Source organism: Streptomyces ipomoeae 91-03 (genome assembly GCF_000317595.1).
GTDB lineage: Bacteria > Actinomycetota > Actinomycetes > Streptomycetales > Streptomycetaceae > Streptomyces > Streptomyces ipomoeae.
In genome coordinates, this window is sequence record NZ_AEJC01000551.1 from 1 (window position 1) to 45,140 (window position 45,140).

Annotated in this window: 34 protein-coding genes and 2 pseudogenes; 10 read left to right on the forward strand and 26 right to left on the reverse strand. The window is 69.4% G+C overall.

Features of this window, described 5'->3' with window-relative positions:
• Positions 1 to 40 precede the first annotated feature (40 nt).
• Entirely contained in the window at positions 41 to 1,570 is a 1,530-nt protein-coding gene (locus STRIP9103_RS35860) for an aldehyde dehydrogenase (NADP(+)) (RefSeq protein WP_009330852.1), read from the reverse strand.
• Positions 1,571 to 1,699: 129 nt separating this feature from the next.
• On the opposite strand from STRIP9103_RS35860, the gene STRIP9103_RS35865 reads away from it, so the two are divergent.
• On the forward strand, positions 1,700 to 2,473 hold the full coding sequence (locus STRIP9103_RS35865) for an IclR family transcriptional regulator (protein ID WP_009330858.1): 774 nt from the start codon (positions 1,700 to 1,702) through the stop codon (positions 2,471 to 2,473).
• A 115-nt stretch (positions 2,474 to 2,588) separates the two neighbouring features.
• A complete protein-coding gene (locus STRIP9103_RS35870; protein ID WP_009330840.1) occupies positions 2,589 to 4,040 on the forward strand; it encodes a peptidoglycan D,D-transpeptidase FtsI family protein in 1,452 nt (483 codons plus the stop codon).
• Positions 4,041 to 4,128: 88 nt separating this feature from the next.
• On the opposite strand, the gene STRIP9103_RS35875 is transcribed toward STRIP9103_RS35870, so the two are convergent.
• Entirely contained in the window at positions 4,129 to 5,580 is a 1,452-nt protein-coding gene (locus STRIP9103_RS35875) for an NCS2 family permease (RefSeq protein ID WP_009330889.1), read from the reverse strand.
• 271 nt (positions 5,581 to 5,851) lie between these two features.
• Between STRIP9103_RS35875 and STRIP9103_RS35880 the strand changes: the two genes are divergently transcribed.
• From STRIP9103_RS35880 to STRIP9103_RS35895, 4 genes are all read left to right on the forward strand, one after another.
• Positions 5,852 to 6,454 (forward strand): SigE family RNA polymerase sigma factor, encoded by a 603-nt coding sequence (locus tag STRIP9103_RS35880; RefSeq protein WP_009330860.1) that lies wholly within the window; start codon positions 5,852 to 5,854, stop codon positions 6,452 to 6,454.
• The gene (locus STRIP9103_RS35885) at positions 6,451 to 7,320 is read left to right on the forward strand and encodes a superantigen-like protein SSL4 (protein ID WP_009330884.1); all 870 of its coding nucleotides are present in this window, start codon (positions 6,451 to 6,453) and stop codon (positions 7,318 to 7,320) included. Before STRIP9103_RS35880 ends, STRIP9103_RS35885 begins: the two co-directional genes overlap by 4 nt.
• Positions 7,321 to 7,781: 461 nt before the next feature.
• Positions 7,782 to 8,612, forward strand: coding sequence for a pectate lyase (locus STRIP9103_RS35890; protein WP_009330904.1), 831 nt, complete (start codon positions 7,782 to 7,784; stop codon positions 8,610 to 8,612).
• Positions 8,613 to 8,644: 32 nt separating this feature from the next.
• Positions 8,645 to 10,327, forward strand: coding sequence for a rhamnogalacturonan lyase B N-terminal domain-containing protein (locus STRIP9103_RS35895; protein WP_048821598.1), 1,683 nt, complete (start codon positions 8,645 to 8,647; stop codon positions 10,325 to 10,327).
• Positions 10,328 to 10,565: 238 nt separating this feature from the next.
• On the opposite strand, the pseudogene STRIP9103_RS35900 reads toward STRIP9103_RS35895, so the two are convergent.
• A pseudogene (locus tag STRIP9103_RS35900) lies at positions 10,566 to 11,719 on the reverse strand (right-handed parallel beta-helix repeat-containing protein).
• Positions 11,720 to 12,015: 296 nt separating this feature from the next.
• Here STRIP9103_RS35900 and STRIP9103_RS35905 point away from each other — a divergent pair.
• Entirely contained in the window at positions 12,016 to 14,229 is a 2,214-nt protein-coding gene (locus STRIP9103_RS35905) for a family 43 glycosylhydrolase (protein ID WP_009330864.1), read from the forward strand.
• A gap of 5 nt (positions 14,230 to 14,234) precedes the next feature.
• On the opposite strand, the gene STRIP9103_RS35910 is transcribed toward STRIP9103_RS35905, so the two are convergent.
• The 18 genes from STRIP9103_RS35910 to STRIP9103_RS35995 all read right to left on the reverse strand — a co-directional run bounded on the left by STRIP9103_RS35910 (position 14,235) and on the right by STRIP9103_RS35995 (position 36,220).
• Entirely contained in the window at positions 14,235 to 15,380 is a 1,146-nt protein-coding gene (locus tag STRIP9103_RS35910) for a right-handed parallel beta-helix repeat-containing protein (protein WP_009330902.1), read from the reverse strand.
• Positions 15,381 to 15,449: 69 nt separating this feature from the next.
• Positions 15,450 to 16,655 (reverse strand): dienelactone hydrolase family protein, encoded by a 1,206-nt coding sequence (locus STRIP9103_RS35915; protein WP_009330900.1) that lies wholly within the window; start codon positions 16,653 to 16,655, stop codon positions 15,450 to 15,452.
• Positions 16,642 to 17,670, reverse strand: a complete 1,029-nt coding sequence (locus STRIP9103_RS35920; RefSeq protein WP_009330897.1) for a pectinesterase family protein — start codon at positions 17,668 to 17,670, stop codon at positions 16,642 to 16,644. Before STRIP9103_RS35920 ends, STRIP9103_RS35915 begins: the two co-directional genes overlap by 14 nt.
• Position 17,671: 1 nt before the next feature.
• Positions 17,672 to 18,790, reverse strand: coding sequence for a pectinesterase family protein (locus STRIP9103_RS35925; RefSeq protein ID WP_048821599.1), 1,119 nt, complete (start codon positions 18,788 to 18,790; stop codon positions 17,672 to 17,674).
• Complete coding sequence (locus STRIP9103_RS35930) at positions 18,790 to 20,097, reverse strand: pectate lyase family protein (RefSeq protein WP_009330846.1); 1,308 nt, start codon at positions 20,095 to 20,097, stop codon at positions 18,790 to 18,792. Before STRIP9103_RS35930 ends, STRIP9103_RS35925 begins: the two co-directional genes overlap by 1 nt.
• Before the next feature lie 134 nt (positions 20,098 to 20,231).
• Positions 20,232 to 21,023: a rhamnogalacturonan acetylesterase gene (locus STRIP9103_RS35935; RefSeq protein WP_009330877.1), complete on the reverse strand. Its 792-nt coding sequence runs from the start codon at positions 21,021 to 21,023 to the stop codon at positions 20,232 to 20,234.
• Positions 21,024 to 21,273: 250 nt separating this feature from the next.
• The gene (locus STRIP9103_RS35940; RefSeq protein WP_009330888.1) at positions 21,274 to 22,620 is read right to left on the reverse strand and encodes an ABC transporter substrate-binding protein; all 1,347 of its coding nucleotides are present in this window, start codon (positions 22,618 to 22,620) and stop codon (positions 21,274 to 21,276) included.
• A 94-nt stretch (positions 22,621 to 22,714) separates the two neighbouring features.
• Positions 22,715 to 24,733 (reverse strand): pectinesterase family protein, encoded by a 2,019-nt coding sequence (locus tag STRIP9103_RS35945; RefSeq protein WP_048821600.1) that lies wholly within the window; start codon positions 24,731 to 24,733, stop codon positions 22,715 to 22,717.
• Between the two features lie 63 nt (positions 24,734 to 24,796).
• Positions 24,797 to 26,314, reverse strand: a complete 1,518-nt coding sequence (locus tag STRIP9103_RS35950) for a glycoside hydrolase family 43 protein (RefSeq protein ID WP_141583798.1) — start codon at positions 26,312 to 26,314, stop codon at positions 24,797 to 24,799.
• A 173-nt stretch (positions 26,315 to 26,487) separates the two neighbouring features.
• Positions 26,488 to 27,333: a DUF6807 domain-containing protein gene (locus STRIP9103_RS35955; protein ID WP_048821601.1), complete on the reverse strand. Its 846-nt coding sequence runs from the start codon at positions 27,331 to 27,333 to the stop codon at positions 26,488 to 26,490.
• Positions 27,333 to 28,505: a Gfo/Idh/MocA family protein gene (locus tag STRIP9103_RS35960; RefSeq protein WP_009330873.1), complete on the reverse strand. Its 1,173-nt coding sequence runs from the start codon at positions 28,503 to 28,505 to the stop codon at positions 27,333 to 27,335. The genes STRIP9103_RS35955 and STRIP9103_RS35960 overlap by 1 nt, the downstream gene beginning before the upstream one ends.
• The gene (locus STRIP9103_RS35965) at positions 28,502 to 29,812 is read right to left on the reverse strand and encodes a pectate lyase family protein (protein ID WP_009330898.1); all 1,311 of its coding nucleotides are present in this window, start codon (positions 29,810 to 29,812) and stop codon (positions 28,502 to 28,504) included. Before STRIP9103_RS35965 ends, STRIP9103_RS35960 begins: the two co-directional genes overlap by 4 nt.
• Positions 29,809 to 30,711 (reverse strand): carbohydrate ABC transporter permease, encoded by a 903-nt coding sequence (locus STRIP9103_RS35970; RefSeq protein WP_009330886.1) that lies wholly within the window; start codon positions 30,709 to 30,711, stop codon positions 29,809 to 29,811. Before STRIP9103_RS35970 ends, STRIP9103_RS35965 begins: the two co-directional genes overlap by 4 nt.
• Positions 30,708 to 31,652: a carbohydrate ABC transporter permease gene (locus STRIP9103_RS35975; protein ID WP_009330845.1), complete on the reverse strand. Its 945-nt coding sequence runs from the start codon at positions 31,650 to 31,652 to the stop codon at positions 30,708 to 30,710. Before STRIP9103_RS35975 ends, STRIP9103_RS35970 begins: the two co-directional genes overlap by 4 nt.
• 213 nt (positions 31,653 to 31,865) lie before the next feature.
• A complete protein-coding gene (araD, locus tag STRIP9103_RS35980) occupies positions 31,866 to 33,632 on the reverse strand; it encodes an L-arabinonate dehydratase (protein ID WP_009330895.1) in 1,767 nt (588 codons plus the stop codon).
• Positions 33,629 to 34,540 carry a dihydrodipicolinate synthase family protein gene (locus STRIP9103_RS35985; RefSeq protein WP_009330894.1) on the reverse strand — a complete coding sequence of 304 codons (912 nt, stop codon included), beginning with the start codon at positions 34,538 to 34,540 and terminating at the stop codon, positions 33,629 to 33,631. The genes araD and STRIP9103_RS35985 overlap by 4 nt, the downstream gene beginning before the upstream one ends.
• A gap of 104 nt (positions 34,541 to 34,644) precedes the next feature.
• The gene (locus STRIP9103_RS35990; RefSeq protein ID WP_048821602.1) at positions 34,645 to 35,292 is read right to left on the reverse strand and encodes a GntR family transcriptional regulator; all 648 of its coding nucleotides are present in this window, start codon (positions 35,290 to 35,292) and stop codon (positions 34,645 to 34,647) included.
• A 178-nt stretch (positions 35,293 to 35,470) separates the two neighbouring features.
• Positions 35,471 to 36,220 carry an MBL fold metallo-hydrolase gene (locus STRIP9103_RS35995; protein WP_009330905.1) on the reverse strand — a complete coding sequence of 250 codons (750 nt, stop codon included), beginning with the start codon at positions 36,218 to 36,220 and terminating at the stop codon, positions 35,471 to 35,473.
• Between the two features lie 198 nt (positions 36,221 to 36,418).
• On the opposite strand from STRIP9103_RS35995, the gene STRIP9103_RS36000 reads away from it, so the two are divergent.
• From STRIP9103_RS36000 to STRIP9103_RS36010, 3 genes and pseudogenes are all read left to right on the forward strand, one after another.
• Positions 36,419 to 37,075, forward strand: coding sequence for a maleylpyruvate isomerase N-terminal domain-containing protein (locus tag STRIP9103_RS36000; RefSeq protein WP_009330871.1), 657 nt, complete (start codon positions 36,419 to 36,421; stop codon positions 37,073 to 37,075).
• 238 nt (positions 37,076 to 37,313) lie between these two features.
• A pseudogene (locus STRIP9103_RS36005) lies at positions 37,314 to 38,173 on the forward strand (helix-turn-helix transcriptional regulator); the annotation flags it as partial.
• Positions 38,174 to 38,228: 55 nt separating this feature from the next.
• On the forward strand, positions 38,229 to 39,452 hold the full coding sequence (locus STRIP9103_RS36010; RefSeq protein ID WP_009330842.1) for an MFS transporter: 1,224 nt from the start codon (positions 38,229 to 38,231) through the stop codon (positions 39,450 to 39,452).
• 322 nt (positions 39,453 to 39,774) lie between these two features.
• On the opposite strand, the gene STRIP9103_RS36015 is transcribed toward STRIP9103_RS36010, so the two are convergent.
• The 5 genes from STRIP9103_RS36015 to STRIP9103_RS36035 form a co-directional block, all read right to left on the reverse strand.
• Positions 39,775 to 40,764, reverse strand: coding sequence for a zinc-dependent alcohol dehydrogenase family protein (locus STRIP9103_RS36015; RefSeq protein WP_009330862.1), 990 nt, complete (start codon positions 40,762 to 40,764; stop codon positions 39,775 to 39,777).
• Positions 40,761 to 41,678 carry a carbohydrate ABC transporter permease gene (locus tag STRIP9103_RS36020; RefSeq protein WP_009330848.1) on the reverse strand — a complete coding sequence of 306 codons (918 nt, stop codon included), beginning with the start codon at positions 41,676 to 41,678 and terminating at the stop codon, positions 40,761 to 40,763. Before STRIP9103_RS36020 ends, STRIP9103_RS36015 begins: the two co-directional genes overlap by 4 nt.
• Positions 41,675 to 42,613 (reverse strand): carbohydrate ABC transporter permease, encoded by a 939-nt coding sequence (locus STRIP9103_RS36025; RefSeq protein ID WP_009330866.1) that lies wholly within the window; start codon positions 42,611 to 42,613, stop codon positions 41,675 to 41,677. The genes STRIP9103_RS36020 and STRIP9103_RS36025 overlap by 4 nt, the downstream gene beginning before the upstream one ends.
• A complete protein-coding gene (locus STRIP9103_RS36030; RefSeq protein ID WP_009330855.1) occupies positions 42,610 to 43,980 on the reverse strand; it encodes an ABC transporter substrate-binding protein in 1,371 nt (456 codons plus the stop codon). The genes STRIP9103_RS36025 and STRIP9103_RS36030 overlap by 4 nt, the downstream gene beginning before the upstream one ends.
• A gap of 192 nt (positions 43,981 to 44,172) precedes the next feature.
• The gene (locus STRIP9103_RS36035) at positions 44,173 to 44,943 is read right to left on the reverse strand and encodes a DeoR/GlpR family DNA-binding transcription regulator (RefSeq protein ID WP_009330843.1); all 771 of its coding nucleotides are present in this window, start codon (positions 44,941 to 44,943) and stop codon (positions 44,173 to 44,175) included.
• Positions 44,944 to 45,140 lie beyond the last annotated feature (197 nt).

The window sequence follows — 45,140 nt, forward strand, 5'->3', positions numbered from 1 at the left end:
CTCGAAGACCATCGCACCCCTACGGTGCGACCGAACCGTCCTACCTCTCCAGGCGGCCGTTGAACCGCCGCGGCAGCCCCAGCGGATTGTCGTCCTTCAGCTCCGGCGGCAGCAGCGCCTCCGGCGCACCCTGGTAGACGACCGGCCGCAGCCACCGCTCGATCGCCGTGCCACCCACCGACGTGGACGTGGAGGTCGTCGCCGGGTAAGGGCCACCGTGGTGCTGGGCCGCGGCCACAGCGACACCCGTCGGCCATCCATTGACCAGGACACGCCCGGCCAGTGGTGTCAGCTCGGCCAGCAGCTCCGGCCCCCGGCCCTCTCCGGCGGCCTCCTCACCGGACAGGTGCACCGTGGCGGTCAGGTTGCCGGGCAGTCGCGACAGCACCGACTTGGCCTCGTCCTCGTCCTCGTAGCGGGCGACGACGGTGATGGGGCCGAAGCACTCCTCCAGCAGGAGGTCGTGCTCGCCCTCCGTGGCCAGCTTGGCGGCGGGGACGGTGAGGAAGCCGGGGCTGACGGTGTGCTCGCCGCCCGCGCCCGCGGTCACCGGGGACTCCACGTCGGGGAGTTCGGCGCGCTCGGCGACACCGGCGACGAAGTTGTCGCGCATCCGGTGGTCCAGCAGGACACCGGCGTCGACGTCGCTGACCGCCTCGGTGAGCGACTTGACCAGGCGGTCGCCGGAGGCCCCCGCGGGCGCCAGCACCAGGCCCGGCTTCACGCAGAACTGGCCGACGCCGAGGGTCATGGAGCCGGCAAGGCCGGTGCCGATGGCCTCCGCGCGTTCGGCGGCGGCGGCCTCGGTGATGAGGACGGGGTTGAGGGAGCCCAGCTCGCCGTGGAACGGGATCGGCACCGGGCGGGCCGCCGCCGCGTCGAAGAGGGCCCGGCCGCCGCGTACGGAACCGGTGAAGCCGGCGGCCGTGACGAGCGGGTGCTTGACCAGTTCGACGCCCGCCTCGAAGCCGTGGACGAGGCCGAGGACGCCCTCGGGGATGCCGTGTTCGGCGGCGGCCCGGCGCAGCACGATCGCGACCAGCTCGGACAGCGCCGGGTGGTCGGGGTGGGCCTTGACGACGACCGGGCAGCCGGCGGCCAGCGCGCTCGCCGTGTCGCCGCCGGGGACGGAGAAGGCGAAGGGGAAGTTGGAGGCCGAGTAGACGGCGACGACGCCCAGCGGGACCTTGTAGCGGCGCAGGTCGGGGATGGGCGGGGTGGCGGTGTCGTCGGGGTGGTTGATCACCACGTCGAGGAAGGCGCCCTCGTCGACGATGTCGGCGAAGGCCCGCAGCTGGTAGCAGGTGCGGGCGAGCTCGCCGTTGAGCCGGACCGGGCCGAGCGCGGTCTCGGCGTCGGCGACCTCGACGAGCTGTTCCTTGGCCGCCTGAAGCTGGTCGGCGGCGGTACGCAGGAAGGCCGCGCGGACCGTACGGTCGGCCAGGGCGCTGCGGGCGGCGTGTGCCGCGCGGACGGCGGCGTCCACCTCCTGGGCTGTGGCCTCCACCGCAACCTGCTCGCGCTGCTTCCCGGTACGGGGGTCGACACTCCAGACTGGTGCTGCTGCCACCGCGGGTCCCTCCACGTATAACTGGGTCATTCACCAGGGGCGTTCGATATACTGAACGCCGTCTCTGATGATGAATATGCTGTTGGAGACTATAACTACAGCTTCTCGTCGAACGAAGGGGTCAAGGCGATGTCGGCTGGCGAGACGGGGGGCGGGGCGCAGGTCAAGTCCGCGGTACGGACGGTTGAGCTGCTGGAATACTTCGCCGGCCGCCCAGGTATGCACTCCCTCGCCGCCGTGCAGGAGGCGGTGGGCTACCCCAAGTCCAGCCTCTACATGCTGCTGCGCACGCTCGTGGAGCTGGGCTGGGTCGAGACCGACGCGACGGGCACGCGCTACGGCATCGGCGTACGGGCCCTCCTGGTCGGTACGTCGTACATCGACGGTGACGAGGTGGTCGCGCTGGCGCGGCCCACGCTGGACCGGCTCTCGGACGACACGACCGAGACCATCCACCTGGCCCGCCTCGACGGCACGAACGTGGTCTACCTGGCCACCCGCCAGTCACAGCACTATCTGCGTCCCTTCACCCGCGTGGGCCGCCGGCTGCCCGCCCACTCCACCTCGCTCGGCAAGGCGCTGCTCGCCACCCACACCGACGAGCAGGTCCGCAAGATGCTCCCGGAGACCCTTCCGGCACTCACCGAGAACACGATCACCGACCGCGAGCAGCTCATCGAGGAGCTTCGGCAGATTCGTGAGCAGGGCTTCTCCGTCGACCGCGAGGAGAACACGCTCGGGCTGCGCTGCTTCGGCGTGGCGATCCCCTACCGCACCCCGGCCCGCGACGCCATCAGCTGCTCCGTCCCCGTCGCCCGGCTGACCCCGGCCCATGAACAGCTCGTCAAGGACGCCCTCTTCGACGCCCGCGACCGGCTGACGCTGGCGACCCGGCGGCTCTGAAACGGTCTCGGCGGACCCGAAGCGGCTCGGGAGCAACCCCGGTTTCATGAGGACCTCATGAGAAAACCGGGCGAAGGGAACGATTGATCGCAACCCGATCGTCTGTCCGGGTGCGATGAACAAGACGATCAGGCGCAGCGCCGTCTTCGTGCTGCTGCTCGTGCTCGCTCTGCTGGTGAGGGCGACATGGGTGCAGTTCTACGAGAGCTCGGCGCTCGCGGACAACCAGAAGAACCGGCGCAACGTGATCAGGACGTACGCGGAGCCGCTGGGGAACATCATCGTGGCCGGCGAGTCGATCACCGGCTCGGCGCGGACGAAGGACAGCGACCTCGCGTACAGGCGCACGTACACGGACGGCGAGCTGTACGCGGCGGTGACGGGCTACGCCTCCCAGGCGTACGCGCCGACGCAGTTGGAGGGCATCTACGCGGACCTGCTCAACGGCACGGACCTCCGGCTGAAGACGGTGCTGGACACGATCACCAACAAGCGGGCCGCCCCGGGCAATGTGATCACCACGATCGACCCGGGCGTGCAGAAGGCCGCGTACGACGCGCTCGGCGACAAGAAGGGCGCGGCCGTCGCGATCGATCCGGCCACCGGCAAGATCCTGGCCGTCGTGTCGACCCCGTCGTACGATCCGTCCTCGCTCACCGACGCCAACACCGCGGGTACGGCGTGGAAGAAGCTCAACTCCGACCCGGAGAAGCCGCTGACCAACCGGGCGCTGCGGCAGCCGCTGCCGCCGGGGTCGACGTTCAAGCTGGTCGTGGCGGCAGCCGCGCAGGAGGACGGGCTGTACGCGTCGGTGGACACGAAGACGGACAGCCCGGACCCGTACACCCTGCCGGGTACGACCACGGTCCTGCGGAACGAGAACACGTCCGCGCCCTGCGAGAACGCCACGATCCGTACGGCGCTGCGGTACTCGTGCAACAACGTCTTCGCGAAGATGGCCGTCGACCTGGGCCAGGACAAGGTGCGGGCGATGGCCGAGAAGTTCGGCTTCAACGACAAGACGCAGGACGTGCCGGTGCGGGCGTACGAGAGCGTCTACCCGTCCGGCATGAACGAGCCGTCCACCGCCCTGACCGGCATCGGGCAGTACGACGTCACGGCGACGCCGTTGCAGATGGCCATGGTGTCGGCGGCGATAGCCAACGGCGGCAGGCTCGTCTCGCCGCACATGGTGTCGCAGATCACCAACAGCGGTGGCGACGTCCTGGAGGACTACGACGCCGGGGCGAGCACCAAGGAGATCGTCGGCTCCTCCACCGCCGAGCAGTTGCAGTCGGCGATGCAGACGGTCGTCGAGGAGGGCACGGGGACGAACGCGCGGATCAGCGGCGTGACCGTGGGCGGCAAGACCGGTACCGCCCAGCACGGCGAGAACAACAGCAAGACGCCGTACGCCTGGTTCACCTCGTACGGGAAGGCCGACGGCAAGGAGGTCGCCGTGGCGGTCGTCGTGGAGCAGTCGGGCGCGGCCCGGTCCGAGGTCAGCGGCAACGGGCTGGCCGCGCCGGTGGCCAAGGCCGTGATGGAGGCGGCGCTGAAGGGCTGAAGGACCACCTGAAGAAGGACCACCTGAAGAAGAAGGGCCGCCCCACTCCCCCCGGGGGCGGCCCTTCGCCGTCAGTACCTTCGCGGTGTCACTTGACGCCGAACAGCTGCTCGATCGGGTCGATCGCGAAATACACCAGGAACAGCGCCGACGTGCCCCACAGCAGCCAGTGGACCTCCTTGGCCTTGCCCAGGACCGTCTTGATGAGGACGAAGGCGAGGAAGCCGGCGCCGATGCCGTTGGTGATGGAGTAGGTGAACGGCATCACGGCGATGGTCAGGAACGCGGGGATGGCGATCTCGTACTTGTCCCAGTCGATGTTCTTGACCTGGGTCATCATCAGGAAGCCGACGGCGACGAGCGCGGGGGCGGCGGCCTGCATGGGGACGATGGTCAGGAGCAGGGTGAGGAAGAGGGCCACCGCGAAGAGGCCGCCCGTGATCAGGTTGGCGAAGCCGGTGCGGGCGCCCTCGCCGACGCCGGCCGCGGACTCGATGTAGGAGGTCGCCGAGGAGGCGGACGAGGCGCCGCCGGCGACCGCCGCCGCACCGTCGATGAGGAGTACTCGGCCGAGGTTCGGGACCTTGCCCTCGTCGTCGAGCAGACCGGCCTCGGCGGTGATGCCGACGACCGTGCCCATGGTGTCGAAGAAGTCGGACAGCAGCAGGGTGAAGATCAGCAGGACGACCGTGATGACGGTGGTCTCGCCGAACGAACCGAAGAGGCTGAAGTCGCCGATGAGTCCGAACTCGGGGGCGGCCACGATGTCGTCGGGGACCTTCGGAGTGGTCAGGCCCCAACTCTTGATGTCGGCCACCGAGTTGATCACGATCGCAACGACCGTCATGGCCAGGATGCTGATGAGGATCGCGCCCCTGACCTTGCGGGCGAGCAGGGCGATGGTCAGCAGCACGCCGAGGCAGAAGACCAGGATGGGCCAGCCGGACAGCGAGCCGGTGGCGCCGAGTTGGACCGGGACGGTGGTGTTCGCGATGTCGGGGATACGGCTGACGAACCCGGCGTCGACGAAACCGATGAAGGCGATGAACAGGCCGATGCCGACACTGATCGCCTGCTTGAGCGGCTGCGGAATGGCGTGCATGACCGCCTCGCGCAAGCCGGTTACCACCAGTACGCAGATCAGCAGACCTTCGAGGACGACCAGGCCCATCGCGTCGGGCCAGCTCATCAGCGGGGCTATCTGGAAGGCGACGACCGCGTTGAGTCCGAGGCCCGCGGCGAGCGCGAGCGGCAGATTGCCGCCGACGCCCATGATGACCGTCATCACGGCGGCCACGAGGGCGGTGGCGGTGACGAGTTCGGCCCCATTGAGAGTGTGACCGTACTTGTCCTCCGCGTTGCCGAGGATGATGGGATTCAGGACAAGGATGTACGCCATCGTGAAGAAGGTGGCGAAGCCGCCGCGTATCTCGCGGGCGAAGGTGGAGCCCCGGGCGGTGATCCTGAAGAAGCGATCGACGCTGTTCGCCCCGGGTGGCTCGGCGCTTCGCCGGTCGGCCACCTTCTGTGCGTCGGACATGGCGGTACTCCTAGGGACGTGTGTCGTTCTACGCGCGGATGCTGGCTGGATTGTTCCGCCGTTGAACCCTATTCAGGTTTTCACCGTGTTACGGAATCGGAGTTCGACCTGCAAGACGGCGTTCGAAGCCGCGTACGAGCATCTTTCACGATCACTGCTAATCTTCCGGATCTCGCCGGGGGTCGTCCCCGGACGATCACGTGTCATTCACATGACACGCACAGGTATCCGGTCCGGGTGCCTGCCAGCCGCAGCGAGGAGAGAGGTCCCCGTGGGCACTGTCGTCGACGACGCAGCCTCCGTGGAGTTCCACGCCTTCTTCGAACGGCACTACGCCGAATTGTCCCGCCTGGCCCACCTGTTGACGGGTGAGGCTGACGCCGCCGACGATCTGGCCGCGGACGCGCTGCTCGCCATGTGGCACCGCTGGGACCGGGTGCGCGCGGCGGAGCACCCGGTGGCGTACGCCCGCGGTGTGGTCGCCAACCTGGCCCGCACCCGCATACGCAGCGCGGTCCGGGAGCGCCGCCGGATCACCCTGTTCTGGTCGCAGCGCGAGGAGAAGACCGAGAACCCCGACGTACCCGGCGTGGTCGACGTCCAGTCGGCGCTGCGCAGGCTGCCGTTCCGCAAGCGGGCGTGTGTGGTGCTGCGGCATGCTTTCGATCTCTCGGAGAAGGACACCGCGCTCGCCCTCGGTGTCTCGGTCGGTACCGTGAAGAGCCAGACGTCCAAGGGAATGGCCGAGTTGCAGAAGCTGTTCGGCACGCAGGACGCGCCGCGGCGTATGCACGCCGGCATCACGGGCGGGGGCGTGAGGGGCGCGAGTGTGACCGGCGCGGGTGCGCCGGGCAGCGGAGGAAGGGACCGATGAGGGACGTGCACGAGGAGCTGCGTGCCCGGCTGCGCGAGTCGGCCGAGGCGCACGAGCCCGACCGCGCCCGCATCCTGGCCCGGATCGAGCGCGGCATGGCCGCCCCCGAGGAGCGTCGACGCAGCCGGAAGGCGACGCGTCCGCCGCTGTGGGGCTGGGTGCGCGTGGTGACCGCCACCGCCGGTGTCGCCGGTGTGCTCGCGGTCGGCGGCTACGCGGTCGCCTCGGCGGTGAAGGGCGAGGAACCGGCGGACCAGACGGTCGCGGTGTCGCCGACGCCGGTCGACTCCCCCGCCGCGACGAGCCGGCCGCCGGTCCAGCCGGAACACCCGAGTCCGACCCCTCGCCGGTCGGACGAGCGGAAGAAGCCCGACTCGACGCCGTCGCGCACGCCCTCGGCGACTCAGGCCGCGCCGCCGGAGCTGCCCACCTCGGGGGACGAGAAGGACGGCCCGCTCTGGTCGGACGGCTCGGTCGACCCGCACAGCAACGGCTTCTGGGCGCAGAGCAATCTCACCCTGAAGACCGGCGAGCAGCTCACCGAGCTCATCGTCCAGCTGCGGATCGCCCAGACCGGCGGGGTCACCTCGGCCGGCGCCTGGCGCTCGCTGCCGGAGCAGGACTTCGACCTCACGGTGGAGGAGGCCGACGGCTTCCTGGTCTACACCTGGGTCCTCAAGGACGGCCGTACGGTCCCGAAGGGCGAGTACGTCTTCGCCGGCCAGTACAACCACGAGCGCGGGGGCCGCGACGCGGGCGACGACAGCTACGCGATGACCGCGAAGGCGGACGGCGAAAAGCTCGCGGTGGCCGGCAACTTCGAGGGCCATGACGACGAGGATTCGTCGGACGAGGGCGATTCGTAGGCAGTTCCCGGCCGGTCGTCGGACGAGCCGGGCTTCGTGGGCAGTTCCCGGCCGGTCGTCGGACCAGGCGGACTTCGTGGGCAGTTCCTGGCCGTTCGTCGGACCAGGCGGACTTCGTGGGCAGTTCCTGGCCGTTCGTCGGACCAGCCAGGTTTCGTAGGCAGTGCCCGGCCGTTCGTCGGACCGGGCGGGCTTCGTAAGCAGTTCGCGGCCGGTCGCAGGCAGTTCGTGAGCCTCGTCGTGAGTTCGGCTGTGGGTCGGGGCGACGTCGTCGTGGGTTCGCCCGTCGTGGGAGTGGGGCACCCCCTTGCCGCCGTACGCGGGTGATCCGCGTATGGGGGCGTGCGTTCGAACATGGTGGGTCCCGAGGGCTCGTAAAAAATCTCGGAGGCGCGGCAACCCTTTCCGTGGCGGTGGCGACCAGGAGGCGCAAGAGTCACCACCAGCGAGGAATCGGGTACATGACCGCACCTGCAGAACAGCGCGTTCGGCACCGTCGCCGGGTCACCGGGCGGCGGGCCGCGATCGCCTCGGTGGCCGCGCTCGGCCTCACCGGCGCGGCGATCGCCACGACGTCGCTGCTGTCCACCGCCGGCGCCGCCGTCACCTGGCCCACGGCCAAGGGCAGCAAGGCCGTGTCCTCGACGATCAAGGTGTCGGGCACGTACGACGGCAAGCTGAAGAAGTTCCTCGCCAAGGGCGCGCTCGGCGACGGCAGCCAGGACGAGGACCAGGACCCGATCTTCGAGCTGGCCGACGGTGCGGTGCTGAAGAACGTGATCATCGGGGTGCCGGGGGCCGACGGTGTGCACTGCAAGGGCAGCTGCACCCTCAAGAACGTGTGGTGGCTGGACGTCGGCGAGGACGCCGCCAGCTTCAAGGGCAAGTCGTCGAAGGCCGTGTACAAGGTCATCGGCGGCGGCGCGCGAAAGGCCTCGGACAAGGTCTTCCAGTTCAACGGCGCCGGAAAGCTCAGCATCACCGGCTTCAAGGTGCGGAACTTCGGCAAGCTGGTGCGCTCCTGCGGCAACTGCAGCAAGCAGTACAAGCGCACGATCACGCTGAGTGACATCGACGCGACCGCGCCGGGCAAGTCCCTGGTCGGCGTCAACCAGAACTACGGCGACACCGCCACGCTGTCCAGGATCCGCATCCACGGAGATCCCAAGAAGAAGCTCAAGGTGTGCACCCGCTTCCAGGGCAACAGCTCCGGAAAGGAACCGAGAACACTTGGTAGCGGCCCCTATGGAACCACCTGCAAGTACAAGTCATCTGATATCACGTACAAGTAAGTGAAATTTCAAAAAGTGACGGAGCACCGCCCTTGAGCACGCACAAGAGACGCCTCACGCGCAGACGTGTGCTCGGCGCCACCGCGATCGGCGTCGCCGCCACCGGCGCCGCCGTGGCGGGCGGCACCGGCCTCCTCTCCTCGGCGTCCGCCGCCGGCTTCGGCCACCGCGACGACGGAAAGAACTTCGTCGTCGACACCGGCGCCTCCCTGGTCTTCAAGGTCTCCAAGACCACCGGCGACCTCACCTCGCTCGTCTACAAGGGCAAGGAGTACGAGGGCTACGGCGGCAAGCACTCGCACGTCGAGTCGGGGCTCGGAGCGTCCACCGTCACGATTCTGCAGTCGGGGTCGACGATCCTGATCAAGGCCGTGCACGGCGCGATCACCCAGTGGTACGCGGCCCGCAGCGGCCAGAACAACATCTACATGTGGACGAACAAGGCGGACGCCTCCTTCACCGCGACCCGGTTCATCGTCCGCCTCAAGCCGGGGATGTTCCCCAACGAGGGCCCGGACTCCTGGATCGAGGCCTCCGACAAGGTCATCGAGGCCGGTGACGTCTGGCGGCGCGCGGACGGCACAACCCACTCCAAGCACTACTCGGGCAAGCGGGTCATCGACTACGACCACATCGGCTTCACCACCGGTTCGGTCGGCCTGTGGATCGTCCGCTCCAACCACGAGAAGGCCTCCGGCGGCCCCTTCTACCGCTCACTGCTGCGCCACTCCAACGACAAGGGCGCCGGGCTGTACGAGATCTTGCACTACAACCAGGCACAGACAGAGGAGGAACGTTTCGGCTTGCAGGGCCCCTACGTCCTGGCCTTCACCGACGGCGGGGCGCCCTCCCCCTCTCTGGCGCACGACAAGCTGGACACCTCCTGGGTCGACGGCCTCGGCATCACCGGCTGGGTCGGCAAGGCGGGCCGCGGCAAGGTGGCCGGCGTGGGCCTCAAGGGCATGGACGCCAAGTACGCCTACACGGTCGGCTTCGCGAGCGCGGGCGCCCAGTACTGGGCGAAGGCCGCGGCCGGCACCGGCGCCTTCTCCTGCAAGGGGATGCTGCCGGGGACGTACACGATGACCGTCTACAAGGGCGAGCTGGCCGTGCACACCCGGGAGGTGAAGGTGACGGCGGGCGGTTCGACCGCTCTGAACAGCATCACCATCACCGGTGACCCGTCCGCCGCGAGGACGGTGTGGCGGCTCGGCGACTGGGACGGCACGCCCGGCGAGTTCAAGAACGCCAAGCTGATGACGTACGCGCACCCGTCCGACGGCCGCGCGGCGAAGTGGACCGGCAACGTCACCATCGGCAGCGGCGACCCGGCCGCGTCCTTCCCGGCGTACATGTGGCAGGCCGTCAACGACGGCATCCTCATCTACTTCAAGCTCACCGCCGCCCAGGCCGCCGCCGCGCACACCCTGCGCATCGGCGTCACGGACGCCTTCGCGGGCGGACGCCCCAGGGTGACGGTCAACGACTGGGTCTCGCCGATCCCGACGGCCCCGAAGCAGCCCTCGACGCGTTCCTTGACCACGGGTTCCTACCGGGGGAACAACCACACGTTCACTTTCAGCGTCCCTGCAAGTGCGTGGAAATCGAACACCAGTGAGTACAACGTCCTGAAGCTCAACATCGTCAGCGGTTCGACCGGCACGGCCTTCCTCAGCCCGGGCACGTCGTTCGACTGCGTGGACCTGCTGGCTTGAGCCCCCCTCGGCCAGCAGCAGTGCCGACTTGAGCCCCCCTCGGTCGGCACGCACAAGAACGCCCCCCGCCGGTGACGACCGGCGGGGGGCGTTCACTTCGGCGCCCCGTGAGGGGCGCGGGGCTGTTTCGATGTGCGGCTCCGCCGCGATGGGGATCCCCCCGTTCGAGCGAAGCCGAGAGTGGGGGAGCGACCAGTCACAACGGACCCGCGGTTCCCCACCGACCTCTCGCGGCAGATCAATCCATCGTCGAACCGATGGCCGTGGAGCCCGTGGTCAAGAACGTGGTAGCCGGCAGCGAGCATCAGACTTCCGCGCGCCGTACACACTCGCCGCGTCCGTCGACTTGAAGGACGGCGTACCCACCCCACCGTCCCAGTTGTTCGCGGCCGACACCGTGGCGGAGCCCAGCTTCGCCTTCCCCGCCCCGTTGCCCACCGCCACATTCCTGGCCAACCTGGCCTTCCCGGTGGCGAAATAGAACCCGTTCGCCCTGTTCCCGTACGCGGTGTTCCGGTTCAGCAGCACGGCCCCGGTGTTGGAGTTCTCGGTGAACCCGTGCAGCGTGTTGTCCCAGGCGGCGTTGTTGTTGACGGCATGGGCGACCGAGGCTCCCCCGCCGCCCAACTTGAAACCGTTGCCGTTGCCCTCGAACGCGGAGTCGTTCCAGCGGTTCTTGCCGTTGCCGAAGGCCCAGGAGTGCTCGATGGTGACGGGCGAGGAGAACTGCCAGAGGTCGAGCCCGTCATCCGCGTTGTCGTAGAGGCGCGCGCCGGTGACCTTGTTGCCCGTGCCGGAGCCGAACTTGATGGCGATGCCGTCGGCGTTCTGGCCGTGGTTCGCGGCGTCGTAGTTGCCGTGGCTGTCGAGGTTCTGCACGAGGTTGCCGGTGGTGCCGTCGCCGCGCAGGGTGAACCCGGAGTCGCCGTTGTTCGCGGTGACGAGGTTCTTGAAGACGCCGCCGACGGAGGAGGTGGCGACGAAGCCCTGGGCCGGGGAGTTTTGGAAGGTGATGTTCTGGACGGTCCAGTAGTCGCCGTGGATACCGGCGAGCCAGGACCCGGCGGCCAGCCTGGACCCGTCGATCTTCACCTTCTCGCTGCCGTACGCGGTGAGGGTGATTCGGGCGGAGGCGGTGCCGTTCGCCGTGGACTTGAGGGTCTTCGTCGGCTGGTACGTGCCGCCGCGCACCTGGATGGTCGTACCGGCGGCGGCGTTCGCGACGGCCGACTCCAGCTGGGCGGCGCTGGAGACGATGACCGTGGTGCCGGCGGCCCGGGCGCCGTCGTTCGCGAGGCCGAGGTAGACGCCGCCCGCCCCCGAGGCGACGGCCACGGCGGCGGCGATCGACAGGGTCCGGGTTCTTCGATGGCGTCCGATGCTCTGACGCACGGGGTTGTTCCTTCCGTTGACATTGATCGCCTCCGGGGCGCTTCAGCCGGTGTCGAGAGGCCGGCACGCCCCTTCGGCGGGGGACGAGGAACGAAGCGGGCCGGAGGGGCCGCCCCGGCCCGCTTCTGATCACTGGTCGCCGCCCGAGCGGAAAGGGTTGCCGCGCCCATGCGAAAGCGATCGAAATTTTCGCTCCGGGTCTTCACACGCCCACCAATTGACGTCCTGAACCCCACTGATCAGACTCCGAGGACAGCTCGCCCAACAGAATCCACCAGACCCACACAGGATGTGTCATGCGCCCCACCGCCCGTACGCTCCTGCTCCCCCTCCTGGCACTCTTCCTCAGCCTGCTGGCGGCCCCGCCAGGTACGGCCCAGTCACCCGCGAAGGTCTCGGAACAGCCCGTGAAGAAGTCCAAGTACGCCGGTTATCTCTTCGCCTACTTCACCGGTGAGGGCACCGCCGACGGCGAGCAGATCCGCTACGCCCTCAGCCGTGGCAACGACGCGCTGCACTGGCGGGAGCTGAACGCCGGCAAGCCGGTCCTCACGTCCACCATCGGTGAGAAGGGCCTGCGCGACCCGTTCGTGATCCGCTCCCCCGAGGGTGACAAGTTCTACATGATCGCGACCGATCTGCGCATGTACCAGAACAGCAGCGGCAGTTGGGACCATGTCCAGAGACACGGCAGCAAGTCGATCATGGTCTGGGAGTCCACGGACCTGGTGCACTGGACCGACCAGCGTCTGGTGCAGGTGTCCCCCGACAACGCGGGCAACACCTGGGCGCCGGAGGCCTACTGGGACGACAGCCTCGGTGAGTACGTCGTCTTCTGGGCGTCGAAGCTGTACGCGGACGACGACCCGGACCACACGGGCTCGACGTACAACAAGATGCTGTACGCGACGACGAAGGACTTCCGCACCTTCAGCGAGCCGAAGGTCTGGAACGACCCGGGCTACTCGGTCATCGACTCCACGGTCGTGAAGCACGACGGCACGTACTACCGCTACACCAAGGACGAGCGCGACCCCACCTCCTCCAGCCCCTGCGCCAAGTTCATCACCGGGGAGAAGTCGACCTCGCTGACCTCGACGAAGTACGACTTCGTCGCGGACTGCATCGGCAACGGCGCCATGGACCGGGGCGAGGGCCCGACGGTGTTCAAGTCGAACACCGAGGAGAAGTGGTACCTGTTCATCGACGAGTACGGCGGTCGCGGCTACCTCCCCTTCGAGACCACCGACCTCGACTCCGGCAAGTGGACCCCGTCGACCGACTACCAGCTCCCGGCCAGCCCTCGGCACGGCACGGTCATCCCGGTGACGCAGGCGGAGTACGACCGGCTGCTGGCCGCCTACCCGGTGAGCCCCACCTCGGTGGTGGACGTGACGGCGAAGGACCAGGAGGGGTACGCCATCGTCACGGAGGACACGAACAAGGTCGTCCTGCCGATGGAGCCCGACGCCGACCTGCGGCGGCTGGCACCGAAGCTGTGGGTGGGCGAGGGCGCGACGGTGAGCCCGAAGTCCGGTACGCGCCGCGACTTCCGCAAGCCGCAGAAGTACACGGTCACGGCGGCGGACGGCACCAAGCGTGTCTGGACGGTCGAGGCGGTGCCGACCCGCAGCCCGGTCCTGCCCGGTCTGTACGCCGACCCCGACGTCAAGTACATGAACGGCCGCTACTGGATCTACCCGACGACGGACGGCTTCCCCGGCTGGAGCGGCACGCGGTTCAAGGCGTTCTCCTCCAAGGACCTCGTCCACTGGAAGGACCACGGCCTCATCCTCGACCTGGGACCCGACGTCTCCTGGGCCGACAAGAACGCCTGGGCCCCGGCCATCGCCGAGCGCGACGGCAAGTACTACTTCTACTTCTGCGCCGAGGGGAACATCGGCGTCGCCGTCGCGGACTCCCCCGCCGGCCCGTTCAAGGACGCCCTCGGCAAACCGCTGGTCGCCAAGGGCCGGTACAGCGGCCAGGCCATCGACCCGTCGGTCTTCGTCGACGACGACGGGCAGGCCTACCTCTACTGGGGCAACATGCACGGGTACGTCGTCCCGCTGAACGACGACATGGTGTCGTTCGACGCGGCCGAGGTGAAGGACATCACCCCGGACAACTTCCGTGAGGGCTCCTTCGTGGTCAAGCGCAAGGGCACGTACTACTTCATGTGGTCCGAGGACGACACCCGCAGCGAGAACTACCACGTGGCGTACGCGACCGGACCGTCCCCGCTCGGCCCGTGGACCAAGCGGGGCACGATCCTGTCCAAGCGCCCCGAGTACGGCATCAAGGCGACCGGCCACCACTCCGTGGTGAACGTCCCCGGCACGGACGACTGGTACATGGTCTACCACCGGTTCGCCCTCAACGGTCCCGGCAAGTCCGGCGGGGACGGCACCCACCGCGAGACGACCATCGACCGCATGGAGTTCGCGGCCGACGGCACGATCGAGCCGGTGGTGCCGACCCTGGAGTCGATCAAACCGGTCAGGAGGTAACCGGCTCAGTCCATCGTCGCGCCGATCGTCGTGCTGCCCGTGGTCAGGAACGTGGTCGCGGGCAGCGTGCCGCTCGACGAACGGGCGTTGTACGTCGAGGAGGCGTCGGTGGAGCGGAAGGACGGGGTCGAGATGCCCGAGTCCCAGTTGTTGCCCGACGAGACGACCGACGAGCCCTTGTTGACCGAACCGCTGCCGTTGCCGACCGCGAGGTTCTTGCCGAGGCGGGCGGCGCCGGTGGCGAAGTAGTAGCCCCACTTGGCGTTGGCGTAGGCGGTGGTGCGGTTGATGACGATGGCACCCTTGTTGCTGTTCTCGGTGAAGCCGTTGCCCGCGTTGTCCCAGGCCGCCGAGTTGTTGACGACGTGGGCCACGGTCTCCCCGTCGCCGCCCAGCTTGTAGCCGTTGTCGTCGCCCGCGAACGCGGAGTCCGACCAGCGGTTCTTGCCGTTGCCCATCGCCCAGGTGTGCTCGACGGTGACGGGCGAGGAGAACGACCAGAAGTCCAGGCCGTCGTCCGAGTTGTTGTAGAGGCGGGCGCCGGTGATGACGTTGCCGGTGCCCGAGCCGAACTTCACGGCGACGCCGTCCGCGTTCTCGCCGTGGTTGGCCGGGTCGTAGTGGCCGTACGAGTCGATGTTGCGGACCAGGTTGTTGGTGGTGCTGTCGCCGGTGAGCGTGAACCCGGAGTCGCCGCCGTTGATGGTCTTGATGTTGTCCCAGACCGTGGAGGCACACGACTGGCAGACGACCGCGCTGTCCGGGGAGTTCTGGAAGGTGATGCCGGAGACGGTCCAGTAGTCGGCGGTCAGCTTGAAGATCCAGCCGCCGTCGGGGAGGTTCGAGCCGTCGATCTTCACGGTCTCGGAGCCGTACGGCTGGAGGTAGATCCTGCTGGACGAGGTGCCGTTCGCCGTGGACTGGAGGGTCGCCGTCGGGTAGTACGTGCCGCCGCGCACCTGGATGGTGGTGCCGGCGGTGGCGTTCTTGATGGCGTTGGACAGGTCGGTCGAGTTGCTGACGACCACGGTGGCCGCGTGGGCGGGGGTGGCCAGCAGACCGACGCCGAAGGCGGCGGTCACGGTCGTGGCGACCGTGGCGAGAGCGGTGAGGGAACGCTTGGTACGCCTGGTGCTCCTGTGACGACGCATGGGATGCGGGTTCCTTTCCCTGACATGCGGTGTGGGGAGACGGAGCGGTGGAGCCATGGAGCGGTGGAGCTACAGGACGGCGTCCAGCCATGTGAGGACGTCGTCCTGCACGGGTGCGGTGAACACATGGCCGAGGTCCGGCCGGATACGGGTGTGCAACCGCTCCCCGGCGTGACATGAGCGCCAGACGGCGCGCAGCTTCTCGTACGCGACCCGGACGCCCTCCGTGGGGAAGAGGGGGTCCTGGCCGCCGTGGAGGAAGAACATCGGCTTGGGGGCGCCGATGCTCGCCACGTCGGGGAAGTCGAGGTACCGGGCGAGCCCGGGGTGGAGCATGTAGTACGAGGACTGGCCGCGCAGGATGTTGTTGCCGGGGACCATGACCTCCTTGAGCCCGGTCATCCAGCACACGCTCGCGGCAGCCGCGATGTCGTCGCTGAGCGCGGCCGTCTGCCAGGCCCGGAACGCGCCCATGGAGAACCCGACGGCCGCGACCCGGTGCCGGTCCACCCGGTCGAGCCCCGCCAGGAACCCGGCCGCGCGCACGTCCTCCCTGGCCATGAGCCCCGCGAGCGACGAGCCCAGGTTGAAGAGGTTGCCGGCGAGGGCCTGCTGCTGGTCGTACGCGACCGGCCCCCGGTCGCCCCAGCCGAGCGCGTCCACGACGAGGACGACGTATCCCCGCCGGGCCAGTTCGTCGCCGACGAACCGCCCGCTGAAGTACCGGTCGGCCCAGGCCTGCGCGGAGGCGAGCCGGGTGTCGTCGTACCAGGGCCTGACCAGTTTCTCCTTCCCGATGTCGAACTTGGCGCCGTGGTCGTGCAGCAGGAGGACGGCCGGGAAGGGGCCGTCGCCGTGCGGGGTGAGGAGGGCCGCCCGGACGCGGCCGTACCGGGTGAGGGAGAAGGTGACCAACTCGCGTGTGAAGCCGTCGCCTTCGGTGCGCTGCTCGCCGAAGACCGGGGCGTACGGGGTGTCGTCCCGCGCGACGAACAGATGCTCCTCGACCTTCGCCCGTGCGACCCGCCGCCAGCCGCGGAAGTCCCGGATGGGCGAGGTGCCCCAGGCGAGCGGGAAGCGGAGCTCTTCCTTGAGGAGCGGGTGGAAGTCGGGGAGAGTGCCTTCCAGAGGGGCCGCCTCGGCGGCCCCCGCCCCCGTCCCCGCTCCCGTGAACAGGGCCGCCGCCCCCGCGCCCACCACGAAGGCGCGGCGCCCGACCCGGTCCCGGGCATCCGACGGTTCATCGGCGCGGGCCGCCGGGTCACGGGCAGCCATCGGGCCTCCAGTCCCGTAGGTACGTCCGCCGTGTGTGCGTCTCCGCCTCGGCCGCCGTGAGCTGGGGCCGGTTCTCCGGTACCGAGATCACCGCGCCGGGCCCGGAGTTGGCGTACTCGCGGAAGCGCATGGTCTGCCACGGGTAGGCGTCCCGCATGTTGGTGTAGGGGGTGACGGCGTCGATCCCGGCGCCGAGGCGGGTCTCGCGCACGGTCAGCATGGGCCAGGCGGTGGTCTCGTAGCTCGGCACCCAGGGCCGCGCGATCTTGTACGCGCCGTCCTCGGCCCCGGAGGTGATCCGGCCCCGGAGGGCGAGGAAGCCGTACGGATTGGCGCGGGCGGTCGACGGCGCGAAGACCATGCCCTTGGGGGTGAAGGCCACGTCCCGCTGGAGGGTGTGGAAGCGGCACCCCTCGAAGACGGCCGTGGCGCGCCCGAAGACGAAGTCCACGTCGCCCTCGATGTAGCAGTCCCGGTAGTACTGCCGGTCGAAGGCGGTCAGCGCGGTGGTGTCCGCGAAGAGCGTGTCCTGGTGGGCCAGCAGCCGTACGCGCTCGAAGTGCGACCGGTCGCCGGTGATGTACGCGGCGACGGCCTGGGTCCCCGTGATGTCGGGGTGGTCGGCGCGCAGCCAGTCGTTGGCGATGGTGAGGTCGCGTACGGTCAGCCCGGGCGCCGCCGAGGTGAAGGTGGCGGAGCCCGCGGTGCCGTATGTACCGCCCTCGGGCCGGGGTGTGCCGTTGGCGCGGTCGAAGACGATGACGGCGGCGCGCGGATCGCGGGACGCGCCGCGCAGGGTCAACTCCCCTTTGTCGGCAGGGATGTCGACGACCTCGCGATACGTCCCGGGGTGTACGACGATCGTCCACCCCGGGCCGTCCACGGCGTCCACGGCCGCCTGGACGGAGCCGCCGGGCCGGACGTGCAGGACCCGGCGGGTGTGGGCCGTCGCGGGGGTCGCGCCGGCGGCCATCAGGCCGCCGGCGATCCCGCTGAGCAGCGTGCGCCGACGCATCTCAGCATCCCTTCCACGGGGTCCAGTCACCGAGGTAGGCCTCGCGGGTGGCCGACTCGGCCTGTTCGTCGGTCAGTTGGGGCCGGTTCTCGGGGACGGGGACGAGGGCCCCCGGCCCGGTGTTGCGGTACTCGGCGAACCGCTGGTTCTGCCAGGGGAAGCTCGCCGACATGTTGGTGTACGGCTCGACCGCGTCGATCCCGGCGCCGAGGCGGGTCTCGCGCACGGTCAGCATGGGTCGGGCGGTGGTGTCGGAGCTGGGCACCCAGGGGCGGGCCAGCTTGTAGTAGCCGTCCGGGGCCTCGCTGGTGACCCGGCTGCCGGTGACCAGGTAGCCGAGCGGGTTGGCGCCCGCGGTGGAGGGCGCGAAGACGAAGCCGTAGGGCGCGGCGGCGAGGTCGGTGCGGTTCAGGGTGCGGAAGTGGCAGCGCTCGTAGACGGCGGTGGCCCGCCCGAAGACGAAGTCCACATCACCCTCGACATAGCAGTCCCGGTAGTACTGCCGGGCGAAGGTGGTGAGGGCCATGGAGTCGGCGTACAGGGTGTCCTGGTGCCCGAGGAACCGGCACCGGTGGAAGGCGGAACGGTCCCCCTGCACCTTGATGGCGACGGCCTGGGTGCCGGTGATCTCGGGATGGTCGGCGCGCAGCCAGTCGTTGGCGAAGGTGATGTCCCGGGCGGTGAAGCCGTCGGCCTGCACCAGCGTGGTGGCCGACCCGGTGGTGCCGTATGTGCCGCCGCCCGGCTTGGGGGTGCCGGCCGCGTTGTCGTAGACGACCACGACGTCACGCGCGTCGCCCGAGGCCCCGATCCAGGTCATCTCCGTACGGGCGACGCTCACGGCGACCGTCTCCCGGTAGACGCCGGGCGCGATGACGAGGGTGTACCCACTACCGCTCGCGGCGGTCACGGCGGCCTGGACGGTGGTGAAGTCACCGGCGCCGCGCGGGTCCACGTACAGGGTCCGCTCGGTGAGCCGGGCGGCCGGGGACCCGTACCGTCCGAAGGGAGACCGACCGTGCCCGGCATGGGCGGGCGAACCGGCCCCGAGGGCGACCGCCGCCCCCACACTCGCGACGACGAACGACCGTCTGCTGACCCCTGATGGCAACCCTCTCATCAGCAGACCTTTCCGACACCGGCGTGAGCCTTGACGATGCCCGGCACGGCACGCGGCGAGTCGACCTTGGGCCGCAGGGTGGGCGTCCACCCGGCGCCGGACTGCAGGGTCTCCGCGGGGATCTCGGCGTTGTGGACGGCGATGAGGTCGGTGAGCTTCCCGTTGACGTAGTTGTTCTCGGCGGTCAGCGGGGACTCGTTCCACTTCTTCAGGACCTTGCCGACCTTGGCGCCGGCCGGCAGCGAGATGGCGTTGTCGCTGGCGTACAGCTGCGAGGAGATGCCGACACCGAAGATGTAGTAGTCGGACTTCTGCTCCTCGGTCACCACGTAGTGGTTGTTGTAGACGTCGACCTGTCCGAACCGCACGCGCGGGGAGCGCTGGAGGATCCCCTCGAAGCGGTTGTGGTGCATGGTGACCTTGAGCTTGCCGGCGTCGATGGCGGCGAGACCGTCACCGTTCCCGATCAGCATGTTCTTGTCGTGGTTCTCGTAGCGGTTCCAGGACACGGTCACGTAGTTGGCGCCGCGCACGATGTCCGTCAGCCCGTCGTGCTGCTGGAAGACCTTGCCGAAGTAGACCGGCCGCTCGCTGTCGGGGTAGCGCCCGTCGGTGAACGTGTTGTGGTCGAGCCACACATGGTCGCTGCCGTAGACGACCACGGTGTCGTACTCGGAGTTCCAGTTGCCGGTGTGGTTGTCGTCGGTCGGGTCCCACTTGGGGAAGCAGTCGAGCGGAGCCTCGATGGTGAGGTTGCGCATGATGACGTTCGAGACGCCCTTGATCTGGATGCTGCCGCCGAGGATGCCGGATTTCTTGCCTACGCCGATGATGGTGGTGTTGCTGGGGATGTTGGCCTTGATCTCGGTGTCCTGCTTGGCCGCGGACGCGACCCGCGCGTCCTCCTGCGGACCCTTGGCGACCTCGTCGTTGCCGTAGACGGCCGGGTCGTAGTCCTTGAGGTACTGCTGGAGGTCGTAGCCGCCGGTGACGAAGGCCTCGCAGCCCTGGGAGACGGCGTCGATCATGCCCTTGACCTTGATGATCTTCGGCGCGTCTCCGCCGTCCTTCAGCGCGGCCTTGAACTCCGCCCAGGTGGTGACGGTGTAGACGTGCTCGGCGTCGGCCGCCGAGCCACCCGTGGTTCCGCCCTCCGCGGAGCCCCAGCCGTCACCGGCGCCGAGCACCTGACGACCGAGGTCGCGCGGCTGGGCGTGAGCGACGCCGGTACCGGTGACACCGAGGACGAGGGCGGTGCAGCCAAGAACGGATGTCATGACATGGGCATGCCAAAGAGAGCTACGCATGGGTGAAAGGGTTCCTTTCAAAGGAAGGGGGAGGGGAGCGCCCCTTTCAGGACGCGGGGCTGAGCCGAGACTGGGGGGGGAGCGACCAGCCGCATACGGCTCGCGGTGTGAAAACGGGCTCAGAGCGAAAGCGGCTACGCCTCGGGCCACGTGATCCAGGACTCGGGAATCGCCTCGTCCAACCGACGCACATCCCGCCGCGAGACGACCCGCCGCCGCAACAACTCGGTGGCGACCAGCCGGGCCACGGCGATCGCCCCCGGCGGGTTGAAGTGCGTGTTGTCCTGCTCGGTCTCGGTCCAGTTGAAGTACTTCTTGGTCTCCTCGACGCCGAGCCGCTGCCACAGGGCGATCGAGAGGGCCTGGATGTCGAGAAGAGCGACCTGCTCCTTCTCGGCGAGGGCCCGCATCGACGCCGGATAGTCACCGTGGGTCGGCTGAGCGACCCCGTCCGCGTCGAACTTTCTGCGCTCCACGGAGGTGGCGAGAACGGGCCGGGCACCCCGGGCCCGTGCCCCGTCGATGTACTGCCGCAGATAGTCCTGGTAGGTGGTCCAGGGCTCGGTGTACCGCGTGGGATCGGCGACCTTGGAGTCGTTGTGGCCGAACTGGATGAGGAGGAGGTCACCGGGCCGGATCGCGTCGAGGATGACGTCAAGTCGGCCCTCGTCGATGAAGCTCTTCGAACTCCGGCCGTTGACGGCATGGTTGGAGACGTTCAGCCCGGAGTGGAGGAAGAACGGGAGCGCCATCCCCCACCCGGTCTCGGGCGCGGCGGCGGCGTACTTCTGCGCGGCGGTGGAATCACCGGCGATGTAGAGGGTGCGCTCACGACGCGGGACGGCGGACGCGGTCCCGGAGGCGGCGACTACGAGCGGTACAGCGGCAACAGCCGCGGTGGTGACCTGTCTACGGGTGAGCGACACGTGCGGGTGCCTTTCTCAACAGGTGTAGGGGATATGACCGTGGTGCGGTGTCCTTCAGGAGGGGGTGGCACCCCCGCGCCCCAAAGGGGCGCGGGGCTGTCTCGATGTGCGGCTCCGCCGCGATGGGGGTCCCTCCCGCTCATGGGGGTCCCTCCCGCTCGAGCGAAGTCGAGAGTGGGGGAGAAGCCGAGAGTGGGGGAGCGACCAGCCACAGCGGACCGGCAGTTTGAATTCGGCTCCTAGCGGAGCGTCATCCCTTCTGCTCGTTCCACTCCTTCTGCGCCTCGTTCAACTGGTCGGCCAGCGAGTTCAAGAAGTCCTCCGCACTCATCTGCCCGTCCATCACCTTCTGGAAGGCCGGCTCGTTGTCGGCCTTGGAGATGGTGTTCCAGTCCGGCAGGTAGTACGGCAGTTGCACGATCGTCGTGGAACCGTCGGTCAGCGCGGCGGCAGCCAACTTCGTGGGTTCGGCCTTCGAGATCCACGCGTCCTTCGCGGCCTCGTTGTTGGCCGGCACCTGTCCCGCCGACTCGTTGAACTTCGAGTTCTCCTCGTGCGACACGGCGAACTCAATGAACTTCCAGGCCGCGTCCTTGTTCTTCGAACTCTTGAACATGCCGAGCCCGTCAACGGGGTTGGACACCTGGACCCGCTTGCCGGCGGAGCCGACCGGCTGCGGAATACCCCGGAACTTGTCGGTCCCGAACGCCTTCACATGGTCCTGGTACGACCCCAGGTTGTGGTTCAGCATTCCGATCGTGCCGGAGTCGAACTGCGCGACCATCTTGGTGAAGTCGTTGTTGAGATCGGCCGCCGGGGTGACCTTCTTGTAGAGGCCGACGTACTTCTCCAGGGCCGCCACGTTCTTCGGGTCGTTGACGGTGGTCTTCTCACCACTGGAGTCCCAGAACGAGGTGATGCCGGACTGCCCGTACATCGCGTCCAGCGCCTGGGCGATGGAACCGGCGCCACCGCGGATGGTGTAGCCGAACTCGTTCTTGTCCTTGTCGGTGAGCTTCTCGGCGGCGTCGTAGAACTTGTCCCAGGTGGTCGGCGCGTCGAGGCCGGCCGCCTTGAACAGGTCGGTGCGGTAGTAGAGGACGCCGTTGTTGGCGGAGGTCGGGATCGAGTACAGGGCGTCGCCACCGCCGGCGGACTTCAGCGACTCGACCATCGCCTCGTTCAGCTTGCCGTTGAGCGAGGACCCGGAGAGCCGGTCGTCCAGCGGCTCCAGCGCGCCCAGCGCGGCGAACCCGGCGGCCATGGCCGCGCCGACACCGCCGACGTCGGGCAGCCCGCCGCCCTGGATGGCGGTGTCGACCTTGGACTGGTACTCGGTCGCGGCGATCCCGACGTACTCGACCTTGATGTCCGGGTTGGCCTTCTCGAAGTCGGCGATGATCTCCTTCCAGATGTCGGTGCGGACACCGCCGTTGTTGTCCCAGAAGACGATTTTGCCCTTGCCGCTGCCCTCGGAGCCCTTGTCGCCACCGGCGCCGCTGCCGTCGTCACCGCAGGCGGTGGCGGTCAGGGCGAGAACGGATCCCAGGGCGACGGCCACGGCGGCACGCCTGCTTCTGCGCTTGCTGATCTTCATTGAACGGCTCTCTCTTCTGGATCCAACGAGGGTTATGAAGTTGTGGGGGGCTCACTCGGGGCCGCCGGGCGAACGGACCCGGCGACCGTGGACCTCAGCGACGGTGCCGGGCGGCCCGATGCGGCGCCCAACTGTCCGTCCCCGAAAGGTACTTGACGACCGTGTACGCATCCGCGTCCGCGTCCGCCAGCTGCGGCCGGTCGACGGTGACACCGGCCCCCGGCCCGTACGTGCGGTACTCCGTGAACCGCGCGTCCTTCCACGAGAAGCCGCTCATGTCGGTCCACGGCGACGACTTGATCGCGGCGGGCAACTCGGTGTCCCGGAACAGCACCTGGGCGATGGCGTTCGGCTCGCCACCGGGGTGCCAGGGCCGGCCCAGGTGGTAGGTCCCGGCGGGCGCGTCGCTGATCACCCTCGACCCGGTGATCAGGAAGCCGTACGGGTTGTCCTTCCAGGTCGACGCGGCCGTGATGTAGCCGTTGTTCGTGGTCGAACCCCGGCTGAGCGCCTTGATCACGGACCGCTCGATGACCGTGGTCGCACGTCCGTAGATGAAGTCGACATCGCCCTCGATGTACGAGTCGCGGATGTAGACCCGGCTGATGGCGTCCAGCCGGGGGCTGTCGGTCATCAACGTGTCCTGGTTGCCCAGGAAGGCGGTGTCCTCGAAGACGATCCGGTCGCCGACCGTCTTCATGGCGAGGGCCTGCTCGCCGTTCAGCTCGTGCGCGGCCTCGTCGAAGTCGTTGCTGAAGGTGAGGTTGCGGGCCGTCACGTCGTTCGCGGCGATCCGTACCGTCGCGCTGCCGTTGGAGCCGCCGTACGCGGCGGGCGTGTCGTAGACGATGACGGTGTCGGCGCGGTCCTGTCCAGTCCCCTGCAGCACCAGGTTCGACCTGCCCGCCGGGATACGGACCTGCTCACGGTACGTGCCGGGCGCGATCCGGATGGTGACCGTGCCGTCGTTGCCGTCGGGCACGGCGTCCACGGCGGCCTGGACGGTCGCGTACGAGCCCGGAACGTCGAGCACCGTATTGGTGCCGATCCGCTTCTGCGGCCCGGAGAAGCGCGTGACCAGCGCGGGTACGGCAGCGGCCGGGTCGAGCCGGTAGTCGTAGAGGTCCCTCGGCTCGAAGGCCGTGCCCCAAGCGTCCTGTCGCCCGCTGACGTTCTTCAGGATGGACCCGCGCTGCACCAACTCGGCGGTGGCGTCGGCCTGATAGGGGTGCTGGACACCGTCGTAGTAGCTGTTCTCGATGACCATCCTGGTCCTGCCGCGCGCCCAGTTCCCGTACGTCCACACGGGGTCGCCGTCGGCCACCTGTGCCGAGACGTAGTTGTTGTAGAGGTGCGCGTAGGCGCAGTTGTCGGCGGACGGGTTGCGCTGTTTGGTGCCGGTGAACCAGTTGTGGTCGATGGTGATCTCAGTCCGGACGTTGGTCGTCCAGCCGATCCCGAACGCCTTGTTGTGGTTCTTGAACTGGTTGTACGAGACGGTGACGTACCGGCTGTCCTTACGGATGTCGAGCAGTCCGTCGCCCATGTGCTCGAAGCGGTTGTGGTCGATCCAGACGTGGTCGACGGTGTCCATCTGGATCGCGTCGAAGTCGGTGGTCTTGCCGTCCCAGTCGCCCTCGACGTAGGAGTCGCGGATCGTCAGATTGCGGATGATGACATTGCTGGTGCCGGGGTTGAGATGCAGTTCCCCGTGGACGATCTCGCCGGTGTCTCCGACGCCGATGATCGTCTTGTTCGAGGTCACCACGATGTCCGAGCCGAAGGGCTCCACGTCGATCGCCCCTTTGACCCGGATGACGTACGGCTCCGCGGCGGACGCGTACCTCACCAGGGACGCCTGGTCGGTGACCGTCACCACCTTCCCGCCGGCGCCACCGGTGGTACCGCCGTCGAGCGAGGCGAAGCCATGGGGTTCGTCGCTCCAGCCGCCGGGCGCCCGCACGGCGGTCTCGGGCGCGGCCTCGGCCGGGGCGATGGCTCCCAGCCCCAGCGAGGCCACCAGAGCGGCGACCGTGACCAGGGCCCGGCCGATGCCGGGTCTCGGACCCGGCGGTTCCGACTCCGGCAAGCGCTTGCTACGGAGGTGCGTCATTGCGGCTCCCAACAGGCGTACATGGTCGATCAGGCGTACGTGATCGAGCTACGGGTGGTCGATCTACGAGCGGACGATCCGGAACTGCGTGAACGTGGCCGCCCCGGCGTGTCCCCCGCCGGTGGGCGCGACCCCGAAGAGGCCGAGCAGGGCGCCGACCCAGCGCCAGGGGGTGGCGGCGAAGACCTGCCCCGAGGGCTTCCACCCCTCCCCCACGTCGTACGAGAAACGGCAGCGCGCCCCCGCGCCGGTCTCGATCCGCAGCCGAGCCCGTCCCCCGGGCGCCGGACGCGGATGGTCGGCGTCCCGCTCGCGCTCGGCGACGGTCTCGGCGAACCGGTGGACGAGGTGCACGGTCCCGTCGGTGCCCCGCTGCAACCCGATCCAGCTGAAGGCGTCCCCGAGCACCGCGAGCCCCGCCCGCGCCCCCGGCTCCTCACTGTCGAGCCGTAGCTCCACCTCGACGACGGCCGGGACGCCCGGCAGCCGCTGAGTGAGGACGTTGGGCAGTTTCCGCAGGTCGTGGGCGTCCACGTGACGTACGCACGTCAGGCGCAGCCCGTCCCCCGAGTGGTGGGTGGCCCAGCCGTCCTGCGGGTTGGCGGTCCACTGCCACTGGCGTCCGAAGCGGCCACCGGGGAAGTCGTCGTCGGTGGCGGGCGCGGCGAGCGGCTGCGCGGGCAGCGCCGGCTTGGTGTGGACGGCGACGGGGGCGCCCTCGTCGCCGAGCACGGGCCAGCTTCCCCCACTCTCGGCTTCGCTCGAGCGGGAGGTGCCCCCAGCGCCCCAGCGCATCGGCTGGAGGTGGACGACCCGCCCGTACGCCCCCTTCTGCTGGAAGTGCAGGAACCAGTCCTCCCCTGCCGCCGTACGCACCCAGCCGCCCTGGTGGGGGCCGTTCACCTCGGTGTCGTGCTGCTCCAGGACGATCCGCTCCTCGTACGGACCGAAGAACTCGCGGGAGCGGAAGACGCCCTGCCAGCCGGTCTCCACTCCCCCGGCGGGCGCGAAGATCCAGAACCAGCCGTCGTGGCGGTAGAGCTTGGGGCCCTCCAGCGTGAACCAGCCGGGGAGCCGGTCCGCGTCGACGATCACCTTGCCCGAGTCGAGCAGTCCGGTGCCGTCGGGGCGCATCCGGTGCCCGGTGAGCCGGTTCTTGATCCCGGAGCGGGACTTGGCCCAGGCGTGCACGAGGTACGCCTCGCCGGTCTCCTCGTCCCACAGCGGGCACGGGTCGATGAGCCCCTTGCCCTCCTTGACCAGATGCGGGCGGGTCCACGGTCCCCTGATTCCGGGGGCGTTGACCTGGTAGATGCCGTGGTCGGGGTCGCCCCAGAAGATCCAGAACCGGTCGTCGAAGTGCCGTAGCGAGGGCGCCCAGACGCCGCAGTCGTGGCGCGGGACCCTGAACTCGGCTGCCGGTTCGAGGAGTTCGAGGGCGTGGCCGACGAGCGTCCAGTTGACCAGGTCCCGGGAGTGGAGCAGGGGAAGACCCGGGACCCGGCCGAAACTGGAGGCGGTCAGGTAGTAGTCGTCGCCGACGCGGAGCACGTCCGGGTCGGACCAGTCGGCGTCGAGCACCGGGTTGCGGTAGGTGCCGTCGCCCTGGTCGGCGGAGAAGGCGGGGGCGCCGGCGGTACTGCCGGACGCACCGGGCGCGGCGGACGCACCGGGCGCGGTGGACGTGCCGGGCGCGGCGGACGTGCCGGGCGCGGCGGACGTGCCGGGCGCGGCGGTCGTACCGGATGTCGCGGTCACGGGCTCACCGCCTTGCGGACCAGGGCCGCCGCCTCGTCCCGGTCGAGGGTGCCGTCGGCGACGACGGTGACGACGCGGCGTACGACGGTCTCGTCGGGCTCGACGGCCAGGCGCTCGGTGTGGGCGAGGGAGGAGCCGACACCCGGGTATTCGTCGGCGCGGACGAACCAGGGGTCGCGTCGGGTGGTGTCCGTGGCCCCGGCGAAGACGAGGGTCCAGGAGGCGCCGGCGAGGGCGAGCCAGTCGGCGCGGGCGCCGTGGCACTCGGCCTCGCCCTCCGCGTCGGCGGTGAAGACGCGGGGCGCCTCGGCCTCCTTGCGGGCCCGCCAGAAGAAGCCGCCGTACGCGGCGCCGGGGCGGCCGTTGGTGGCGGGGCTGCCGATGGTCACCCGGGCGCCGGTGATGTTGGTGAGGGAGAAGGTGAAGTCCAACGCCCAGGCGGAGTCGGTGAGTTCGGTGGCGGCGACGGTACGGCGTTCGCGCAGCAGCTCGGCGGCGTCGGCGACCCAGCGCAGTTCCTCGACGAAGCCGTCGGGGTCGCGCAGCTGGTAGCTCGTGTGGCGCTGGGAGCCGTGGTTGTCGAGCTCGGTGGGGCCCTGATCGCGGACGTAGGTGCGTCCGCCCCAGAAGTTGTGCCCCTCGACGTCGGGAACGGCGACACCGACGCCGAGGTGGTGCGGATGGTCGGCGGGGCTCAGCTCGGTGACCGCCGTACCGGACAGGGTGGTGACCGGATGCAGATAGGGGCGCGGGGAGAGCCGGGCCGGCAGTTCGGGCCGGGTGATGTACCGGCCGACCGGGCGGCCCGCCACACGCAGGACCAGGGAGTCGTTGGTCGTCATCACGTGCTCACCTCTTTCGCTGGTCGGGGGAGCGCCCAGGGGGCGCCCAGCTCGGAGTAGAGGGCGAGGTTGTCCGCCGAGGCGGCGACCAGGCCGTCGATGCCGTCGACGATCCGGCGGTCCTCCTCGGGCAGCCGATGCCAGGCGTCCGCGGGCAGCTCGATCGGGTCCGGGGCGACACGGATGGCCTCGACGACCTTCATGAAGGCGCCGGTCATGTCCGGCGGGACCAGCAGGTCGGTGCCGTCGACGAGATGATCGACGAGGTTCTCCAGCAGGTCGGTGCGGCCGTACTCGATCTCCTCCGGGCCGTGTCCGGCGCGCTGGACGAGCACGCGGTCCTGCTTGTACCAGAAGGTGATCCGGCCGCTGGTGCCGTGCACGACGACGTACGGGTCGTCCGGGTCGGCGGCGCACAGCGTGGCGGCGACGGTGATCCGGCCGCCGTCGGCGGTGGTGACGCGGACGCAGGAGGTGTCGTCGGACTCGATGTCGTTGGCGCGCAGCAGTTCGGTCTCGATGGTGGTGACGTCCTCGGCGCGGGTGGCGTCGCCGAGCGCGAGCCCGGTGGCGACGGCGTGCGCGAGGGGGTTGGTGAGCGCCCCGTCGATGACGTCGACGCCGTTCAGGCGCCGCTTTCCGGCCCAGGGCGCACGCCGGTAGTACGACTCGGCGCGGGCCCAGGCCCCGGCGCCGCCGATGCCGACGACCTCGCCGACCATGCCCTCGGCGATCATCCGCCGGATCGCGGGCACGGCGTGCGAGCCCAGCGACTGGAAGCCGATCTGGCAGACGACCCCGGCCTCGGCGACCCCGTCCGCCATCCGCCGGAACTCGGCGTACGACGGCGCCGGGGGCTTCTCCAGCAGGAGGTGCACGCCCCGCTCGGCCGCCGTGAGCGCCAGGTCGGTGTGGGTGGGGATGGGGGTGCAGATGACGGCGACGGCGGCGCCGGTCGAGTCGAGGAGCGCGCCGAAGTCGGCGGACTGCTCGGGGCTGCCGAGACCGTCGGGGATCTCGTCCGCGCCGAGCGGGGTCAGCTCGCAGATCCCGGCGAGCCGCACGATCCCCTTGTCCGCCAGGCGGCGGATGTTCTCCAGGTGCCAGCGGCCGTGGCCCCGGGCGCCCGCGAGGACGAGGGGAAGCGGAATCTGGTGGTCGGTGGTCTTCATCGGATCCTCCCGGCGCCCGCGCCGCGTGCCACCTCTCGGTCGGCCCGCTCGGCGCTGTCGATCTTTTGGTGCAGGGTAGGCGCCCAGCCGACGTCCGCCGTGAGATCACGCTCGCTGCCGGAGTTGTAGGCGTTGTAGATGGCCAGCAGATCCACCGGATAGCCGTTGAAGAGGGTGCCCGTCTGGTGCAGGGCGGTGCCGTTCCAGCTCTTCACCAGGTCGGCGACCTCGACATGTCCGGGGGTGGTGAACGCGTTGTTCTCGGCGTACACGGCGGACTCGGTGGAGACGCCGACGGAGTAGCGGTAGTCGTGGGCGTCGGCCGGTGCGGAAATCACATATCGGTTGTTGTAGAGGTGCACCTGCCCGAAGCGGACGCGTGGTGCCCGCTGGACGACGCCGGTGAACTCGTTGTGGTGCAGGGTCACCCGGAGCCTGCCCCGGTCGCCGGTGGCGGTGTCACCGTTGCCGATGAGGATCGCCTTGTCGTGGTCGGCGAAGCGGCTCCAGGAGACGGTGACCAGGTCGGAGGCGTTGGTGATGTCGAGCAGGCCGTCGTGGCGGAGGTAGTTGCGGCCGAAGTACGTCGGCTCGTCCTCGTCGGGGTGACCCTTGTCGGACATGGTCACGTGGTCGATCCAGACGTGGCTCGCGCCGCGCAGCCAGATGTTGTCGTACGCGGTCTTCCAGTCGCCGAGGCCGCCGGTGTTGGGCTGCCACACGGGGAAGCAGTCGTAGGCGTCGCGGAGTTCGAGGTTACGGACGATCACGTTGTCCGCGCCCTTGAGCTGGAGGCTGGCGCCCTTCAGGACCGCGCCCCTCAGGCCGACGATCGTGGTGTTGGAGCCGACGGCCAGCTCGATCCGCTCCGCCTGCCGGGCGGCCGACGCCTTGCGGGCCTCCTCCTGGGGGCCGCTGGGCTTGGCGGAGCCCCAGGTGCGCGGGTCGTACGCGGCCAGGTACTTCCGGACGTCGTAGCCGTCGGTGGCGTAGTCGTCGCAGTCGAGCTCGTCGCCGTCGTCGCCGGTGTTGGCGTCGATGGTCCCCGCGATCCGGATGATCTTCGGGGTGGCGCTGCCCCCGTCGAGGGCGCGGACCAGCTCACCTCGGGTGCGTACGGTGAAGACATGGGCGTCGTCGGCGGTGGAACCCCCCGTGGTCCCACCGTCGGCCGCGGCCCAGCCGTCGTCCGCCGCGAGCGTGTCCCGGCTGATGTCCCGGGACTCGGCCCCGGCCGGGGTGGTGAGCGCGAGGCCCAACACCCCTGCCAGGGTGGCCAGTTGAAGGACTCGTATCGGCAGTCTCATCCCTTCACCGCCCCCGCGCTGAAGCCCGTGATCAGCCACTTCTGGATGAAGGCGAAGACGATGACGACCGGTACGGCCGCGATGATGCCGCCGGCCGCCAGCGCGCCCAGGTCGACGCTGTCGGCGCTGAGCAGGGTGTTGAGGCCGACGGGGATGGTCTGCTTGGCCTGGTTGTTGAGGAACATCAGGGCGAACAGGAAGTGGTTCCAGGAGTGCACGAAGGCGAAGGAACCGACCGCGATCAGCCCGGGCCGCAGCAGCGGCAGCACGACCACCCGGAAGGCGGTGAACCGGTTGCAGCCGTCGACCCAGGCCGCCTCCTCCAGGGAGTACGGCACGTTCTTGATGAAGTTGCTGATCAGGATGATCGACAGCGGCAGCTGGAACACCGTCTCGGCGAGGATGACACTGCCGAGGGAGTTGATCATCCGCAGCTCGGCGAAGATCTGGAACAGCGGTACGAGGAGCAGCGCGCCCGGCACGAACTGGGAGCACAGCAGCGCCAGCATGAACCCGCGCTTGATCTTGAAGTCGAAGCGGGCGAGGGCGTAGCCGCCGGCCAGGGCGACGATCGTGGTCATCACCAGGGTGGCGACACCGACGAGCACGCTGTTCTGGAAGTAGATGCCGAAGGACCGCTCGTTCCACACCTTCTCGAAGTGCTCGAAGGTGAGGGGCCACGGCACGAGCGAGGTCGAGCCGGGCTCGCGGAGCGCGAAGAGCAGGATCCAGTAGAAGGGGACGAGGGTGAAGACGAGGTAGATCGACAGGGGCAGGTAGATCTGCCAGCGCGGTACCTCGTCCCAGGCCCGGCGCTGTCCCCGCGGTCGCTGCGGCGGCTCCTCGGCCGTGGGCGCGGGCGTCACCGGTACGGTCCTCTCGGCGTCCTTGGTGATCACTTGGACTCGCCTCCGAACTTGCTCAGCCGCAGATAGACCATCGAGCAGAAGAGCAGGATCACGAACGCGACCGTGGTCAGGGCGGACGCGTAGCCGAAGTTGTGGGCGTCGACCGAGGTGTTGGCGATGTAGAGCGGGAGGGTCGTGGTCTCACCCGCCGGTCCGCCACCCGTCAGGGTGTAGAGCAGGTCGACGTTGTTGAACTCCCACACCGCGCGCAGCAGCGTGGAGAGGATGATCGCGTCCTTCAGATGCGGCAGCGTGATGTGGATGAACTGCCGGATCCGGCTGGCGCCGTCGACCTCGGCGGCCTCGTACAGGTCCTTCGAGATGGACTGGAGGTCGGCGAGGATGAGGATCGCGAAGAAGGGGACACCGCGCCACAGATCGGCGACGACCGCCGCCGGGAAGACGGTGGAGGTGTCGGAGAGCCAGCTGGTGCCGTACTCACCGATGCCCAGGTCGGCGAGGTAGCGGGTGATGCCGGTCTGGGAGTTGTAGAGCAGCACCCAGATGGCGGAGGTGAGGACGCCGGAGACGGCCCAGGGCGAGAAGACCAGGGCGCGGCCGAGTGCTCGCCCGACAAACGTTTGGTTGACGATCAGCGCGAGCGCCAGGCCGAACAGCAACTGCAGCCCGACCTCGACGACCACCCACTTGGCGCTGAAGACCAGCGTGTCCCAGAACAGCGGGTCCTCGGTGAAGGCGTGGACGAAGTTGTCGAAGCCGGCGAAGCCGTTCCGCCAGGGCTTGGTGGGGTTGTAGTGCTGCAGGCTGTAGTAGAAGACGTTGATGACCGGGTAGGCGATGAAGCCCAGCATGAGCAGGGCGGCCGGGGCGATCAGCAGGTACGGCAGCCTGCGCGGGGTCGCGGAGGCACGGCGCGCACGGCTCCGCCGGGGTGGCGCGGGGGGTTTCGCCACGGCTGCGGCTTGGGCCATGACTGGGGCTCCGTTTCTGGTACGTCGTGGTGCGTCGTGGTACAGGAAGCGCTTTCTCGATGTGCAGAGGGGGTGGTTCGCGGTACGGGGTGCGGCTTGCTGTGCGATGGCGTCTGCGGGTGCGTGGGGGCTTGTCGCGCCCACGCGGCGGAGCCGCATGTTCGATACAGCCCCGCGCCCCTGAAAAACCCGGGGCCCAGGTAGGTCAAGTCGTCACCCGGCGTACGGGTCCGGAACCTTGCCCGGTCTGGCCAGGAACTCGAAGTCGCAGCCGGTGTCCGCCTGGGTGATCTGCTCGTTGTAGAGCGCGCCGTAGCCGCGCTCGTACCGTGTGGGCGGCGGGGTCCACTCCGCCCGGCGGCGCTCCAACTCCTCGTCGTCCACGTTGAGTCGCAGAGTGCGCGCCTCGACGTCGAGGGTGATGGAGTCCCCCGTGCGCACCAGGGCGAGGGGCCCGCCGATGTACGACTCCGGTGCCACATGCAGCACACAGGCGCCGTAACTGGTGCCGCTCATCCGGGCGTCGGAGATCCGCACCATGTCCCGTACGCCCTGCTTCAGCAGATGGTCGGGGATGGGCAGCATCCCGTACTCGGGCATGCCCGGACCGCCCTTGGGGCCGGCGTTGCGGAGCACCAGGACGCTGTCGGCGGTGATGCCGAGCGACGGGTCGTTGATGGTCCGCTGCATGGTCTTGTAGTCGTCGAAGACGACCGCCGTACCGGTGTGCCTGAGCAGGTGCGGCTCGGCGGCGATGTGCTTGATGACCGCGCCGTCCGGGCAGAGGTTGCCGCGCAGTACGGCGACCCCGCCCTCGGCCGCGACCGGGTTGTCGCGGGTGCGGATGACGTCGTCGTTGTGGACGAGCGCGCCGTCGAGCTGCTCGCGCAGGGTGTCGTACGAGACGGTCGGCCGGTCGAGGTGCAGCAGGTCGGTGATCCGGGAGAGGAACCCGGGGAGGCCTCCGGCGAAGTGGAAGTCCTCCATCAGGTAGGTCTGTCCGCCGGGCCGGACGTTGGCCAGCACCGGCACGGTACGGGCGATGCGGTCGAAGTCGTCGAGGGTGAGCTTGACGCCCGCGCGGCCGGCCATGGCGATGAGATGGATGACGGCGTTGGTGGAGCCGCCGAGGCCGAGGACGGTGGTGACCGCGTCCTCGAAGGCCTCCGGGGTGAGGATGTCGGTCAGCTTGCGGTCCTTGTGGACCAGTTCGACGATCCTGAGTCCCGCCGCGGCGGCCATGCGGTCGTGTCCCGAGTCGACGGCCGGGATGCTGGACGCGCCGGGGACGGTGACGCCGAGCGCCTCGGCGGCTGCGGTGAGCGTGGAGGCCGTACCCATCGTCATGCAGTGGCCCGGCGAGCGCGCGAGTCCGCTCTCCAGTTCGTGCATCTCGCAGTCGCCGATGAGCCCGGCGCGTTTGTCGTCCCAGTACTTCCACATGTCGGTGCCGGAGCCGAGGACCTCGTTGCGCCAGTGGCCCGGCAGCATGGGCCCGGCCGGCACGAACACGGTCGGCAGGTCGACGCTGGCCGCGCCCATGAGGAGGGCGGGCGTGGACTTGTCGCAGCCGCCCATCAGGACGGCACCGTCGACCGGGTACGACCGCAGCAGTTCCTCGGTCTCCATCGCGAGCATGTTGCGGTAGAGCATCGGGGTCGGCTTCTGGAAGGTCTCGGAGAGGGTCGAGACCGGGAACTCCAGCGGGAAGCCGCCCGCCTGCCACACGCCCCGCTTGACCGCCTGCGCGCGATCGCGGAGGTGGACATGACATGGGTTGATGTCCGACCAGGTGTTGAGGATCGCGATGACGGGCTTGCCCAGGTGCTCCTCGGGGAGATAGCCGAGCTGGCGGGTGCGGGCGCGATGGCTGAACGACCTCAGCCCGTCAGTGCCGTACCACTGGTGGCTGCGCAGCTCCTCGGGACGCTTCCCGGACTCGCTCCTGCTCTCTCTCATGTCGTGCTCGGTGTTCGTCATATGGACCACCCGGCGGCTATGGCGGCGACCTCCGCGCGCTCGTCCTCGGGCAGCTCCTTGCTGGGCGCCCGGACGTCCCGGCGGCAGAGGCCGAGTGAGGCGAGGGCCTCCTTGACGACGGTCACGTTGTTGGCGGAGCCGTTCGCGGCGCGCAGCTCCTCGAAGCGGCGGATCTGCTCCCAGACCTTCATGGCGGCCGGGAAGTCACCCGATCGAAGCGCTTCGATCATGTTCAGCGAAACGGCCGGGGCGACGTTCACCAGCCCCGACGTGAAGCCGGTGGCACCGGCCGAGAAGTACGAGGGCGCGTACGGCTCCGCGAGCCCGGCCACCCACACGAAGCGGTCGAGCCCCGCGTCACGGGCGAAGGCGGCGAAGCGGGCCGCGTCCGGGACGGCGTACTTGACGCCGATCACGTTCGGGCAGGCGTCGGCGAGTTCGGCGAGGCGGGCGCCGGTGAGCTGCGCGTTGCGGATGTAGGGCACCACCCCCAGCTCGGGCACGGCCTCGGCGATGGCCCGGTGGTAGTCGACCCAGCCGCTCTGCGAGACATACGGGTGAACGGGCTGATGGACCATCACCATCTGGGCGCCGACCGCGCGGGCGTGCTCGGCGGAGGCGATCGCGGTCGGCACGTCGTGTCCGACGCCGACCAGGATCACGGCCCGGTCACCGACCTCGTCCATGGTCAACTCGGTGACCAGCCGCCGCTCTTCGGGGGTCAGCGCGTAGAACTCGCCGGTGTTGCCGTTCGGGGTGAGGGTGGTGATCCCTCCGTCGAGCAGCCGACGCAGCAGGGCCCTGTGGGCGCCCTGGTCGACGGTGCCGTCCCCGGCGAACGGAGTCACCGGGATGGCCACCACGTCGGCCAGGGCCGCCCGTTGGGTCTCGAACGTCACGCTGCTCATGGATGACCTTCCTCTTCGAGGACTTCGCCAGGCCTGTGGGCGGTCGGCGGCTTCTCGGACGCCGCTTTCCCGCCGGGCCTCGTGGACTCCGGGACTTGCTGGGCCTACTCGTTCTCGCGGGCCTCGGGAAAGGCCCGCTCGACGAAGGAGGCGATGTGCGCGTGCAGTGCGGCGGCGGCGCCGTCGGCGTCACCGTCGAGGGCGAGCCGCAGGATCTCCCGGTGCTCGGCGGCCTCCCGCTCCCAGGAGGGGTGGGCCGCCCAGGCGACAGCCGAGACCAGGGCGGCCTGGTCGCGCACCTCGTCGAGCATCCGGCCGAGCAGCGGGTTGCCGCAGGGCATGTACAGGGCACGGTGGAACTCCCGATTGGCCAGCGACCGTTCGGCGGTGTCCGTCGCCGCGTCGGCCCTGGTCAGCGCCTCGCTCGCCGCCTCCCAGGAGGCGCCGAGCCGCACCGAGCGCCGCAGCGCCTCCGGTTCGAGGAGCAGCCGTACGTCATAGACCTCGTGTGCCATGTCCGCGTCCACCATGCGCACCGTGACGCCCTTGTACTGGCTCATCACGACGAGCCCGGTGCCGGCCAGCGTCTTCAACGCCTCGCGCACGGGCGTCTTGGACACGCCGAACTGCGCGGCCAGCTCGGTCTCGACCAGGGCCTGACCGGGCGTCAACTGCCCGGTGAGGATGCGGTGCTTGATCCCCTCCAGCACGAACTGCGTGCGGGACGGGATCGGCGTGGGCACAGAGGTCATGCGCGGCCTCTCGGTGTCACGGAGATCCCAGGTACCCAAGAGACCCCAGGTGGCGGTATCTCACGTATCCGATCTCACATATCGCGTCTCATATATGACGTACGAAGTACGACGCGTTGAAGGTAGGAGGGGAGCCGTGTTTCGTCAATGCTTCTGGCAAAAGAATGTGTGGTTGCCGTCACACGATCTTGGTGTCACCCTCACGTGCGCTCTCGGTGGACCCGCCGAAGACCACGGCCGCGCGCCCGGTCGCCCCCTCCGGGGTGAGCGTGGGCCCCACGTGGGTGATCAGAAGCCGGCCGGCACCCTTGGCGTACATACCGGCCTCCTCGGGCGTGAGATGCACCCGGGGTTCGCCTTCGCGATGCGCGTCGACGTCCGCCTCGCACAGGAACAGGTCGGCACCGCCCGCGAGTCGACCGAGCGCCTCGCACGGTCCGCTGTCTCCCGAGTACGCGAACACCCTCCCCTGGCACTCGGCGCGCAGCCCGTACGCCTCCACGTCGTGGACGACGGCGCGTGCGGTGAGGCTGAGGTTCCAGTGCCGGACGGTATGGCCGTCGTACAGCGGTCGGAAGTCGAACACACCGTTCAGGAACGTCTCGTCCGACCGCCCGAAGAACCCCGCGAGGCGCCGGGCGCAGTCACCGGGGGCGTACACGGGGATGGGCGCCGGGAGGGTGAGCCCGCCGTACGCGAACCCGTAGAAGGCGGCCACCAGATCCGCGCAGTGGTCCGCGTGCAGATGCGATGTCCAGATCGCCGTGAGCCTCGTCGGATCCGTGTGCCGCTGCAACTCGGCGAACGTCCCGAACCCCGCGTCCACCCATATCTCGGCGCCCCCGCCGCGCAGCAGATAGCCGGAGGAGGGCCGGCCCGGACCAGGGTGCGGGGAGGCGGTGCCGAGGACGGTGAGGCTGAGGGGCATATGGGGGAGCGTACGGACGCGGCCCCACGGCCGCTCCCCGTTTACGACTCCTTGTTCCGCGTTGCAGCACCTTGGATCTTCTTGTCGCCTTGGATCTTGCTGTCACACCGGTTTTTGCCGCCAACCGGTCAGGAGGCTGGACGTGGGAGGGCGTTCATTGCCGTAGCCCCGGATGCCGTCGTCGTCTACGTTGCGGGAGTGGATCTCTTCTCACGGTCGTGGGCGGCGCTGCGCGCGGCGGTCGCCGGGCTTCAGGACGCGGACTTCGCGCGGCCCTCCGGTTGCACCGGCTGGCTCGTACGGGACCTGGTGTGCCACCTGGTCATCGACGCGCAGGACGTCCTGATCACGCTGGTGACCCCGGCCGACGCGGAGCCGACTCGGGACGCGGTGACGTATTGGAAGGTGACCGACACACCGCCGACCGGTGACGACCCCCTCGACGCGCTGATCGTGCGACTGGCCGCCGCGTACGAGGAGCCGTGGCTGCTCAAGTTCCACCTGGACGACGTCGGCTCCGCCGCCGGCCGCGCCGCCGAACTCGCCGACCCAGCCCTCCGGGTGACCACCCAGGACATGGTCCTCACCGCGGGCGACTACCTCTCCGCGTACGTCCTGGAGTGGACGCTGCACCACCTGGACCTGATCGCACATCTGCCACATGCGGCGGGGCCACCGGCGGAGGCGCTGGCCCGGTCTCGCGAGATGCTGGAGGAGATCGTGGGGGTCGCGTTCCCGGCGACGTTCTCCGACGAGGACGTTCTGCTGGTGGGAACGGGGCGGCGTGCGCCAACCGACGCCGAGAGGGCCGAGTTGGGCGGGTTGAGCGCAAGACTCCCGCTCGTCCTCGGATGATTTCGGCAGCCTTGACCCGACCATCAAGTCAGGCAGGCCCGACTTGATGCCTGACCCTTCTCCCGACTCATCGGCCCATCGGATCCCGGATTCCGTACCTCGTACCTCGTACCTCGCCGCCGGGCCAGAAGTCTCACCCCGTCCAGGCATCCTGCCTTCCGCAGGAGCGGCCGGTTACCGGTGAGGGGTGTACCGCCAGTACATCGCTCCCGTGGCGTGCGGGACGTACGGTCGAGCTGTGGACAACCGTGAAGAGGTCCGCGAGTTCCTCGCCTCGCGGCGAGCCGGAATCACCCCGGAACGGGCCGGCCTGCCCACCGGCTCCCGGCGCCGCGTCCCGGGTCTACGCAGGATCGAGGTCGCCGCCCTGGCCGACATGAGCGTCGAGTACTACGCCAAACTCGAACGCGGCAACCTCGCCGGCGTCTCCCCGGCCGTCCTCGAAGCCGTCGCCCGTGCCCTCCAGCTGGACGACGCCGAACGCGCCCACCTCCTGCATCTGGCCCGAGCCGCTGACGGCTCCGACACCCTCGTCCGCCCCCGACGCCGCACCAGCCGGCAGTGGCCCCCGCACCGCGGCCTGCGGTGGACCCTGGACGCGATCGCCGCCGGGCCGCTTCGTCCGCAACGGCCGCATGGACTGCTCGCCGCCACCAGCTCGCCGCGCTTCTACGCCGACGTCTACGCCACGCCCCCACCAGGCGAACTCGCCCGCTTCAACTTCCTCGACCCGCCTCCCGCCGCTTCTACCCGACTGGGACACCTTCGCAGACGTCGCCATCTTCGCACCGAAGCCGGCCGCGACCCCACGACAAGGACGTGCACGACCTGATCGGCGAACTGTCCACCCGCAGTGAGGAGTTCCGCACCCGCTGGGGCGCCCACAATGTCCGCCACCACGGCACCGGGACCAAACGGTTCCACCACTCGGCCGTCGGCGAACTCACCCTCGCCTACGAGGGCCTGGACATGGCCGCCGAACCCGGCATCACCCTCACCATCTACACAGCCGAACCCGGCTCGCCCTCCGAAGAACGACTGCGCCTGCTCGCCTCCTGGGCCGCCACCCAGGAGGCCCACGCCCCCATTCCTAAGGCATCCGCCCGATCCCCTCCCCGGGGCCTTAGCTCCACGATCACCAGGCATGACATGGATGATGACGCGTGTTCTGGGGAACCGCGACGCGGGGTTGTTCCTGGCCGGGGTCGTGGTGTCGGGGTTCGGCTCGTCGGCGATGTGGCTGGTGGCGGGGGTGTGGGTCAAGGACCTCACGGGGTCGGACGCGCTGGCGGCGTTGTGTACGTTCGCGCTGTGGGCCCCGATGGTGGCAGGCCCACTGCTGGGCACCCTCGCGGACCGTCCCCGCCGCCGTTCCCTCCTCATCGGCACCGACCTCGGCCTGGCCGCCCTCCTCCTCACCCTCTTCGCCGTGGACGAGCCGGGCGACCTGTGGCTCCTGTACGCGGTCCTCCTGACCTACGGCGCCATCGGCGTCGTCCAGGACGCGGCCGAGTCGGCGCTCGTCACCGCCGCCGTCGACACATCACTCCTCGGTGACTTCAACGGCTTCCGCATGACGGCCAACGAGGGCATGAAACTGGTCGCCCCGCCGGCAGGGGCGGGCCTCTACGCGGCGTACGGCGGCGCGACCGTGGCGCTGCTCGACGCGGTGACGTTCGCGATGGCGGCGGGGTTGTACGGGCTGCTGCGGGTACGGGAGGCGGTACCGACCGTGGCCGGAGCGAGCGGGACGCCGACGGCGCCCGAACCGTCCCCGTCCCCGCGCCCGAGTCGGCGCACCCGCACAGCCGAAGGCGCCCGCCACCTCTTCGGGCACCCCCGCCTGCGCCCCCTCGTCCTGGCCGGCGGCGCGACCATGCTGCTCTCCGGCATCAACGGCGCGCTGATCTACGCGGTGGTCGAGTCCCTGGGCCACTCCCCCACGTACACCGGCGTCCTCTACGTGGCCCAGGGCATCGGCTCGATCGTCATAGGCCTGGCCACGGGCCCCCTGCTGCGCCGACTCGGCGAACTCCCCTTCGCGGCCTACGGCATGGCCCTGACCGGAGCAGCCGTGGCACTCCGCGCGATCCCCGACGACACGCTCGCCCTCGCGTGCAGCGCCGCGATCGGCCTCGGTCTGCCCTGCGCCCTGACCGCCGCCCTCACCCTCGTCCAACGGGAAACGCCACCCGACCTGCTGGGCCGCGTGACCGCCACCGCCCACACCCTGCTGTTCGCCCCGACCGCGGTGGGCATGGCGATCGGCGCGGCATTGGTCGAACTGGTGGACATCCGGCTGTTGTTGGTGGCGGTGGGAGCGGTATGCCTCCCGCCGGCCGTATGCCTGGCGGTCCCTGTCCGGCGGAACATGTGACCGACGGCTCTGGCTCTGGGGGCAGATCCCCTACCCATGGCCGCGGCCGATCAGCGGTCCTCGGTCCAGGCGAACAGCGACGACTCCGCCGAACAGCCGGCGTGGCGTCGGCTGACCGCCCAGCACGCCGATCGCCGGCGTGAAGGACGGGTACGTGGCCAGGTTCTCCTGGGCCCCGTAAGGGGCGCGAGGAACTGCGCGATCAACCGCACACCACCCGTACCCGCACCACAACGCCATCCTCCCGAGCCAGTAGGCGGCTCCAGGGGCGCGGCCCCTGGCGGTCGGGCGGGGTCGAAGGGGCGGCGGGGGCGAGAAAGCCCTACGGCACCACCACGATCTTGCGCCCCACCCCCGCCGCGAACTGCTCCAGCGCCCGCGGATACCGCTCCAGCGGCACCCGGTCGCTGATGAAGATCTCCGGATCCAGTACCCCGTTCGCGAACAGCTCCGCCGCCCGCTCGAAGCTGTGCAGCACCGCCATGGAACCGGTGATGGTGATCTCCTGGTTGTAGATGCGGTACGGGTCGATCGTGACCCGGGTCGCATAGTCCGCCACCCCGAACTGCAGGAACGTACCGGCCTTGGCCACCCGGCCGAGGCCGTCCTGGATGGCCGCCGCGTTCCCGGTCGCGTCCACGACCACGTCCCACCCCTGAGGGCGATCCAGCTCGTCGGGGTTCGCGGCGGACGCCGAGACACCCAGCCGCCGGGCGGTCTCCAGACGGGACGGGTTGACGTCCACGACGTCCACGCCGGCCGCCCCCGTCCGCTTGGCCAGCTCCAGCATCATCAGGCCCATCGTCCCGGAGCCGTAGATCAGCACATGGGCGCCCAGGCGGGAGCGGAGGACGTCGTACCCCCGTACCGCGCACGACAGCGGCTCCACCAGCGCCGCGTCCGCCGTGCGGATGTGCTCGGGGAGGCGTACGCAGTTGGCCACCGGCGCGACCGCGTACTGGGCCGCGCCACCCGCCGTGGTGACGCCGATGGCGGCCCAGCGTTCGCAGAGGTTGTTGTGGCCCGTCCGGCAGTAGCGGCACTCGTAGCAGTACAACGACGGGTCCACCGCCACCTGGTCGCCGACGGACACCTCGGTGACCTCGGCCCCCACCCCCACCACCTCGCCCGCGAACTCGTGCCCCGGCACGATCGGCAGCTTCGGCGCGAACTCGCCCTGGAGGATGTGCAGATCGGTGCCGCACAGGCCGCACGCGGCGACCTCGACGACGACCTCGCGGGGGCCCGGTGTCGGGTCCGGGACCTCGGCGACGACGGCCTTGCCCACGGACTCGATGACGGCGGCCTTCATTTCACGGCTCCCAACGACAGGCCCTGGACCAGCTTGTCCTGGGCGGCGAACCCCGCGGCGAGCACCGGCAGGGAGATGACGAGCGACGCGGCGCACACCTTCGCCAGGAACAGGCCCTGGCTGGTGATGAAGCCGGTCAGGAAGACGGGGGCCGTCTCGGCGACGACGCCCGTGAGCACTCGGGCGAACAGCAGTTCGTTCCAGCTGAAGATGAAGCAGATCAAGGCCGTCGCGGCTATGCCGGGGGCCGCGATGGGGGCCACCACGCGCGCCAGCACCGTCGGCAGGCGCGCGCCGTCGAGCTGTGCGGCCTCGATCACCGCCACCGGGACCTCCGCGAGGAAGGACTGCATCATCCAGACGGCGATCGGCAGGTTCATGGAGGTGTAGAGGACGACCAGCAGCCAGATGTTGTCGAGGAGGCCGGCGTTCTTCGCGAAGAGGTAGATGGGGAGCAGGCCCGCCACCACCGGCAGCATCTTCGTGGAGAGGAAGAAGAACAGGACGTCCGTCCACTTCCGTACCGGGCGGATCGACAGGGCGTACGCCGCCGGGAGGGCCAGCAGCAGCACGAGCAGGGTCGAGGCGAGGGACGCGACCGTCGAGTTGATGAGGGCGGGCCAGGGGCCGGCGCCGCCGTCCACGCCGAAGAACTCGCGGTAGCCGTCCAGGGTCAACGCGGCCGTGAAGGACGGCGGGTTGGTCGCCGCGTCCGACTCGGAGTGGAAGGACGTCAGTGTCATCCAGGCGATGGGGAGGAAGAACAGCAGCCCGGCCAGCCAGGCGGCCACCCCGAGCCCCGCGCCCCGGGCCCTGCGCGAGCGGGGACCGGCCCCGGCTTCCGCGCGAGCTCCGGATCCGGAACCGGACCCGGCCTCTGCTTCGGACCGTACGCGTACCGTCGTGTCGCTCATCCCCGCGACACCTCCTCGCGGAACAGTGACGACACCACGCGGAGCGCGAACGTCGCGATGATGATCGAGCCGATGACGACCAGGACGCCGGCCGCCGAGGCGAGCCCGTTCTCATGGGCCTGGTAGAAGGTCTGGTAGACGGTGTACGGGAGGTTCGCCGTGCCGAGTCCACCGGATGTGATCGTGAAGACGGCGTCGAAGTTCTGGACGATGTAGATCGAGCCCAGCAGCGCGCCCAGTTCCAGATAGCGGCGCAGATGCGGGAGCGTCAGATGGCGGAAGATCTGCCAGTCGCTCGCGCCGTCCACCCTCGCCGCCTCGATCTGCTGATGGTCCCGGGACTGCAGTCCGGCCAGCAGGATCAGCATCATGAACGGCGTCCACTGCCACACCAGGGAGGCCTCGACCGCGAGCAGCGGGGTCTCGGAGATCCAGTCCGGCTGGGGGCCGCCGACGTAGTGCGACAGGCCGTTGAACAGGCCGTATTCGGGGTTGTAGAGGACGTGTTTCCAGAGGAGGGCGGCGGCGACCGGGACGACCAGGAAGGGGGCGATGAGGAGGGTGCGGACGATGCCCCGGCCGCGGAACCTCCGGTCGAGCAGCAGGGCCAGCGCCAGCCCCAGGACCAGGCTGGCCAGGACCACGGCGACCGTCAGCAGGATCGTCGTCCACACCGAGCGCCGCAGATCGGGGTCGGTGAGGACCTCGCCGTAGTTGGCGAGACCGGCGAAGTCGCGGGCGTCGGGGTAGAGGGAGTTCCAGTCGAAGAGGGAGATCACCAGCGTGGCCACGAACGGGAGCTGGGTCACGGCGATCATGAAGATCAGGGCGGGCAGGAGCGGGGCGCGGGTGGCCCAGGCGCGCAGTCGGGCGTTCGGTGTGCCGTCCGTGCGTACGGGGGTCGCCGTTGTCGGCGCTGTCGTCGTCGCGGTCATCGGCCCTCGTACTCCTCGGAGATCTGCTCGGCGAGCGCTTGCGATTTCTTCAGGGCCGACTCGACGGACTGGCGTCCGGCGATGGCCGCGCTGATCTCCAGGGAGACCTTGGTGCCGAGATCGGTGAACTCGGGGATGCCGACGAACTGGATGCCGGGCGCGGGCCGCGGCTGCACACCGGGGTCGGTGGGCCGGGCGCCCTCGATGGCCTCCCGGGTCATCTCCTGGAAGGCGGCGGCCTCTTTGACGTACGCGGGGTTCGTGTACGTCGACTCCCGTTTGCCGGCGGGCACGTTGGACCAGCCGATCCGGTCGCCGACCAACTGCTCGTACTGCTTGCCGGAGGCCCAGGAGACGAACTTCCAGGCCTTGTCGGGGTTCCGGGAGGCCTTCTGGATGCCCCAGGCCCAGGTGTAGAGCCAGCCGGAGGACTCGGTCTTCTCGACCGGTGCCGGTACGTAGCCGATCTTTCCCTTCACCGGGGAGTCGGCCGCCTCCAGGGAACCGGCCGCGGAGGTGGCGTCGTACCACATGGCGACCTTGCCCTGGGTCATGTTGTTCAGGCACTCGGCGAACCCGGACTGGGCGGCGCCGGACTCGCCGTGTTCGCGGACGAGGTCGACGTAGAACTTGGTGGCCTTCTCGAACTCGGGTGAGTTCAGTCGGGCCTTCCAGTCCTTGTCGAACCAGGTGCCGCCGAAGGTGTTGACGACGGTGGTGAGCGGGGCCATCACCTCGCCCCAGCCGGGCAGTCCGCGCAGACAGATGCCCTTCATGCCCGACTCGGCGCCGTCCGCCTTCGCGGCGAGGTCGGCGACCTGCTGCCAGGTGGGGTGCTCGGGCATGGTGAGCCCCTGCTCGGCGAAGACGTCCTTGCGGTACATCAGGAAGGACGACTCGCCGTAGAACGGCTGTCCGTAGAGCTTGCCGTCGTCGCCGGTCAGGGACTGGCGCATCGGCTTGAGGATGTCCTGCTGGTCGAACGCCGTGTCCTTGGCGACGTACGAGTCCATCTCCTCCAGCCAGCCGTTCCTGGCGTAGATGGGGATCTCGTAGTTGCTCAGCGTCGCCACGTCGTACTGGCCCGCCTGGTTGGCGAAGTCCTGGCTGATCTTGTCGCGGACGTCGTTCTCCGGCAGGACGGTGAAGTTCACCTTGATGCCGGTCTCTTGGGTGAAGTGGGCTGCCGTGAGCTTCTGCAGCTCCTGCATCTGCGGGTTGTTGACCATCAACACGTTGATGGAGTCGCCGCCGGATCCCGCCCCGCCCGCTCCGGTCCAGCAGCCGGAGAGAAGCGGGGCGAGCAGCGTCCCTGCGGCGACCGCGATCAGTACGGTGCGCGGCCTCCGTCGGCTCGGGGTTCGCATGGATCGCTCCTGGACGTATAGGGAGATAAGGGGCACGGGAGGGGTAGGGGATGCCTTGAGGAGGGGATGAGTTGGATTTCCGGACTCGGTGGGTTTGTTTTTCGGACTCGTTCTTCAGACCTGCTCTTCAGACCTGTTCTCCAGGTCTGTTCTCCAGGTCTGTTCTCCAGGTCTGTTCTCCAGGTCTGTTTCTCAGACCCGGATGACCTGGGGCCCCAGCAATGAATATCGGTGGGCCTCCGCCGTGGGCAGCAGCGTGCTGGTGACGATCGCCTCCAGCTCGCCGACCCCGGCGAACCGGCAGAAGCTGACCGCGCCGAACTTGGTGTGGACGCCGGCGAAGACGGTGCGCCGGGAGGCGCGGATGGCCTGGGCCTTGACCTCGCTGACCGCCGGGTCGGGGGTGGTGAGCCCATGGTCGCGGGTGATGCCGTTGGCGCCGATGTAGGCCAGGTCGATGACGAAGCCGGCGAGCATCTTCGTCGTCCAGTGGTCGACGGTGGCGAGGGTGCCGGGCCGCACCCGGCCGCCGAGCAGCAGCACGGTGGTGTTGCCGGCCTCCGCGAGCGCGCCCGCGGTGGCGAGGGAGGCGGTGACCACGGTCAGCGGCCGGTCACGGGGCAGCGCCTCGGCGATGAGCTGCGGGGTGAAGCCCTCGTCGACGAAGACCGTCTCGGCGTCCCCGAGCAGTTCGGCCGCCGCGGCGGCGATACGACGCTTCTCGGGGACATGACTGGTCGCACGGAAGGCGAGCGTCGTCTCGAATCCGGCGCTCTCCACGGGATACGCCCCGCCGTGCGTACGGCGGACCAGCCCGTGGTCCTCCAGGGCGCGCAGATCACGCCGCACGGTCTCCTTCGCCACGCCCAGTTCGACGGCGAGTTCGGCGACGTCGACCGAGCCCGTACGGCGGGCGGCCCTGACGATCTCGCGCTGCCTTTCTTCCGCGCTCATGGCCGACACCTGCTCTCCCTCGCCGTAGTGCTGCCCGTTCGGGCCCGCTGGAGGCCTCGGGGGAAGTTCTACAGCGGGTGCGCCGCGCCGACCAGGTCTGTTGCGCATCCGATGCTGCCCGTCCATGCCCGTTTCACGAGGCCCTCGCCCGTCGCGGACCTGGGGCGGAGGTGGGATCGGGCACCGCGCGTGCCCGAACACGGGGG

Excerpts from the sequence above, each read along its gene's own strand:
- STRIP9103_RS36020 (WP_009330848.1), bottom strand. The coding sequence starts at position 41,678 with ATGAGCGACACGACGGTACGCGTACGGTCCGAAGCAGAGGCCGGGTCC.
- STRIP9103_RS35915 (WP_009330900.1), bottom strand. The coding sequence starts at position 16,655 with ATGGCTGCCCGTGACCCGGCGGCCCGCGCCGATGAACCGTCGGATGCC.
- STRIP9103_RS36015 (WP_009330862.1), bottom strand. The coding sequence starts at position 40,764 with ATGAAGGCCGCCGTCATCGAGTCCGTGGGCAAGGCCGTCGTCGCCGAG.
- STRIP9103_RS35985 (WP_009330894.1), bottom strand. The coding sequence starts at position 34,540 with ATGAGCAGCGTGACGTTCGAGACCCAACGGGCGGCCCTGGCCGACGTG.
- STRIP9103_RS35920 (WP_009330897.1), bottom strand. The coding sequence starts at position 17,670 with ATGCGTCGGCGCACGCTGCTCAGCGGGATCGCCGGCGGCCTGATGGCC.
- STRIP9103_RS35940 (WP_009330888.1), bottom strand. The coding sequence starts at position 22,620 with ATGAAGATCAGCAAGCGCAGAAGCAGGCGTGCCGCCGTGGCCGTCGCC.
- STRIP9103_RS35965 (WP_009330898.1), bottom strand. The coding sequence starts at position 29,812 with ATGAGACTGCCGATACGAGTCCTTCAACTGGCCACCCTGGCAGGGGTG.
- STRIP9103_RS35890 (WP_009330904.1), top strand. The coding sequence starts at position 7,782 with ATGACCGCACCTGCAGAACAGCGCGTTCGGCACCGTCGCCGGGTCACC.
- STRIP9103_RS36025 (WP_009330866.1), bottom strand. The coding sequence starts at position 42,613 with ATGACCGCGACGACGACAGCGCCGACAACGGCGACCCCCGTACGCACG.
- STRIP9103_RS35885 (WP_009330884.1), top strand. The coding sequence starts at position 6,451 with ATGAGGGACGTGCACGAGGAGCTGCGTGCCCGGCTGCGCGAGTCGGCC.
- STRIP9103_RS35955 (WP_048821601.1), bottom strand. The coding sequence starts at position 27,333 with ATGACGACCAACGACTCCCTGGTCCTGCGTGTGGCGGGCCGCCCGGTC.
- STRIP9103_RS35905 (WP_009330864.1), top strand. The coding sequence starts at position 12,016 with ATGCGCCCCACCGCCCGTACGCTCCTGCTCCCCCTCCTGGCACTCTTC.
- STRIP9103_RS35930 (WP_009330846.1), bottom strand. The coding sequence starts at position 20,097 with ATGCGTAGCTCTCTTTGGCATGCCCATGTCATGACATCCGTTCTTGGC.
- STRIP9103_RS35925 (WP_048821599.1), bottom strand. The coding sequence starts at position 18,790 with ATGAGAGGGTTGCCATCAGGGGTCAGCAGACGGTCGTTCGTCGTCGCG.
- STRIP9103_RS36030 (WP_009330855.1), bottom strand. The coding sequence starts at position 43,980 with ATGCGAACCCCGAGCCGACGGAGGCCGCGCACCGTACTGATCGCGGTC.
- STRIP9103_RS35945 (WP_048821600.1), bottom strand. The coding sequence starts at position 24,733 with ATGACGCACCTCCGTAGCAAGCGCTTGCCGGAGTCGGAACCGCCGGGT.
- STRIP9103_RS35960 (WP_009330873.1), bottom strand. The coding sequence starts at position 28,505 with ATGAAGACCACCGACCACCAGATTCCGCTTCCCCTCGTCCTCGCGGGC.
- STRIP9103_RS35870 (WP_009330840.1), top strand. The coding sequence starts at position 2,589 with ATGAACAAGACGATCAGGCGCAGCGCCGTCTTCGTGCTGCTGCTCGTG.
- STRIP9103_RS35875 (WP_009330889.1), bottom strand. The coding sequence starts at position 5,580 with ATGTCCGACGCACAGAAGGTGGCCGACCGGCGAAGCGCCGAGCCACCC.
- araD (WP_009330895.1), bottom strand. The coding sequence starts at position 33,632 with ATGACGAACACCGAGCACGACATGAGAGAGAGCAGGAGCGAGTCCGGG.
- STRIP9103_RS35995 (WP_009330905.1), bottom strand. The coding sequence starts at position 36,220 with ATGCCCCTCAGCCTCACCGTCCTCGGCACCGCCTCCCCGCACCCTGGT.
- STRIP9103_RS35975 (WP_009330845.1), bottom strand. The coding sequence starts at position 31,652 with ATGGCCCAAGCCGCAGCCGTGGCGAAACCCCCCGCGCCACCCCGGCGG.
- STRIP9103_RS35865 (WP_009330858.1), top strand. The coding sequence starts at position 1,700 with ATGTCGGCTGGCGAGACGGGGGGCGGGGCGCAGGTCAAGTCCGCGGTA.
- STRIP9103_RS35990 (WP_048821602.1), bottom strand. The coding sequence starts at position 35,292 with ATGACCTCTGTGCCCACGCCGATCCCGTCCCGCACGCAGTTCGTGCTG.
- STRIP9103_RS36010 (WP_009330842.1), top strand. The coding sequence starts at position 38,229 with ATGATGACGCGTGTTCTGGGGAACCGCGACGCGGGGTTGTTCCTGGCC.
- STRIP9103_RS35910 (WP_009330902.1), bottom strand. The coding sequence starts at position 15,380 with ATGCGTCGTCACAGGAGCACCAGGCGTACCAAGCGTTCCCTCACCGCT.